61 protein-coding genes (2 of these 61 running past the window's edge) are annotated in these 56,243 nt (G+C 52.2%); 47 read left to right on the top strand and 14 right to left on the bottom strand.

Annotated features, from left to right (window positions below):
* From AACS80_RS05420 to AACS80_RS05305, 24 genes are all read left to right on the top strand, one after another.
* On the top strand, nt 1-402 hold the 3' portion of the coding sequence (locus AACS80_RS05420; RefSeq protein ID WP_138183686.1) for an antitermination protein Q. The gene continues 351 nt to the left of window position 1, outside the view; 402 of the gene's 753 nt are visible here — the last part of the coding sequence; the start codon falls outside the window, past its left edge; it ends in the stop codon at nt 400-402.
* 150 nt (nt 403-552) lie between these two features.
* Nucleotides 553-810 carry a hypothetical protein gene (locus tag AACS80_RS05415; protein WP_032176015.1) on the top strand — a complete coding sequence of 86 codons (258 nt, stop codon included), beginning with the start codon at nt 553-555 and terminating at the stop codon, nt 808-810.
* A gap of 145 nt (nt 811-955) precedes the next feature.
* Nucleotides 956-1,342, top strand: coding sequence for a phage holin family protein (locus AACS80_RS05410; protein WP_001283169.1), 387 nt, complete (start codon nt 956-958; stop codon nt 1,340-1,342).
* The gene (locus AACS80_RS05405; protein ID WP_000422366.1) at nt 1,329-1,610 is read left to right on the top strand and encodes a phage holin family protein; all 282 of its coding nucleotides are present in this window, start codon (nt 1,329-1,331) and stop codon (nt 1,608-1,610) included. Before AACS80_RS05410 ends, AACS80_RS05405 begins: the two co-directional genes overlap by 14 nt.
* Nucleotides 1,610-2,224: a glycoside hydrolase family 19 protein gene (locus AACS80_RS05400; protein WP_135410820.1), complete on the top strand. Its 615-nt coding sequence runs from the start codon at nt 1,610-1,612 to the stop codon at nt 2,222-2,224. The genes AACS80_RS05405 and AACS80_RS05400 overlap by 1 nt, the downstream gene beginning before the upstream one ends.
* Complete coding sequence (locus AACS80_RS05395) at nt 2,221-2,682, top strand: lysis protein (protein ID WP_001565185.1); 462 nt, start codon at nt 2,221-2,223, stop codon at nt 2,680-2,682. Before AACS80_RS05400 ends, AACS80_RS05395 begins: the two co-directional genes overlap by 4 nt.
* 218 nt (nt 2,683-2,900) lie before the next feature.
* A complete protein-coding gene (locus AACS80_RS05390) occupies nt 2,901-3,335 on the top strand; it encodes a KilA-N domain-containing protein (protein ID WP_135410849.1) in 435 nt (144 codons plus the stop codon).
* A 448-nt stretch (nt 3,336-3,783) separates the two neighbouring features.
* A complete protein-coding gene (locus tag AACS80_RS05385) occupies nt 3,784-4,134 on the top strand; it encodes an HNH endonuclease (protein WP_135410821.1) in 351 nt (116 codons plus the stop codon).
* Between the two features lie 125 nt (nt 4,135-4,259).
* Nucleotides 4,260-4,754, top strand: coding sequence for a phage terminase small subunit P27 family (locus AACS80_RS05380; protein ID WP_000929175.1), 495 nt, complete (start codon nt 4,260-4,262; stop codon nt 4,752-4,754).
* Nucleotides 4,751-6,484, top strand: coding sequence for a terminase large subunit (locus tag AACS80_RS05375; RefSeq protein WP_240727239.1), 1,734 nt, complete (start codon nt 4,751-4,753; stop codon nt 6,482-6,484). The genes AACS80_RS05380 and AACS80_RS05375 overlap by 4 nt, the downstream gene beginning before the upstream one ends.
* 11 nt (nt 6,485-6,495) lie before the next feature.
* Nucleotides 6,496-6,678: a protein YmfR gene (ymfR, locus tag AACS80_RS05370; protein ID WP_000605606.1), complete on the top strand. Its 183-nt coding sequence runs from the start codon at nt 6,496-6,498 to the stop codon at nt 6,676-6,678.
* Nucleotides 6,678-7,919, top strand: a complete 1,242-nt coding sequence (locus AACS80_RS05365; RefSeq protein WP_000466255.1) for a phage portal protein — start codon at nt 6,678-6,680, stop codon at nt 7,917-7,919. Before ymfR ends, AACS80_RS05365 begins: the two co-directional genes overlap by 1 nt.
* Nucleotides 7,897-8,547 carry an HK97 family phage prohead protease gene (locus tag AACS80_RS05360; protein WP_001193632.1) on the top strand — a complete coding sequence of 217 codons (651 nt, stop codon included), beginning with the start codon at nt 7,897-7,899 and terminating at the stop codon, nt 8,545-8,547. The genes AACS80_RS05365 and AACS80_RS05360 overlap by 23 nt, the downstream gene beginning before the upstream one ends.
* Nucleotides 8,548-8,561: 14 nt before the next feature.
* Nucleotides 8,562-9,767: a phage major capsid protein gene (locus AACS80_RS05355; protein WP_130563974.1), complete on the top strand. Its 1,206-nt coding sequence runs from the start codon at nt 8,562-8,564 to the stop codon at nt 9,765-9,767.
* Nucleotides 9,768-9,816: 49 nt separating this feature from the next.
* Nucleotides 9,817-10,017, top strand: a complete 201-nt coding sequence (locus AACS80_RS05350; RefSeq protein WP_000601363.1) for a hypothetical protein — start codon at nt 9,817-9,819, stop codon at nt 10,015-10,017.
* Nucleotides 10,018-10,019: 2 nt separating this feature from the next.
* Nucleotides 10,020-10,343 (top strand): head-tail connector protein, encoded by a 324-nt coding sequence (locus AACS80_RS05345; RefSeq protein WP_000927715.1) that lies wholly within the window; start codon nt 10,020-10,022, stop codon nt 10,341-10,343.
* Nucleotides 10,340-10,750, top strand: a complete 411-nt coding sequence (locus tag AACS80_RS05340; protein WP_135410822.1) for a phage head closure protein — start codon at nt 10,340-10,342, stop codon at nt 10,748-10,750. Before AACS80_RS05345 ends, AACS80_RS05340 begins: the two co-directional genes overlap by 4 nt.
* A complete protein-coding gene (locus AACS80_RS05335; protein WP_074613450.1) occupies nt 10,725-11,231 on the top strand; it encodes a hypothetical protein in 507 nt (168 codons plus the stop codon). The genes AACS80_RS05340 and AACS80_RS05335 overlap by 26 nt, the downstream gene beginning before the upstream one ends.
* The gene (locus tag AACS80_RS05330) at nt 11,228-11,788 is read left to right on the top strand and encodes a phage tail terminator protein (RefSeq protein WP_135410823.1); all 561 of its coding nucleotides are present in this window, start codon (nt 11,228-11,230) and stop codon (nt 11,786-11,788) included. The genes AACS80_RS05335 and AACS80_RS05330 overlap by 4 nt, the downstream gene beginning before the upstream one ends.
* Nucleotides 11,789-11,796: 8 nt before the next feature.
* Complete coding sequence (locus tag AACS80_RS05325; RefSeq protein ID WP_074613451.1) at nt 11,797-11,967, top strand: DUF2635 domain-containing protein; 171 nt, start codon at nt 11,797-11,799, stop codon at nt 11,965-11,967.
* On the top strand, nt 11,951-13,447 hold the full coding sequence (locus tag AACS80_RS05320; protein WP_135410824.1) for a phage tail sheath subtilisin-like domain-containing protein: 1,497 nt from the start codon (nt 11,951-11,953) through the stop codon (nt 13,445-13,447). The genes AACS80_RS05325 and AACS80_RS05320 overlap by 17 nt, the downstream gene beginning before the upstream one ends.
* Complete coding sequence (locus AACS80_RS05315; protein WP_000090998.1) at nt 13,447-13,803, top strand: phage tail tube protein; 357 nt, start codon at nt 13,447-13,449, stop codon at nt 13,801-13,803. The genes AACS80_RS05320 and AACS80_RS05315 overlap by 1 nt, the downstream gene beginning before the upstream one ends.
* Nucleotides 13,803-14,090, top strand: coding sequence for a phage tail assembly protein (locus AACS80_RS05310; protein ID WP_063122705.1), 288 nt, complete (start codon nt 13,803-13,805; stop codon nt 14,088-14,090). Before AACS80_RS05315 ends, AACS80_RS05310 begins: the two co-directional genes overlap by 1 nt.
* 121 nt (nt 14,091-14,211) lie before the next feature.
* Entirely contained in the window at nt 14,212-15,987 is a 1,776-nt protein-coding gene (locus AACS80_RS05305; protein ID WP_114505443.1) for a phage tail tape measure protein, read from the top strand.
* 14 nt (nt 15,988-16,001) lie between these two features.
* Here AACS80_RS05305 and AACS80_RS05300 read toward each other — a convergent pair whose 3' ends face one another.
* Nucleotides 16,002-16,439, bottom strand: a complete 438-nt coding sequence (locus AACS80_RS05300; RefSeq protein WP_061350224.1) for a hypothetical protein — start codon at nt 16,437-16,439, stop codon at nt 16,002-16,004.
* Between the two features lie 92 nt (nt 16,440-16,531).
* On the opposite strand from AACS80_RS05300, the gene AACS80_RS05295 reads away from it, so the two are divergent.
* From AACS80_RS05295 to AACS80_RS05260, 8 genes are read left to right on the top strand one after another with little or no spacing between them, the layout of a single operon-like run.
* Complete coding sequence (locus tag AACS80_RS05295; protein ID WP_135410826.1) at nt 16,532-17,860, top strand: DNA circularization protein; 1,329 nt, start codon at nt 16,532-16,534, stop codon at nt 17,858-17,860.
* Nucleotides 17,857-18,936 (top strand): phage baseplate assembly protein, encoded by a 1,080-nt coding sequence (locus AACS80_RS05290; protein ID WP_000999510.1) that lies wholly within the window; start codon nt 17,857-17,859, stop codon nt 18,934-18,936. Before AACS80_RS05295 ends, AACS80_RS05290 begins: the two co-directional genes overlap by 4 nt.
* Nucleotides 18,936-19,484 (top strand): phage baseplate assembly protein V, encoded by a 549-nt coding sequence (locus AACS80_RS05285; RefSeq protein WP_001259088.1) that lies wholly within the window; start codon nt 18,936-18,938, stop codon nt 19,482-19,484. The genes AACS80_RS05290 and AACS80_RS05285 overlap by 1 nt, the downstream gene beginning before the upstream one ends.
* Nucleotides 19,484-19,909: a phage GP46 family protein gene (locus AACS80_RS05280; RefSeq protein WP_000424732.1), complete on the top strand. Its 426-nt coding sequence runs from the start codon at nt 19,484-19,486 to the stop codon at nt 19,907-19,909. Before AACS80_RS05285 ends, AACS80_RS05280 begins: the two co-directional genes overlap by 1 nt.
* Nucleotides 19,896-20,954, top strand: a complete 1,059-nt coding sequence (locus tag AACS80_RS05275; protein ID WP_135410827.1) for a baseplate J/gp47 family protein — start codon at nt 19,896-19,898, stop codon at nt 20,952-20,954. Before AACS80_RS05280 ends, AACS80_RS05275 begins: the two co-directional genes overlap by 14 nt.
* Complete coding sequence (locus tag AACS80_RS05270; protein WP_096099005.1) at nt 20,945-21,529, top strand: YmfQ family protein; 585 nt, start codon at nt 20,945-20,947, stop codon at nt 21,527-21,529. The genes AACS80_RS05275 and AACS80_RS05270 overlap by 10 nt, the downstream gene beginning before the upstream one ends.
* A 3-nt stretch (nt 21,530-21,532) precedes the next feature.
* Nucleotides 21,533-22,090, top strand: coding sequence for a hypothetical protein (locus AACS80_RS23925; protein WP_445236438.1), 558 nt, complete (start codon nt 21,533-21,535; stop codon nt 22,088-22,090).
* Between the two features lie 3 nt (nt 22,091-22,093).
* A complete protein-coding gene (locus AACS80_RS05260) occupies nt 22,094-22,528 on the top strand; it encodes a tail fiber assembly protein (protein ID WP_138183685.1) in 435 nt (144 codons plus the stop codon).
* 115 nt (nt 22,529-22,643) lie between these two features.
* Here the strand turns inward: AACS80_RS05260 and AACS80_RS05255 are convergent, their stop codons facing one another.
* A complete protein-coding gene (locus tag AACS80_RS05255; RefSeq protein WP_001217553.1) occupies nt 22,644-22,892 on the bottom strand; it encodes a DinI-like family protein in 249 nt (82 codons plus the stop codon).
* A gap of 61 nt (nt 22,893-22,953) precedes the next feature.
* Nucleotides 22,954-24,051, bottom strand: coding sequence for a tyrosine-type recombinase/integrase (locus AACS80_RS05250; protein WP_135410828.1), 1,098 nt, complete (start codon nt 24,049-24,051; stop codon nt 22,954-22,956).
* A gap of 88 nt (nt 24,052-24,139) precedes the next feature.
* Here AACS80_RS05250 and dusA point away from each other — a divergent pair, with 88 nt between their 5' ends.
* Both dusA and pspG read left to right on the top strand, forming a co-directional pair.
* Complete coding sequence (gene dusA, locus AACS80_RS05245) at nt 24,140-25,177, top strand: tRNA dihydrouridine(20/20a) synthase DusA (protein WP_135410829.1); 1,038 nt, start codon at nt 24,140-24,142, stop codon at nt 25,175-25,177.
* A gap of 133 nt (nt 25,178-25,310) precedes the next feature.
* Nucleotides 25,311-25,553, top strand: a complete 243-nt coding sequence (gene pspG / locus AACS80_RS05240) for an envelope stress response protein PspG (protein WP_000891404.1) — start codon at nt 25,311-25,313, stop codon at nt 25,551-25,553.
* A gap of 163 nt (nt 25,554-25,716) precedes the next feature.
* On the opposite strand, the gene AACS80_RS05235 is transcribed toward pspG, so the two are convergent.
* From AACS80_RS05235 to AACS80_RS05215, 5 genes are all read right to left on the bottom strand, one after another.
* Entirely contained in the window at nt 25,717-26,700 is a 984-nt protein-coding gene (locus tag AACS80_RS05235; protein ID WP_130224282.1) for a quinone oxidoreductase, read from the bottom strand.
* A gap of 105 nt (nt 26,701-26,805) precedes the next feature.
* On the bottom strand, nt 26,806-28,842 hold the full coding sequence (locus AACS80_RS05230) for an FAD-dependent oxidoreductase (protein ID WP_135410830.1): 2,037 nt from the start codon (nt 28,840-28,842) through the stop codon (nt 26,806-26,808).
* Between the two features lie 10 nt (nt 28,843-28,852).
* Complete coding sequence (locus AACS80_RS05225) at nt 28,853-30,082, bottom strand: Nramp family divalent metal transporter (RefSeq protein WP_167852434.1); 1,230 nt, start codon at nt 30,080-30,082, stop codon at nt 28,853-28,855.
* Between the two features lie 77 nt (nt 30,083-30,159).
* Nucleotides 30,160-30,939 (bottom strand): enoyl-CoA hydratase/isomerase family protein, encoded by a 780-nt coding sequence (locus AACS80_RS05220; RefSeq protein ID WP_135410832.1) that lies wholly within the window; start codon nt 30,937-30,939, stop codon nt 30,160-30,162.
* A complete protein-coding gene (locus AACS80_RS05215) occupies nt 30,932-32,503 on the bottom strand; it encodes an acyl CoA:acetate/3-ketoacid CoA transferase (RefSeq protein WP_135408642.1) in 1,572 nt (523 codons plus the stop codon). Before AACS80_RS05215 ends, AACS80_RS05220 begins: the two co-directional genes overlap by 8 nt.
* A gap of 255 nt (nt 32,504-32,758) precedes the next feature.
* Between AACS80_RS05215 and AACS80_RS05210 the strand changes: the two genes are divergently transcribed.
* From AACS80_RS05210 to AACS80_RS05180, 7 genes are all read left to right on the top strand, one after another.
* Nucleotides 32,759-33,793 carry a LacI family DNA-binding transcriptional regulator gene (locus tag AACS80_RS05210; protein WP_130205808.1) on the top strand — a complete coding sequence of 345 codons (1,035 nt, stop codon included), beginning with the start codon at nt 32,759-32,761 and terminating at the stop codon, nt 33,791-33,793.
* A 71-nt stretch (nt 33,794-33,864) separates the two neighbouring features.
* Nucleotides 33,865-35,280 (top strand): replicative DNA helicase, encoded by a 1,416-nt coding sequence (gene dnaB, locus AACS80_RS05205; RefSeq protein WP_130205810.1) that lies wholly within the window; start codon nt 33,865-33,867, stop codon nt 35,278-35,280.
* Nucleotides 35,281-35,332: 52 nt separating this feature from the next.
* Entirely contained in the window at nt 35,333-36,412 is a 1,080-nt protein-coding gene (gene alr / locus AACS80_RS05200) for an alanine racemase (RefSeq protein WP_130218569.1), read from the top strand.
* A 253-nt stretch (nt 36,413-36,665) separates the two neighbouring features.
* A complete protein-coding gene (tyrB, locus tag AACS80_RS05195) occupies nt 36,666-37,859 on the top strand; it encodes an aromatic amino acid transaminase (protein WP_135410833.1) in 1,194 nt (397 codons plus the stop codon).
* A gap of 339 nt (nt 37,860-38,198) precedes the next feature.
* Nucleotides 38,199-38,912: an acid phosphatase AphA gene (gene aphA, locus AACS80_RS05190; protein ID WP_130205816.1), complete on the top strand. Its 714-nt coding sequence runs from the start codon at nt 38,199-38,201 to the stop codon at nt 38,910-38,912.
* Between the two features lie 110 nt (nt 38,913-39,022).
* Nucleotides 39,023-39,439 carry a secondary thiamine-phosphate synthase enzyme YjbQ gene (locus AACS80_RS05185; RefSeq protein ID WP_130205818.1) on the top strand — a complete coding sequence of 139 codons (417 nt, stop codon included), beginning with the start codon at nt 39,023-39,025 and terminating at the stop codon, nt 39,437-39,439.
* Nucleotides 39,440-39,442: 3 nt separating this feature from the next.
* Complete coding sequence (locus AACS80_RS05180; RefSeq protein WP_135408646.1) at nt 39,443-39,793, top strand: MmcQ/YjbR family DNA-binding protein; 351 nt, start codon at nt 39,443-39,445, stop codon at nt 39,791-39,793.
* Between the two features lie 213 nt (nt 39,794-40,006).
* Here AACS80_RS05180 and uvrA read toward each other — a convergent pair whose 3' ends face one another.
* On the bottom strand, nt 40,007-42,829 hold the full coding sequence (gene uvrA, locus AACS80_RS05175; protein WP_135410834.1) for an excinuclease ABC subunit UvrA: 2,823 nt from the start codon (nt 42,827-42,829) through the stop codon (nt 40,007-40,009).
* Between the two features lie 252 nt (nt 42,830-43,081).
* Here uvrA and ssb1 point away from each other — a divergent pair, with 252 nt between their 5' ends.
* Nucleotides 43,082-43,618, top strand: coding sequence for a single-stranded DNA-binding protein SSB1 (gene ssb1, locus AACS80_RS05170; protein ID WP_000168309.1), 537 nt, complete (start codon nt 43,082-43,084; stop codon nt 43,616-43,618).
* 99 nt (nt 43,619-43,717) lie between these two features.
* Here ssb1 and AACS80_RS05165 read toward each other — a convergent pair whose 3' ends face one another.
* Nucleotides 43,718-43,999: a YjcB family protein gene (locus tag AACS80_RS05165; protein WP_130205826.1), complete on the bottom strand. Its 282-nt coding sequence runs from the start codon at nt 43,997-43,999 to the stop codon at nt 43,718-43,720.
* 438 nt (nt 44,000-44,437) lie between these two features.
* Between AACS80_RS05165 and AACS80_RS05160 the strand changes: the two genes are divergently transcribed.
* The gene (locus AACS80_RS05160; RefSeq protein ID WP_131161378.1) at nt 44,438-46,024 is read left to right on the top strand and encodes an EAL domain-containing protein; all 1,587 of its coding nucleotides are present in this window, start codon (nt 44,438-44,440) and stop codon (nt 46,022-46,024) included.
* Nucleotides 46,025-46,026: 2 nt separating this feature from the next.
* Here AACS80_RS05160 and soxS read toward each other — a convergent pair whose 3' ends face one another.
* A complete protein-coding gene (gene soxS, locus AACS80_RS05155; RefSeq protein ID WP_000019357.1) occupies nt 46,027-46,350 on the bottom strand; it encodes a superoxide response transcriptional regulator SoxS in 324 nt (107 codons plus the stop codon).
* Nucleotides 46,351-46,435: 85 nt separating this feature from the next.
* Here soxS and soxR point away from each other — a divergent pair, with 85 nt between their 5' ends.
* The 3 genes from soxR to AACS80_RS05140 all read left to right on the top strand — a co-directional run bounded on the left by soxR (nt 46,436) and on the right by AACS80_RS05140 (nt 50,593).
* Complete coding sequence (soxR, locus tag AACS80_RS05150; protein WP_000412432.1) at nt 46,436-46,900, top strand: redox-sensitive transcriptional activator SoxR; 465 nt, start codon at nt 46,436-46,438, stop codon at nt 46,898-46,900.
* Nucleotides 46,901-47,444: 544 nt separating this feature from the next.
* A complete protein-coding gene (gene ghxP, locus AACS80_RS05145) occupies nt 47,445-48,794 on the top strand; it encodes a guanine/hypoxanthine transporter GhxP (RefSeq protein WP_130205830.1) in 1,350 nt (449 codons plus the stop codon).
* A 149-nt stretch (nt 48,795-48,943) separates the two neighbouring features.
* Nucleotides 48,944-50,593: a Na+/H+ antiporter gene (locus tag AACS80_RS05140; RefSeq protein WP_130205832.1), complete on the top strand. Its 1,650-nt coding sequence runs from the start codon at nt 48,944-48,946 to the stop codon at nt 50,591-50,593.
* Between the two features lie 82 nt (nt 50,594-50,675).
* Here the strand turns inward: AACS80_RS05140 and actP are convergent, their stop codons facing one another.
* From actP to acs, 3 genes are all read right to left on the bottom strand, one after another.
* Nucleotides 50,676-52,325, bottom strand: a complete 1,650-nt coding sequence (actP, locus tag AACS80_RS05135) for a cation/acetate symporter ActP (RefSeq protein WP_000832550.1) — start codon at nt 52,323-52,325, stop codon at nt 50,676-50,678.
* Nucleotides 52,322-52,636 carry a DUF485 domain-containing protein gene (locus AACS80_RS05130; protein ID WP_001337746.1) on the bottom strand — a complete coding sequence of 105 codons (315 nt, stop codon included), beginning with the start codon at nt 52,634-52,636 and terminating at the stop codon, nt 52,322-52,324. Before AACS80_RS05130 ends, actP begins: the two co-directional genes overlap by 4 nt.
* Before the next feature lie 199 nt (nt 52,637-52,835).
* On the bottom strand, nt 52,836-54,794 hold the full coding sequence (gene acs, locus AACS80_RS05125) for an acetate--CoA ligase (RefSeq protein ID WP_130205834.1): 1,959 nt from the start codon (nt 54,792-54,794) through the stop codon (nt 52,836-52,838).
* A 393-nt stretch (nt 54,795-55,187) separates the two neighbouring features.
* Here acs and nrfA point away from each other — a divergent pair, with 393 nt between their 5' ends.
* Nucleotides 55,188-56,243, top strand: partial view of an ammonia-forming nitrite reductase cytochrome c552 subunit gene (gene nrfA, locus AACS80_RS05120; RefSeq protein WP_138183684.1) — the 5' portion only. 381 nt of this gene lie beyond the right edge of the window; only the first 1,056 of its 1,437 coding nucleotides appear in the window; its start codon is at nt 55,188-55,190; its stop codon lies beyond the right edge, outside the window.

The raw sequence follows: 56,243 nt of genomic DNA, 5'->3' as shown, positions 1-56,243 counted from the left end.
GGTACTGGATTTCATAATGTATTGCGCGAGGTGGTGAAACACTCCAGAAGCGGGGAATCTGTTATCAAAGAAGAGTGGGTGAAGGAACTATGTCAGCATTGTCATGGTAAGGGAGAAGTCAGCACAGCGTGCAGAGGGTGTAAGGGTAAAGGTATTGTCCTGGATGAAAAAAGAACCCGGCTTCATGGCACGCCTGTTTATAAGGTTTGTGGGCGTTGCAATGGAAACCGGTTTAGCCGTTTACCAACCACACTGGCGCGGCATCATGTCCAGAAGCTGGTACCAGACCTGACTGATTATCAGTGGTACAAAGGATATGCAGATGTCATTGATAAACTGGTTACAAAGTGCTGGCAGGAAGAAGCATATGCAGAGAAACAATTGAGAAAAGTGACAAGATAAATGATTTTAGCCGAAGATGGCGACATGATGCTTGCATTTTTCAAAAAATATGGATAAGATTTTCCCAACGATGGGCTTTGTATGTCTGCCGTTAACGAAATCATAACAAACCTCGCTTCGGCGGGGTTTTTGCTTTTCTGGAGGTCAATAATGCAGGGCGAAAAGCAGCAGCCATATTTTTTTAACCCTGGTATGACTGTTGAACAGCTTGAAGACTGGCTGGAGCAGCAAAAGCTTCATCTAAGCCGCTATAACCGTCTGGTAAAAGAAAAAGCAGAGCTTGAAGAACGGCTCAGTGATATTTCTGTGGAAATTGAACGGATGTCTGCTGGTGGTTTTAACGGAAAGTTGAGTTTCCCCTGGGAGTCAAGTCCGCCTCTGAGAAATAATCAACAGGGTAGTGTTTGACTGAAAGTTTTAGTGAGCGGAGAAATTCTGCTGCTTCTTCTGATATGTAATCAGGTTTTAGTCTGTCTGAAATAATAGACAAACTGTCATTAAGATCCCTTCCCCTCATATCTGAGAGGACCAACAGCAATTAAGAGGGGGCTAAATGTCCGATCCGATTTCCGGTACTGGACTGGCTGGTGGTGCCCTGACGGGTGCCAGTGTTTATGGACTGCTGACCGGAACTGATTACGGCGTTGTATTTGGCGCATTTGCAGGGGCTGTATTCTACATAGCAACAGCAGCAGATCTGAGTGCATCGCGTCGACTGGCATATTTTATCGTGTCATATATTGCCGGGATTCTTTGCTCTGGGTTGGTTGGCTCCAAGCTGGCGAACTTGACCGGATACAGTGATAAACCTCTGGATGCTATTGGTGCCGTAATCGTCTCTGCTTTAGCCGTTAAAATCCTGACGTTCCTGAATAATCAGGATATCGGCTCGCTGGTGGCGCTCATAACGCGCCGGGGAGGTTCAGGTGGAGCTAAATGACCCGACAGCAACTATAAATGCGCTGTTATGTGCTTGTGTTGTTATTACTCTGATGTTTTATCGTCGTGGTGATTCGCGGCATCGTCCTTGGGTTTCACGTTTAGCCTGGCTGATTACTGTTACATACAGTGCTGTTCCGTTGGCCTATCTCTGTGGGATTTATCCTCATTCCTCATGGCCCATTATCGTGGCGAACACTATTTTTCTTTCCGTGCTGGTGGCCGTCAGAGGCAACGTTGCACGTCTGGTTGATCATCTGAGGCACTAATGAACCAACAATTATTTCAAAAGGCGGCTGGTATTAGCGCCGGGCTGGCTGCGCGCTGGTTTCCGCACATTGATGCGGCGATGAAGGAATTCGGCATTACAGCACCAGCGGATCAGGCAATGTTTATCGCTCAGGTAGGCCATGAGTCGATGGGGTTTAGCGCCGTAGTTGAAAATTTTAACTACACACCATCTGCGCTGGTGGCGACGTTCGGAAAGAGGATTACACAGCAGCAGGCTGATGCCCTTGGCAGAATATCCGGACATGCAGCTCGTCAGGATGCTATTGCCAATCTTGTGTATAGCAACCGACTGGGTAACAAAGCACCAGGTGATGGCTGGAAATATCGTGGTAGAGGATTAATTCAAATCACTGGCCTCCATAATTATCGCATCTGTGGCGCGGCGCTGAAGTTAGATCTGGTGACTTCACCTGAACAACTGGAACAGGAGCTACAGGCAGCGCGCTCAGCTGCATGGTTCTACACCTCTAAAGGTTGCATGGTCTACGGTGCCGATATTAATCGTGTTACGCGCATCATTAACGGCGGTCTGAACGGTATTGAGGATCGTAAGGTTCGATACAACAAGGCGCGGGCGGCGCTGCTGGTATGAAGATGAGTTATTGGGCGCTCATTTTAACGTTTATTGCTTGTATTGCTGGTGGTCTTGTCTGGTCAGCTAATCATTACCACAATAAAGCCATTGAATACAAAAAACAGCGCGACGAAAACGCTATGGCATTAGATTCGGCTATGGCGACGATCTCTGATATGCAGAAGCGTCAACGTGACGTAGCAGAACTCGATGCCAGATATACAAAGGAGCTTGCTGATGCTAACGCGACTATCGAAAGTCTCCGTGCTGATGTTTCTGCTGGTCGTAAGCGCCTGCAAGTCGCCGCCACCTGTGCAAAGTCAACGACCGGAGCCAGCGGCATGGGCGATGGAGAAAGCCCAGGACTTACAGCAGATGCTGAACTCAATTATTACCGTCTCCGAAGTGGAATCGACAGGATAACCGCGCAGGTTAACTACCTGCAGGAGTACATCAGGACGCAGTGCTTAAAATAATTTTAATTTCACTGAAATTTAACAAGTGACTTTCAGGAAAATGCCTCGCAGATGCGGGGCATTTTTGTACCGGTATTTCACCGCGCACCGCAGCGCACAATAAACACCGAACCTGACCCTTTGGAATGGGCCTTTGAGGATACCAGTTAGTGCTGGCGAGCCTCGGTGGGCTGGTTTCCTGTGCGGCAAAGGTTCATTTCAAAGAGTTGGTACACGCTATGAAATCATTAACCCTCTTCAATCAACCAATTCGTATCGGTGAAGATGGCATGATCTGCCTCACCGATATGTGGAAAGCCAGTGGAAAAAGTGATGCCGAATCGCCGTACCACTACCTGAGAAACAAGCAGACCAAAGAGTTCTTAGCCGAGCTGGAGAAAAACCACGAATCTGTGGTTTTTACGGAACGCGGTGTGCACGGTGGAACTTATGGCGGAAAGTTCGTTGCTTATGATTACGCAGCATGGCTAAACCCTGGATTTAAATATGCAGCCTATAAAGTCCTCGATGACTACTTCACCGGAGAGCTTCAGCATCGCAACAGCTTAAGTGCGCAGCTCAACATGAAATGTCATGAGTTTGACCAGAAGAAAGACATGGCGAGCAGCTGCGTCTCAACGGCTGTGTCAATCATCACTTTGTTAGCTACATGATGCGGAACTCGATCATGCAGGCATTCATGGACATGGCAAAAGCCGAGAGGAAAGAATAGCGCCGGCGTAAGCGAGCGGAAGCAAAAGCGAAGTAGCCATTACAAAGCCTATCTACGGGTGGGCTTGATAATGAAACCGGAATTTATTCTGGGCAACCAGTTACGGCATTACAGCGAAACAACCCAAGCCAGTAAGTGGGGAAATAACACTGGCAGCCACTGAAAGATGAACCTCCTGCCTTATGGCAAAAAAGATTCTTTGTGGTGGCGGACTGATGGAAAGACATCGGTTATTGCAGAGGCCATTCAATGAGTGGTCTCGACAATGGCTTATACCCTACACGGGATAACTTAACTGATATCCCTTTTAACGGATAAACGGAGCCAATAATGGCAGAGAATGTCGGCATTATGGCAGTGAAATTTGGATAAATCGGAGATTAGTACATATGCCGCCACGAATCCCAAAAGCCTGCCGTGTTCGCGGCTGCCGCCATACCACCACAGACCCGTCAGGCTACTGCGAAAGCCACAAAAGCGAAGGCTGGAAGCAATACAAGCCAGGCCAGTCCCGTCATCAGCGCGGTTATGGTTCGAAGTGGGACGGTATCCGCGAGCGCGTCCTGAAGCGTGACAAAGGTTTATGTCAGTTATGTCTGCGTGCTGGTGTGGTGCGTGAGGCGAAAACCGTTGACCACATCATCCCTAAAGCGCATGGCGGCGCTGATGCCGACAGTAATCTGCAGAGTCTGTGCTGGCCGTGTCATAAGGCGAAGACGGCTCGTGAACGGCTGAAGTGATAATAATTCTCAACTGCATGGGGGGAGGGGCGGGTCAAATCTCTACAGCCCTGACTGTCCGGGACTGCCCGCCCCATCGTTTTTTTATACCCGCGAAAAATGAAATTTAACCAGGAGTGCCGCATATGGCTGGAACGGCGGGGCGTTCCGGGCGTCGCCCCAAGCCAACGGCGCGCAAGGCGCTGGCCGGAAACCCCGGCAAGCGAGCCCTGAACAAAGATGAACCTGTTTTTACGCCCATCAAAGGTGTTGAGCCACCGGAGTGGTTCGCTGAAGAAGATCTCCCTCTCGCCACGATCATGTGGCAACTGACAACCAAAGAACTCTGCGGTCAGGGCCTGCTGTGCGTGACTGACCTCGCGGTGCTTGAGCGGTGGTGCGTGGCCTATGAGTTCTGGCGACGTGCCGTGAAAAATATTGCCAGACAGGGCAACACCATCACCGGTGCAATGGGCGGCATGGTCAAAAATCCGGAGCTGACTGCCAAAAAAGAACAGGAGTCTGAGATGAGCAGCACGGGGGCAATGCTCGGACTCGACCCCAGCAGCCGCCAGCGTCTGATTGGCCTGGCGGGGCAGAAGAAAGCCACTAACCCGTTTCTGAAAATCATCGAATCATGAGCCGGAAATCTTACCCCAACGTAAATGCTGCCAATCAGTATGCCCGGGATGTCGTTCGCGGAAAGATTGTGGCCTGCCAGTTTGTGATTCAGGCCTGCCAGCGCCATCTTGATGACCTGATGGCGGAAAAAAGTAAGTCGTTTCGTTACCGCTTCGACAAGGACCTGGCTGAACGGGCCGCCAAATTTATTCAGCTGTTGCCGCACACCAAGGGTGAGTGGGCATTCAAGAGGATGCCCATCACGCTGGAGCCGTGGCAGCTCTTTGTGATCTGCTGTGCGTTTGGCTGGGTCAATAAAGGCACCCGGTTGCGCCGCTTCCGGGAGGTGTACACCGAAATCCCCCGTAAGAACGGCAAATCAGCAATCTCTGCCGGTGTTGCCCTGTATTGTTTTGCCTGTGATAACGAGTTTGGCGCGGAAGTGTATTCCGGTGCCACGACAGAGAAACAGGCGTGGGAAGTCTTTCGCCCGGCGCGACTGATGTGTAAACGCACACCCATGCTGACGGAAGCGTTCGGGATTGAGGTTAACGCCTCAAACATGAACCGTCCGGAGGATGGCGCGCGGTTTGAACCGCTGATCGGTAACCCCGGTGATGGATCATCACCCCACTGTGCGGTGGTGGATGAATATCACGAGCACGCCACCGATGCGCTTTACACCACGATGCTTACCGGGATGGGGGCGCGACGTCAGCCACTGATGTGGGCCATTACTACTGCCGGGTACAACATTGAGGGGCCGTGCTACGACAAGCGGCGGGAAGTCATCGAGATGCTCAACGGCTCGGTGCCCAACGATGAACTGTTCGGGATCATCTATACCGTTGATGAAGGTGACGACTGGACCGACCCGCAGGTGCTGGAAAAAGCCAATCCAAATATTGGCGTGTCGGTTTATCGCGAATTTTTGTTAAGTCAGCAGCAGCGTGCGAAAAATAACGCCCGTCTGGCAAACGTCTTTAAAACAAAACACCTCAATATCTGGGTGTCGGCGCGTTCGGCGTATTTCAACCTGGTGAGCTGGCAGAGCTGCGAGGATAAATCACTGACCCTTGAGCAGTTTGAGGGGCAGCCGTGCATTCTGGCCTTTGACCTGGCGCGTAAGCTGGATATGAACAGTATGGCGCGACTTTATACCCGCGAGATTGACGGTAAAACGCATTACTACAGTGTGGCTCCGCGCTTCTGGGTACCGTATGACACGGTGTACAACGTCGAGAAAAATGAAGATCGCCGGACAGCCGAGCGCTTTCAGAAATGGGTGGAAATGGGCGTTCTGACCGTTACCGATGGTGCGGAGGTGGATTATCGCTACATCCTCGAGGAGGCCAAAGCGGCGAACAAAATCAGCCCGGTCAGTGAGTCACCCATCGACCCCTTCGGGGCGACCGGGCTGTCGCATGACCTTGCGGATGAAGACCTGAATCCCGTCACTATCATTCAGAACTACACCAACATGTCCGACCCGATGAAAGAGCTGGAAGCGGCAATTGAATCGGGGCGTTTTCATCATGACGGCAATCCCATCATGACCTGGTGTATCGGCAACGTGGTCGGCAAAACCATTCCGGGTAACGATGATGTGGTGAAGCCCGTCAAGGAGCAGGCGGAAAACAAAATTGATGGTGCAGTTGCGCTGATTATGGCGGTTGGCAGAGCCATGCTGTACGAGAAAGAAGACACGCTGTCTGATCACATTGAGTCCTACGGGATCCGCTCGCTTTAACTGAGGTAATTATGATCATGCTGATTCTCGCGCCTCTGGTGGGCGTGCTGGGTGCGCTTTTGCTGGCGTATGGTGCCTGGCTGATTTATCCCCCGGCGGGGTTTGTTGTTGCCGGGGCGCTGTGCCTGTTCTGGTCGTGGCTGGTGGCGCGATATCTCGACCGTACACAGTCGTCTGTCGGCGGAGGTAAATAGTGTTCTTTTCGGGATTATTTCAACGAAAAAGTGACGCACCGGTGACCACGCCAGCAGAGCTGGCGGATGCTATCGGGCTGTCATATGACACCTATACCGGAAAGCAGATCAGCAGCCAGCGGGCCATGCGACTGACGGCGGTTTTTTCCTGCGTCAGGGTGCTGGCAGAGTCGGTCGGGATGTTGCCCTGCAATCTGTATCACCTGAACGGCAGCCTGAAACAGAGAGCCACCGGCGAGCGTCTGCATAAGCTGATCTCCACGCATCCCAATGGCTATATGACGCCGCAGGAGTTCTGGGAGCTGGTGGTCACCTGTCTGTGCCTGCGGGGAAACTTTTACGCCTACAAAGTGAAAGCATTTGGCGAAGTGGCTGAACTGCTGCCCGTCGATCCCGGCTGTGTGGTACCGAAGCTTAACAGTAGCTGGGAGCCGGTCTATCAGGTCACATTCCCGGATGGCTCCACGGATGTACTGAGCCAGGAAGATATCTGGCATGTGCGCACGCTGACGCTGGACGGTCTGGTGGGACTGAATCCCATCGCCTATGCCCGCGAGGCAATATCGCTGGCAGCTGCGACCGAAGAGCACGGGGCCAGACTGTTCAGCAATGGTGCGGTGACGTCCGGTGTGTTGCGTACAGAGCAGACGCTGTCGGATCAGGCTTATGAGCGTCTGAAGAAAGATTTTGAGGAGCGTCACACCGGGCTTGGTAATGCTCACCGCCCGATGATCCTTGAGATGGGGCTGGACTGGAAGTCGATGGCGCTGAACGCCGAGGACAGCCAGTTCCTGGAAACCCGCAAGTTTCAGCTTGAAGAAATCTGTCGTCTGTTCCGTGTGCCATTGCACATGGTGCAGAACACCGATCGCGCCACCTTCAACAATATCGAAGAGCTGGGGCTGGGATTTATCAACTATTCACTGGTGCCGTATCTGACCCGCATCGAACAGCGGATCAACACCGGACTGGTACGAAAAAGTAAGCAGGGCGTTTATTACGCCAAATTTAACGCCGGGGCGTTACTGCGCGGGGATATGAAGTCCCGTTTTGAAGCCTACGCCACCGGGATCAACTGGGGAATTTACTCTCCCAATGACTGCCGCGACCTGGAAGATATGAATCCGCGTCCCGGTGGTGATGTCTATCTCACACCGATGAACATGACCACGAAACCCTCCGATGGCAGTAAGGCCGGTAAGCAGAAGGATAACGCCAATGCAGACGAAACAACGTCTTGATGTACCGCTGAGTCTGAAATCTGTCAGTGACTCCGGTGAGTTTGAAGGGTATGGCTCCGTCTTTGGTGTAAAGGACAGCCACGATGATGTGGTGATGTCCGGGGCATTTGCTGCTTCCCTGCGGGCGTGGAGTGACAGAAAAGCGTTACCTGCGCTGCTCTGGCAGCACCGCATGGATGAACCCATCGGTGTTTACACTGAAATGAAGGAAGACGATGTCGGGCTTTACGTCAGGGGACGGTTGCTTATTGATGATGATCCCCTCGCAAAACGCGCACATGCACACATGAAGGCCGGTTCGTTAACCGGCCTTTCTATTGGGTACGTCCTGAAAGACTGGGAATACGACCGGAGCAAAGAAGCCTTTTTGCTGAAAGAAATCGACCTCTGGGAAGTCAGTCTGGTGACGTTTCCGTCTAACGACGAGGCGCGGATCAGCGACGTCAAGAACGCACTGGCCCGCGGGGAAATCCCTGAACAGAAAAAAATCGAAAGAGTCCTGCGTGATGTCGGACTCTCCCGTACCCAGGCCAAAGCATTCATGGCCGGGGGCTATGGCGCACTGTCCCTGCGCGACGCTGAGGATGTGAGCTCTGCACTGAATGCACTGAAAAATCTGAACTTCTAATCAGGAGAAATACGATGGCGGTAGATATTAAAGATGTAGAACAGGTCGCGCAGGAGCTGCAGCAGAAGTTTGACGACTTCAAAGCAAAGAACGACAAGCGCGTGGATGCGATTGAGCAGGAAAAAGGCAAGCTTGCCGGGCAGGTGGAAACCCTGAACGGGAAACTCAGCGAGCTGGAAAACCTCAAAAGCGATCTTGAAAAAGAGCTGCTTGAGCTGAAACGTCCGGCAGGTGGTGCGCAAAATAAACTGGCCACCGAGCATAAAGAAGCGTTTGTGGGCTTCCTGCGTAAAGGCCGTGAAGATGGTCTGCGCGATCTGGAGCGCAAGGCATTACAGGTGGGCACCGATGAAGACGGCGGCTATGCCGTGCCGGAAGCACTGGATCGCAACATTCTCACCCTGCTGAAAGATGAAGTGGTGATGCGCCAGGAAGCCACGGTGATCACCGTTGGTGGCTCCGACTACAAAAAACTGGTGAATCTGGGCGGCACGGCTTCTGGATGGGTTGGCGAGACTGACGCGCGCTCCCAGACTGCCACCTCAAAACTGGGCCTGATTGAACCTTTCATGGGGGAAATCTACGGTAACCCGCAGGCCACCCAGAAAATGCTGGATGATGCCTTTTTCAACGTGGAAGCATGGATCAACAGCGAGCTGGCAACCGAATTTGCCGAACAGGAAGAAATTGCCTTTACCACCGGCGATGGTACCAAGAAGCCGAAAGGGTTCCTGGCGTATGAATCCACGGATGAAACCGATAAGGTCCGGGCGTTCGGCAAACTTCAGCATATTGTATCCGGCGCCGCGACGGCGGTGACCGCAGACGCCATTATCAAACTGATTTACACGCTGCGTAAGGCACACCGCACCGGCGCGAAGTTCATGATGAACAACAATAGCCTGTTTGCCATCCGTCTGCTGAAAGACAGCGAGGGTAACTATCTGTGGCGTCCGGGGCTGGAGCTGGGGCAGCCGTCCTCTCTGGCGGGTTACGGTATCGCTGAAAACGAACAGATGCCGGATATCGCCGCTGATGCGAAAGCCATTGCATTTGGTAACTTCAAACGGGGTTACACCATCGTTGACCGTATCGGCACCCGCATTCTGCGTGACCCGTACACCAATAAACCGTTTGTCGGTTTTTATACCACCAAACGCACCGGCGGCATGCTGGTCGATTCGCAGGCCATCAAACTGCTGAAGATTGCAGCGGCGTAATCACTCAGGGGCGCGGAACCGCGCCCCCTGTTCTGACGGGTGAAGAATCATGATCCTGAAACAAGATCTGAAATGGTCACCGGACGGTATGCGTGTTGAGGTCATTCGGGCCGGTGAGTATGACGACGGGGCGCTTCCTGCCCGGGTGCAGGAGATTGCACTTCAGGCCGGGTTAGCAGAGCGCGGAACCAGTGCAAAAAGCAGTAAAGCGGCAAAAGAGAAAAAAGCCACGACCAGTAAAGAGGGCTGAGTATGCTTCTGACAATGGAAGAGATTAAAGCCCAACTCCGGCTGGATGAGGATTTCGATGCTGATGACCGCCATCTGCAACTGCTGGCCTGTGCGGCGCAAAAGCGGACGGAAACGTATCTGAACCGGAAGCTCTATGCACCGGATGAAACCATTCCGGAGAGCGATCCGGACGGGCTGCACCTGCCGGATGATATTCGTCTGGGGATGCTGATGCTTATCAGCCATTTTTACGAAAACCGCTCGTCGGTTACGGAAGTGGAGAAACTCGACATGCCGCAGAGTTTTGGCTGGCTTGTCGGCCCGTACAGGTACTTTCCGCAATGAAAATTCGTCAGGCGCAGACCAGCGCAACCTACATTCTGCCGGACCCCGGTGAACTGAATAAACGCGTCCTGATCCGCCAGCGGGTGGATATGCCCGCGGATAACTTTGGCGTGGAGCCTCAATACCCGGTTGCGTTCCGGACATGGGCGAAGGTTATCCAGACCAGTGCCACCACCTGGCAGGAAACCGCGCAGACCGGGGACGCCATCACCCATTACATCACCATTCGTTACCGCCGGGGGATCACTGCTGATTATGAGGTGGTCTGTGATGACAGTGTGTACCGGGTGAAACGTCAGCGTGATCTGAACGGGGCGCGGCGCTTTCTGTTGCTGGAGTGTACAGAGCTGGGCGAATTTACGCAGAGTCACGGAGGCAGCAATGGCGACTCCCTTTTTGCACGTTGATGTTCAGCAGCCCACGGAGATGCGCTTTAACCGCGCCCGTGTCCGGCGGGCGTTTGTCACGATTGGGCAGCGTCATATGCGTGATGCCCGTCGGCTGGTGATGCGCCGTGCGCGGTCGGCACCGGGTGAAAACCCCGGTTATCAGACCGGACGCCTGGCACGTTCGATTGGTTATATGGTACCCAGAGCCAGTAAACATCGCCCCGGTTTTATGGCACGTATAGCCCCTAACCAGCGCAACGGGAAGGGGAACCGGATGATCTCTGGTGACTTCTATCCGGCGTTTCTATTTTTTGGTGTCCGGGGAGGAGCAAAACGTCGTCGTAGTCATCATCGTGGTGCATCCGGTGGCAGCGGCTGGCGACTGGCTCCACGTAATAACTTCATGGTGGAAACTCTTGAAAAGAACCGCAGCTGGACACGCTATTTTCTGGCGCGGGAATTGCGTAAATCACTGAAGCCGGAGCGACGACACAGATGAAACTGACGCCTGTTATTGCTGCGCTGCGTGCCCGCTGTCCGTATTTTGAAAACCGGGTTGCAGGCGCGGCACAGTTCAAAAATCTGCCGGAGGTCGGAAAGCTGAAGCTCCCGGCGGCATATGTGGTACCGGGTGATGACTCTCCGGGAGAAAACAAAAGCCAGACCGACTACTGGCAGGAGCTGAAAGAGGGCTTCTCCGTGGTTGTCATACTGAGTAATGGGCGTGATGAGCGCGGTCAGTTTGCTTCGTATGATGTGGTGGACGATGTCCGGCAGATGCTCTTTAAGGCCCTGCTGGGCTGGAACCCGGAGGCGTGCGGTAACCCGATTACCTATGACGGCGGCACGCTGCTGGATCTGAATCGTCATGAGCTGATTTATCAGTTCGATTTTTCGGTCATCAGCGAGCTGACCGAAGACGATACCCGCCAGCAGGATGAGCTGAACAGTCTGGATGAACTGCGAACGCTGGCGATTGATGTTGATTATCTCGATCCCGGTAACGGGCCTGACGGCGATATCGAACATCACACCGAAATAATCCTTCCTTCCTGAGGATCCTCATGTTTGTCAAACCTGTTAAAGGGCGGTCAGTGCCTGACCCTGCCCGCGGTGACCTTTTGCCCACCGAAGGGCGAAATGTTGACGAGAACAACTACTGGCTGCGCCGTGAAGCAGCGGGTGATATCCGGCGCGTGAATGAAAAGGTGAATACCGATGACGATAAGCTTTAACACCATTCCGTCGAATACGCTGGTTCCGCTGTTTTATGCGGAAATGGATAACCAGGCGGCTAATACTGCACAGGACAGCGGAGCGTCGTTGCTGATTGGTCACGCCAATAACGGTGCAGAGATTGTTGCCAACAGTCTGGTGCTGATGCCGTCGGCAGACTATGCACGCCAGATTTGTGGTGCGGGAAGTCAGCTGGCGCGTATGGTCGAGGCTTATCGCCAGACCGACCCGTTTGGCGAGCTGTATGTGATTGCCGTTCCGGAAGCCACAGGCGCGGCGGCAACGGTTACGCTGACGGTGACCGGGGCGGCAACCGAAACCGGCACGGTGAATGTTTATGTGGGACGTACCCGCGTGCAGGCACCGGTGACCAACGGCGATAACGTCACGACGATTGCCAGCAGTATTCAGGATGCCATCAATGCCGTTCCGGCCATGCCGTTTACGGCTTCATCTTCGGCAGGCGTGGTCACACTGACCGCGCGTCATAAGGGGCTTTGCGGGAATGAAATTCCTGTCAGCCTCAATTACTACGGCTTTGGTGGGGGCGAAGTGCTGCCAGCGGGCGTACAGATTGCCGTGGCGACGGGTACCGCCGGAACGGGTGCTCCGGTTCTCACCGGCGCGGTGGCTGCAATGGCGGATGAGCCGTTTGATTATATCGGCCTGCCGTTCAACGACACGGCCTCCGTTAACACGCTGGTGACCGAGATGAACGATACCAGCGGTCGCTGGAGCTATGCGCGTCAGCTGTATGGTCATGTGTATACGGCAAAGATCGGCACGCTGTCAGAACTGGTGACCGCAGGTGACCAGTTTAACCAGCAGCACATCACCCTGGCGGGGTACGAAAAAGAGACCCAGACGCCTGCCGACGAGCTGGCGGCAAGCCGTACCGCCCGCGCAGCGGTGTTTATCCGCAACGATCCGGCACGTCCCACGCAGACCGGTGAGCTGGTGGGTATGCTGCCTGCGCCGAAGGGGAAACGGTTCACGATGACCGAGCAGCAGACCCTGCTGTCTCATGGCGTGGCAACGGCGTATGTCGAAAGCGGGGTGCTGCGCATTCAGCGTGATGTCACCACGTACAGGAAAAATGCTTACGGGGTTGCGGATAACAGCTACCTCGACAGCGAGACGCTGCATACCAGTGCGTATGTACTGCGCAAACTGAAATCCGTCATTACCAGTAAGTACGGGCGTCACAAGCTTGCCAGCGACGGTACCCGCTTTGGTCCCGGTCAGGCGATTGTCACCCCGGCGGTGATCAAAGGGGAACTGCTGGCAACCTACCGTCAGCTTGAGCGTGCGGGGATCGTGGAAAACTACGAACTGTTTAAGCAGTACCTGGTTGTGGAGCGTGATGCCAGCGATCCGAACCGCCTGAACACGCTGTTCCCGCCTGACTATGTTAACCAGTTGCGTGTCTTTGCCGTGGTTAACCAGTTCCGTCTTCAGTATTCAGAGGAGTCTGCATAATGGCCCGTATCGGGGGAACCTGTTATTTCAAAATTGACGGTCAGCAGCTATCGCTGACCGGCGGCATTGAGGTGCCTATGAACAGGACGGTCAATGATGACATCATCGGCCTGGACGGTTCAGTGGACCGCAAGGAAACTCACCGTGCGCCTTATGTCAAAGGGACCTTCAAGGTGCCGAAGAATTTTCCGGTGAGCAAAATCACCTCGTCTGATGAGATGACCATCACTGCCGAGCTGGCGAACGGTCAGGTCTATGTACTGTCGTCTGCCTGGCTGCACGGCGAAGCGAACCATAATGCCGAAGAAGGCACGGTCGACCTTGAGTTCCACGGTGAAGAAGGGGATTACCAGTAATGAAGGAAATTAAACTAAGCAAACCTGTTCGAGCCCATGGGGAAGATATCCACGTTCTTGAACTGCGGGAGCCTACGGGGAAAGATGTTCGTGAACTCGGTTTCCCTTACACGGCCAGCGGCGATGCAGGCGTGAAAATGGATGCAGGGGTAATTGCGAAATACATTTCTCGTTTGGCGAGCATCCCACCAAGTTCTGTTGATGAAATGCAACCCTCAGATCTGAACACTATCAGTTGGGATATTGTCGGTTTTTTCCTCGGGAACTCAGCGCAGGACAACTCCTGAATCATTATTTTGATTGCGCCAAATACTGGCGCATCAATCCCCTGGAAATGCTCAACGAACCGTTTTCAGTTCTGGGTTTACTTGCTGAGCAGGCCAACCGCATCAACCAGGAACAATAAAAATGGCTGAGTTTGAACTTAAAGCCCTGATTACCGGGGTTGACAAGCTTTCTCCTGCGCTGTCCTCCATGCAGAAGAAAATCAAAGGGTTTCAAAAAGGGATCAAATCCAGCGGTCTGGCTGATTTTTCTATGGGGGATTTAATCGGCGGCGGGGCATTTGCAGCGCCGTTTATTGCTGGGGCCAAAGCGGCAATAGATTTTGAATCGCAGATGGCTGATGTTCGTAAAGTTGTCGATTTCGATACGCCACAGCAGTTTTCCGAGATGAGTGAAGACATCTTAAAAATGTCGGATCGTCTGCCTATGGCCGCGAATGATATTGCGAAACTCGTAGCCGCAGGTGGCCAGGCTGGTATTGCAAGGGAAGACCTGAAGCAATTTGCAGAAGACGCACTGAAAATGGGCGTCGCCTTTGATCAATCAGCGGATCAGTCCGGTGAGATGATGGCTAAGTGGCGAACCTCTTTCAAAATGACTCAGGGGGAGGTGGTTTCGCTTGCAGATAAGATTAACTATCTTTCAAACAACGGGGCTGCCAGCGCCCAGCAGATTTCTGACATTGTTACCCGCATAGGTCCGCTTGGGGAGGTTGCTGGTATTGCGTCGGGTCAGATTGCGGCGTTGGGCGCAACACTTGCAGGTGTGGGCGTTGAACAGGAAATTGCCGCAACTGGCATTAAAAACTTTATGCTGGCAATTACGGGAGGTTCTAAACAGCAGCAGGAGGCGTTCCAGTTCCTCGGGTTTAATTCCAAAAAACTTGCTTCAGATATGCAAAAGGATGCCCAGGGAACGATGTTGAAGGTCCTTGAAAGCATCTCAAAACTTGATAAGGCCAGACAACCGAAGGCATTGAATGTTCTTTTTGGTAAAGAGTCCATTGGCGCAATTGCCCCTCTGTTAACCAACCTCGATCTGTTGAAGAAAAACTTCAATATGGTTGGTGATGCATCGCAGTATACCGGCTCAATGCAAAAAGAGTATGAGGCCCGTGCAGCAACGACTGCAAACCAGTTACAGCTTCTACGAAATCAGGCTACTCACGCTGGTGTGGCGCTTGGGAATGCATTGCTGCCACAAATTAATGCCAGCGCCGCGGGGTTGATGCCCCTGATTCAAAAAGCAACTGACTTTGTTTCACGTAATCCTGCCATGGTTAGAGCATTGCTGGGTGCAGCTGCCGGATTTGTCGCACTTCGAGTTGCCGTTGCTGGTGCCAGTATGGCATTAAAAATAATGTCCTTTGTCGCTAGTGCTTCACCTATTGGTTTAATTATCAGGGGGATTGCGTTGGCTGCCGGGGTGCTGATAGCAAATTGGGATGTCGTTGGGCCATTCTTTAAAGAAATGTGGGGAAGCATAAAACCATACTTTGAGGCTGGCTGGGAGCTATTCAAAACTGTTTTCGCCTGGACTCCTATGGGAATGATCATTAACAACTGGGGCCCAGTTGTGCAGTGGTTTCAGGATATGTGGGACAAGCTCAAGCCTATTATCGAGTGGTTTACAGATGGTGCCAGTGATACGGTCGCTGCCGCAAACGCCGCGCAGTGGGGAGCCGGTGGTTACGGCGCGTATGGTACAGGAGTGGCTAGTTCAGGATATAACCCTTATCAGATCAAACAGGGAACGGCGACTCAACCGAAAGGATCCATCACCGTTGAGTTCAAAGGTGCCCCACAAGGAATGAGTGTTACTGATAGCCGTTCCACAGGTATAGATGTTAACCATGATGTAGGTTACACAAGGATAGGGAGGACTGGAATGGGAGGGTAAACCTCCCATTGTTTTTAATTGATGAACCTTGCGAAATTTCCCTCTGAGTCATATTCCGCCTTGGCGACATTTTTAACCATTCCCCCTAATTGGTTTTTGCCACGGAACTGCATGATCATGACGTAATCATCTTTACGACGTATAACGTTAGTTTCGATACATTCAAAACTATCGGGATCATTCATTGATTCTTTCACGCGATCTTTCATATCAAGTGGACAACCATCCAAAGAGCGTGTGAGCTTTGCCATAACAAGCTCCTCTTTAGTTTTTTCTTTTTCTGGGGGAGTCATAACAAACGCTGCGATTATCAGTGGTGCGAAGAATCCAAAAACAGCACCGAGAAGAGCAGCCATTATTTTTCTGGGCTTGGTCTTTTCTTTTTTATAAGCCCACCGTCCTATGAAAACGGCTAGCAACAAACCCAGTATTAACGGCAAAAACATTTCCATTTATACCTCTCCTTAAAGGTAAATGTTCTCTGGCGCTTCGAAAGAAGCGTCTGAAACAGAGTAGCTTATAACAAATCATATTGGTGCAGACAATGGCGTGGAAAGACAGACTGGTTGAAGCGTCGTTTCGCGGCGTTCCGTTCAAGGTAGAAGATGAAGGGGCCCCGGTAGGACGTCGGGTTGAAACGCATGAATACCCAAACCGCGACAAACCCTATACCGAAGACCTGGGGAAAATCACTTTCCGCCCGTCCATCACAGCTTATGTGGTGGGAGATGACTGCTTTGACCAGCGCGATCGCCTGATTGAAGCGCTGAATAAACCCGGTCCCGGCACGCTTGTCCACCCGACATATGGTGAGCTGAAAGTCTGTGTTGACGGGGAAGTTCGGGTCAGCACATCGAAAAGTGAAGGGCGTATTGTCCGCTTTGACCTGAAGTTTGTCGAAGCAGGAGAACTCTCTTACCCCACATCAGGTGCGGCGACGGCGCAGACGCTGATGTCATCCTGTTCTGCACTGGATGACTGCATCAGTGACAGCTTCAGCGGTTTCAGTATCGATGGTGTGGCGGATTTCGTGCAGAACGACGTTATCGGTAATGCCAGCATAATGCTGGGGTATGTTTCTGATGCGATGAAAGTGGTGGATTCTGCCGTATCGGATGCCGCCAGGCTGTTGCAGGGGGATATCTCGGTACTTCTGCCGCCGCCATCGTCAGGCAAAAATTTCGTTGAGCAGGTGCAGAAAATGTGGCGTACCGGGAAACGCCTTTATGGTAACGCCAGCGACCTGGTCACCATGATCAAAACGCTTTCCGGTGTCAGCCTCGGCAGCGATCTGCAACCGCGCGGCGTCTGGAAAACGGACAGTAAAACCACCGCCACGGCGACGCAGCAGCGTAACGTGGTTGCCAGCACCCTTCGTACGACCGCAATCAGCGAAGCGGCGTATGCCGTCACCCGATTGCCTGCGCCAACAACTTCCGCGGTGATGCAGAATTCCGCAGTGGGGCAGGCAACAACACCCGCGCAGAGCACTGGCTGGCCTTCCGTCACGCATCCGGCACTGAACAATGCACCGGCGGTGAAAAACACGGTTGACCTGCCGACGTGGGAAGAACTGACTGACATTCGCGACACACTGAATACGGCAATTGATAAGGAGTTGTCCCGTACAACCAGCGATGCGCTGTTTCTGGCGCTGCGCCGGGTGAAAGCAGATCTGAATGCGGATATCAACACGCGCCTTGAACAGTCTGCACGGATCATTCAGCGCACACCGGATGAGGTTTTACCCGCGCTGGTGCTGGCGGCGACCTGGTTTGATAACGCGGCGCGTGACGCGGACATTATCCGGCGTAATGCCATTACGCATCCCGGCTTTGTGCCGGTGATCCCTCTGAAGGTGCCAGTGCAATGAACGACAATGTCACGCTACGGGTAAATGGCCGGGAGTGGAATGGCTGGACATCGGTGCGCATCGGTGCCGGTATTGAACGGCTGGCGCGGGATTTCAGTGTGGAGATCACCCGCCAGTGGCCGGGAGATGAGGGTATCACCACGCTTCAGCCGCGCATTAAAAACGGTTCAAAAGTGGAAGTGCTGATTGGTGATGAGCTGGTGATCACCGGCTGGGTGGAGGCGACTCCCGTTCGTTACGATGCCCGTTCGGTCAGCACCGGTATTGCCGGACGTAGTCTGACGGCTGACCTGATTGACTGTGCAGCCGAACCGACACAGTTTAACGGACGCTCGCTGGTGCAGATTGCGCAGGCGCTTGCTGCGCCTTTCGGCATTGAGGTGGTGAACAGCGGTGCGCCGTCGGGTGTTATTCCTGATGTTCAGCCTGATCACGGTGAAACAGTGATTGAGGTAATCAACAAAATACTCGGTCAGCAGCAGGCACTGGCTTACGACGACCCGCACGGCAGGCTGGTGATTGGCGGTATTGGCTCAACGCGGGCACATACTGCGCTGGTACTCGGGGAAAACATCCTTTCCTGCGATACGGAGAAGAGTATCCGGGAGCGATTTTCTGTTTACCAGGTGGCGGGGCAGCGTGCCGGAAACGACGATGATTTCGGTGAGGCCACCACCACCGCGCTGCGGGCCCGCACAGAGGACGCATTTATTGCCCGTTACCGTCCGATGTATATCAGGCAGACAGGGCAGGCTACGGGGGCAGGCTGTATTGCCCGTGCGGACTTTGAAGCCCGACAACGGGCGGCGCGGACGGATGAAACCACCTATGTGGTGCAGGGCTGGCGACAAGGTAACGGTACGCTGTGGCAGCCCAACCAGCGGGTGATTGTCTTTGATCCGGTCTGTGGTTTCGACAATACCGAACTGCTTGTTTCGGAAGTCACGTTTACTCAGGACCAGAACGGCACCCTGACGGAAATCCGTGTCGGCCCGCCTGATGCTTATCTGCCTGAACCCGAAGCCCCCGGCGCGCGGAAAAAGAAAAAAGCCAGAGTACAGGAGGACCCGTTCTGATGAGGACGATTGAAGCCATGCAGCGACAACTCCTCGGCCTGATTGGGCGGGCCGTGGTGAAAAGCATCAGTGCCGCCACGAAATGTCAGACCGTGGATGTGTCCCTGATTGCCGGTGAACCAAAAGCCGGGGTTGAACATCTTGAACCCTACGGTTTTACCGCAAGGGCAAACAGCGGTGCGGAAGCGGTGGTGTTGTTTCCGGATGGCGACCGTTCTCATGCGGTGGTTGTTACGGTGTCGGACCGGCGCTACCGCCTGAAAGGGCTGCAGACGGGTGAGGTGGCTGTCTATGACGATCAGGGGCAGTCCGTGACGCTGACCCGGGAGGGGATCGTGGTGGACGGTGCAGGTAAAACGATCACGTTTCGCAATTCACCTAAAGCACGTTTTGAAATGGACCTGGAAGTGACAGGACAGGTGAAAGACCTGTGCGACTCCAGCGGCACCACCATGTCAGCGATGCGGCTTGCCTATAACGGGCATCGTCACAGAGAGAACGGTCAGGGCAGTAACACCGACAAACCTGATAAAGCGATGGAGGCATGATGGAACTGTGGCTGACGGTGAACGGTAAACGCACCTGCGCCAGCGCACCGCTGGATCCGCTGACCCGCGCCGTGGTGATTTCCCTGTTTACCTGGCGGCGGGCGGAGCCTGATGACAACGCCGACGTCCCGATGGGATGGTGGGGGGATACCTGGCCTGCGGTACAGAATGACCGTTACGGCTCCCGACTGTGGCTGCTTCAGCGCAGCAAACTGACCAATCAGCTGGTGCAGACGGTAAGGGGGTATATCCGCGAATGCCTGCAATGGATGATTGATGACGGCGTGGTGTCCCGTATTGATCTGGATATCCGCCGCACCGGGATTAATGAGCTGGGTAACAGTATCACTCTCTGGCGCCGTGACGGACCGGTAATGATTTCTTTTGATGATCTGTGGAGTGCGATAACGCATGGCGGACAGTGAATTTCAGCGCCCGACGCTGGCAGAAAATATCAGTATGCTCCGTAACGATTTATTCGCCAGGCTGGACGTCAGCGACACGCTCCGGCGCATGGATGAAGACGTGCGGGCAAAGGTGTATGCGGCGGCGCTGCATACGGTTTACGGGTACATCGATTATCTGGCAATGAATATGCTGCCTGACCTGTGCGATGAGTCCTGGCTGGCGCGACATGCTGCGATGAAACGGTGTCCGCGCAAGGGGGCCACGGCTGCCAGCGGGTATATGCGCTGGGAAGGTGTCAGCGATGGCCTGAAGGTGACTGCCGGGAGCGTGATTCAGCGCGATGACCTGGTTCAGTACACGGCAACTGCCGATGCAACCAGCTCCGGTGGTGTCCTGCGTGTGCCGATCACTTGCTCAACTACAGGCGCGGTCGGTAACGCTGACGACGGTACGGCATTAATCCTGGTCACGCCGGTGAATGGTCTGCCGTCTTCCGGTGTTGCAGATACCCTGACTGGCGGATTCGATACTGAAGATCTGGAAACGTGGCGCGCCCGCGTCATTGAGCGGTATTACTGGACGCCGCAGGGCGGGGCTGACGTGGACTATGTCGTCTGGGCTAAAGAAGTGCCCGGCATTACCCGCGCATGGACATACCGTCACTGGATGGGAACGGGAACTGTCGGTGTGATGATTGCCAGCAGTGACCTGATTAATCCCATTCCGGAAGAATCAACGGAAACGGCGGCAAGACAACATATCGGGCCACTGGCCCCGGTGGCAGGCTCTGATTTGTATGTATTCAGGCCGGTGGCGCATAAAGTGGATTTTCATATCCGTGTGACGCCGGACACACCGGAAATACGGGCTGCCATCACCGCCGAGTTGCGTTCGTTCCTGCTGCGTGATGGTTATCCGCAGGGAGAACTGAAGGTGTCGCGTATCAGTGAGGCGATTTCCGGTGCGAACGGGGAATACAGCCATCAGTTGCTTGCACCGGCAGACAATACCTCCATTGCAAAAAATGAACTGGCGGTTCTGGGGACGATTTCATGGACGTGACAAACGATGATTACATTCGCCTGTTGTCAGCACTGTTGCCGCCCGGTCCGGCGTGGTCAGCCAGCGATCCGGCGATTGCCGGTGCGGCACCGTCATTAACCCGCGTTCATCAGCGTGCGGATGCCCTGATGCGGGAGCTGGATCCGCGCACCACCACCGAACTGATAAATCGCTGGGAGCGTCTGTGCGGCCTGCCGGATGAATGTATTCCCGCAGGGACACAGACCCTTCTCCAGCGTCAGCAACGGCTGGATGCGAAGGTTAACCTGGCGGGCGGCATCAACGAGGATTTTTATCTTGCACAGCTTGCTGCCCTGGGCAGACCAGATGCCACCATCACGCGATACGATAAAAGCACGTTCACCTGCTCATCGGCCTGTACTGACGCGGTGAATGCACCGGAATGGCGGTATTACTGGCAGGTCAACATGCCAGCCGCCACCAACACCACCTGGATGACATGTGGCGATCCCTGTGATTCCGCACTGCGTATCTGGGGCGACACCGTTGTCGAGTGTGTGCTTAACAAACTCTGCCCGTCGCATACCTACGTAATTTTTAAATATCCGGAGTAATTCATGCATCGTATAGACACGAAAACCGCGCAGAAGGATAAGTTCGGCGCGGGTAAGAACGGTTTTACCCGTGGCAACCCCCAGACCGGTACGCCTGCCACCGATCTGGATGATGACTACTTTGATATGTTGCAGGAGGAACTTGCTGGAATAGTTGAAGACGCCGGGCTGTCACTTGATAAATCGAGACATGACCAGCTAAGGGAAGCACTACCACTCTTCCTTAAGTTAAAAGAAGCTGCAAAACGTCCAGTTGGTACCAGTGATATTAACTATATTCCCGATATGAGCAGTTTCCAGTCAGAACGTTACTGGCAAAAACTACCGGGTAAAATTATTCAATGGGTGCCGATCCCCCCGCATGATGGTGACCAGGTTATCAACTTACCTATTCCTTTCCCTGGGGGAATTTTAGGCTTTGCAGTGGGTGCCGGATATGAACCAACCAGCGGGAGAATTACCACGTTTGCAATAAATGTTGGAACAGGACCGACATCAACCATTATTTCTCGCGCCAGTGATTTTATTTCTGGTGGTTCATGTATTTTGATAGGTTTCTGAAAGATGAATAAATACCTGTATGACAGCAAAACAAATGCCTTCTACCCATTAATTTTGAAGGCAGACTATGAGCGTTCAGGCACCTGGCCTGAAAGTGGTGTGGAAGTTGGGGAAGATGTTTTTCTGGAATTTGTGAGAGTGAATCCAGGGAAAGTCCGGGTTGCCGGAGAAGATGGGATGCCTGTATGGGCAGATGCACCGGAACCAACGCAGGAACAACTCATTTCCTCGGCAACCAGAGAAAAAAAACGTCGCCTCGATGATGCCAATAATTATATGAACAACAAGCAGTGGCCTGGCAAAGCTGCCATAGGTCGTCTGAAAGGTGAAGAACTGGCTCAATACAATTTGTGGCTTGATTATTTGGATGCTCTTGATGCGGTTGACCCTTCCAGTGCTCCGGATATTCAGTGGCCGGAAGAACCAGGTGCAATGTAAGCGAAAAAGAAAAACCGCAGACACGTCGTATGCAGGACGTGCTGCGGTTGGCTTGTGAACGTTCGATAGTGCGAGTATTGAATGATTTCCAGCCGTTACAGATTTTACGTGTTAATTAGTGAACAAACCACTCGTCAGCAGACTCCCAGGTATCTTTCAGAGTCTCCTGAACAAATGTTTTTGCAGAATCCTTATCTGCGGTGCGTGTAACAGAAAGGCCATCGTTGCTGGTGGCTTTTACGATCACCTCTACATCGTCATAACGTTTACTGATGCGTCGGGTTAATTCTTCCTTTAACGCATCCACAGCACCGGTTGGCATTTTAGTCATTTTTTCTTTGGCTATGCAGATTTCAATACGCATAAAAGTCCCTCTATACTGTGTTTGTATACAGTATTATTTTTAACTGTATGGATAAACAGTGTCAAGAGGTCTTATTTCTGCTCCTTTGGAGCTCTTCAAAACGATTATGTAAAGATTTCGGATACAGTTCGGTATATACCTGCCATAGCACGTTTAATGAACGATGCCCTGTAACCTGGGCGACTTCCTCAATACTAAAACCAGCCTCAAATAAGCGACTTGCCCCTTCTCTACGCAAATCATGGTATCGCAGATCCTTAATACCTAATTTGCTTCTTACCCTCTGAAATCCCGCAGTAACAGAAGTGCTGTTATATGGAAAAATGAATTCCGATTTTTGGGGCTGTCGTTGGACGATATCCCAGGCTTCCCCAAGCAAGGCTACTTTCATGTGGTTGCCTTCCTTTTTGCGTGGATCTTTCCTGTCTCTTACGAGTATAGATTTTTGTTCCTGGTCGAGATCTTCCCATCGTAACCGGCATACTTCTCCGATTCGCATACAGGACCACACAGAAAATTTGAGGATATCAACGAACGGAATTTTTGAGCATTTATGAGTAGATCGTTGTTGAAGGCCTTCAATGAGCATGTCCAGTTCATCAGATGCTGGTCTACGATTACGACGGTATGATTTACCAATCAAACCAAGTTTAAGTAAATATGGACGAGCACTTTTCGCCGGGTTTGATGTGTAATTAATTCCGTATACAGGTTTGGCCGCATCCAGAACACTGCCAAGATAACTAACATCGTGGCTGACTGTTGCTGGACCTGCGCCAGCGTTGTTTCTTAGCCTGCAATGTTCAATTACGTCATTTTCTGTCAGTTCAGATAGTTTGATCGCGGAGATGTCACTATCCATAAGCAGTTCTAGCACATATCTTTTAGTACGGCCTGCTTTACCTCCGGCATTTGGGTCATTTAAATATTTGTGTAGTAAGTCACGGACTGTAAGTCCGTCAACTGCATTTGATGATGGAATGCCATATAGATCTAATTCCATCACTTTCTGTGTGCCCCATGTTTTGGCATGAGCATGTTTAGGGAATGTTTTGCTTTCCCTGTAAGTGATAACACCTTTTTCTTTGATAATCACATTACAGCGATAGCGTGGTGTGCCATCGGATTTTAGTCGTTTCTCTATGTTATAGTACGCCATTACACGACCTCGTTATTTCGGGTTCCCATAAAACGTGGGAACCTGTGCGGGAACCTAACGCGAGAAAAATAGCCTGAAATGTTCAAAAATGCACGATAATCATGAAACACAAAAAATTAATCAAACCAGCGTGATGCCTGAAAAAACTGGTGTTTACTGGAATTCTCGGTTTAGCATTGCTCCCATGCTCGACTGGACGGACAGACACTGCCGTTATTTCCTGCGTCTGCTCTCCCGTAATACGTTGCTCTATACCGAAATGGTGACCACAGGGGCGATTATTCACGGTAAAGGTGATTACCTGGCATACAGTGAAGAAGAGCATCCGGTGGCGTTGCAGTTGGGCGGTAGCGATCCGGCGGCGCTGGCGCAGTGCGCGAAGCTGGCAGAAGCGCGCGGATATGATGAGATCAACCTGAATGTCGGCTGCCCGTCAGACCGGGTACAGAACGGCATGTTTGGCGCGTGCCTGATGGGGAATGCGCAACTGGTGGCTGACTGCGTAAAAGCGATGCGCGATGTAGTGTCGATTCCAGTGACGGTGAAAACGCGTATTGGCATTGACGACCAGGACAGCTATGAATTTCTCTGTGATTTTATCGACACCGTTTCCGGCAAAGGCGAATGCGAGATGTTTATCATCCACGCGCGTAAAGCCTGGCTCTCCGGTTTAAGCCCAAAAGAAAACCGTGAGATCCCGCCGCTCGATTACCCGCGCGTCTATCAACTGAAGCGTGATTTCCCGCATCTGACTATGTCGATTAACGGCGGCATCAAGTCACTGGAAGAGGCTAAAGCACACCTGCAACATATGGATGGCGTGATGGTCGGGCGTGAAGCGTATCAAAACCCAGGCATTCTGGCGGCGGTGGATCGTGAGATTTTTGGTTCCTCGGATACCGATGCCGACCCGGTGGCAGTGGTGCGCGCCATGTACCCGTACATTGAGCGTGAACTCAGCCAGGGGACGTATCTCGGTCATATCACCCGGCATATGCTGGGGCTGTTCCAGGGGATTCCCGGCGCGCGTCAGTGGCGGCGGTATTTAAGTGAAAATGCCCATAAAGCGGGCGCTGACATTAACGTGCTGGAACATGCGCTCAAGCTGGTGGCTGATAAGCGTTAATTTTTCACCACAAAGTAGTCAAATTCACCACGCCCTGCGCTTCGACGCGGGGCGTTTTGTTGATAAATCAATATGTTATTTCTGGCATGATTCTTGTAAAGCCAGCAAGAGATTTCATATTTGGGAGAACATCATGCTGGAACTACTTTTTGTGATTGGCTTTTTTGTCATGTTGATGGTCACCGGCGTTTCATTGCTGGGCATTATCGCTGCGCTGGTTGTGGCGACGGCCATTATGTTCCTCGGTGGGATGCTGGCATTGATGATTAAGTTGCTGCCGTGGCTGCTGTTGGCGATTGCGGTAGTGTGGGTGATCAAGGCGATTAAAGCACCAAAAGTGCCGAAATATCAGCGTTATGACCGCTGGCGTTACTAAGGGATTGTGCGGATGATCACAACCTCAGGTTTTATCCTTAGAACAAAATAGGAATTGATAATCAAATCTGTCACTATTGCGCGTCAAACAAATTCATCGAGCTGTACCCTACATACAGCCGAACTATAAAAGAAAGGGCTTCCCAGGTGGAAGCCCAATTTCTTTATGGAATCAGTAAGCTGGAACCCTGCGTCGCCCGGCTTTCCAGAATCTCATGCGCACGCCGCGCATCCTTCAGCGGGTATTTCTGATGTTCTGCGACATCCACTTTAATTACGCCGCTGGCAATCAAAGAAAACAGTTCATTACTGGCTTCGGTTAACTCATCCCGCGTAGTGATATAGCCTTGTAGGGAAGGGCGCGTTACATATAGCGAGCCTTTCTGATTGAGAATGCCTAAGTTCACACCCGTCACCGCGCCTGATGAGTTGCCAAAACTGACCATTAAACCGCGACGTTGCAGGCAATCCAGCGAGCGTTCCCAGGTGTCTCTACCCACGGAATCGTACACTACGCGCACTTTCTTGCCGTCGGTAATCTCTTTTAACCGCTCGACCAGATTCTCTTCGCGATAGTTAATCACCTGCCACGCGCCTGCTTTTAAGGCGCTTTGCGCTTTTTGCGCCGTTCCCACGGTGCCGATAAGTTTTGCCCCTAAGGCTTTTGCCCACTGACAGGCAATTAAGCCCACGCCGCCAGCAGCCGCATGGAACAGGAACTGTTCGTCAGGTTTGATTTCATACGTTTTGCGTAGCAGATAATAAACCGTTAAGCCTTTCAGGAATGATGCGGCGGCTTGCTCAAAAGAGATCGCCGCGGGAAGAATTGCGGCTTTATCGGCATTGACGTTATGCACAGAGCTGTAAGCCCCTAACGTTGACTGTGCATAAACCACGCGATCGCCTGCTTTAATATGCTTCACGCCGCTACCGACTTTGCTCACGATGCCAGCCGCTTCTGTGCCTAATCCACTGGGCAGCGATGGCGGCGGATAAAGGCCGCTGCGGATATACGTGTCGATAAAATTAATGCCAATGGCTTTATTTTCGACCTGGATTTCATTCTCTGCCGGATCGACAGGCGTGAACTCCACGGCTTGCAGAACTTCCGGGCCACCGTGCTTGTGAAATTCGATGCGTGTTGCCATTTAAACTCCTTTACTGAGCGACATATCTGTTTTAAGCCTAACAGTAGTCGCCGGGCCGCGCGGGGATTTTTTCCGGGCAGTGGTCACAACCCGGAATATCTCTGGTCAGTATTGAAACAGCGTCGCCGCAATCCAGTTTTGCCACTGGCGCTCAAAGTTGGTTAGCGTTAATACGCCCCGCTTACGGCACAAGCGAATCCAGGCATGGCAATCATTAGCTTCCAGACAAACACAAATCATGTATTGCCGGGCATCCTGATTTTCTGGTCGAAAACGCCAGGTCAGGAGTGGCCCACCTGGCGTTTGCGGTGCGATACCGGCTTCGCCATCATAGACAGCCCTGGCGCCACGGCTCCCGCCACCATTTTCGATATAGCATTGTAAAGAGCGCAGTACAGCCAGCGCCAGTTGCGCACTTTGCCGCCACTGGAAAGATTGGGCGAGGCTGTTTTCATCGCTTTGAATGCCTTCCCGGCGAATATCTTCACAAAGTGTTGCTATAGTTTGCGCGGCAGTGTTGATCCCCTGCGTATGACACAAAATTGCAGCATGGTGGCTCATGGTATTTTGTATCGTTTCTCGCACGTCGTCGCGCAGCAGCCCCTGATTCAGGAACTGTTGCGCCTCATTAATCGTGCTGAGAATTTGTTGCCTCTCGAGAGGGAGGTCCTGACTTTTCTGATGAGCAATATGCAATGCACAGCGGCGGGCGAAAACTTGCCCGGCATTGAGCGCCGACCCACCAGGACGCGTCACACCATGTGTTCCGGCATTTTCTCCGGCAGCATAACAACCAGTTAGCGATGTACGCCCCCAAATATCAACATCAATTCCGCCATTAAGATGTTGATTGTTTAGCGTAAATTTTAGCGGTGAGGCTGTGAGATCATGACCATGCATCTGATACAAACGAATAGCCAGAGGATTCATCTGTGTTAATCGCGCCAGCGGTTGCGCCAGCAGGGCGTGATTTTGTTGCAGATAGTCGATGACATCATCATCCAGTTCCCGCAGGTTGAATGGCGTTCCGTCCGCTGCGGGTTCGGGTTCCCGCAGAAAATCGAGGAAAACATCGCGCCCTTTTTGTGTCTCCTCATACACCGCGACATCCAGCAGGCTGGAGCCATATTCCAGCATTCGTTCCGCGTGAAACGGCCACTGGTAACCTTTGCGAAATATCGCGGAGGCCAGCATACGAGTCGTGGGGTAATAAGCTGCCAGAAAATTATACTGACGTCCGGAGTGGTCCTGCGAGTAGATGCGCGGCATCGCTTGCATGTAAGTACCGGAAAGATTCCACGGAAATTGGCTGCGCGGTGTACCTATACCAAACTGACTCTCCGTAAGATTCACCAGGCTTATACCTGCTTCCAACGCCATGCCCAACGCACTAAAACAGTTCACCGGATAGACACTGTCACGATAAAGTTCACCTGGCCCGCCCGTGGCTAAAACCAGATGTTGGCAGCGAATCACTATCATTCGCCAGGGATTATCCCGACAGGATTTATCGATAGCGATCACCCCTACGACTCGTCTGTTTTCTCCTTCACCGCGGGTCAGGATACGAATCGCCGTTGTGTGATCGCGCAGAGGAATATTAAGGCGCATTGCCTCCAGAGCCAGAACTTTAACCATCAGGCGAGAAGTTCGTGGGCCGCAACTGGTGGCGCGACCGAACTCATCGTGATCGGTTTGATAACGCAACGTTGCGCCAAAGAGATCTTCTGGCAGATCCAGACCCAGATATTTCAGTACTTCACAGGTGTTCACTGAGCCGACGGCTTCAACATAGGCAGTGTCATGATCCATCGAACCGCCCGCCGCCAGAGTGTCACTTAATGCCAGAAAATGGTCACCATTTGCACGGGTATTGGCGGTGTGGAGAGTTTGTTTATCAGAACCAGAACAGGCGGAAGTGCCCCAGAAGGCTTTGCTGGAGGCTACCATGACATCGATATTTTGCCGTTTCAGCTCGACGGCAGCTCGCCATCCGGCAGCACCACTGCCTAGCACCAGCGTGTTGCAGCGGTACTCAGGTAAAATGGCGCCGTTAAGGTCGATACTACCGCTGGCTTGAGCCAGCGGTGAGTAATGGGGCATTTTGATATCAGTGAGCGCCGTTAGCGTTTCGTCAATCATTGCGTCCCACCTATTTCATCAGACTTTCGATTAAGCCGCTCATTGCCATATAGCCCATGATTAGCGTAAATGCGCTTATGGCAATAAACATGACGTTTTCCCAGCGCGAGCAACGATATTCGCCCATTAACGAAGGCTTGTTCGCCAGCCAGAACATACATAAAACAGTCAGCGGCAGAATAATGGCGTTAAAGGCCTGGCTGGCAATCATCACCAATACCGGGCGTGCGTGGAACAGCGGCACAACCAGACAAAGCAGAGACATAACCGTCATCAGGATACGGTAACCTGGGCTAACTTCGTTGCTGGTATCACGCCAGTCAGCCAGCAGCCAGGGCGTTAACAGTAAATTCGGGAACTGACTGGAAAGCCCGGCAGCAACAATACCAATAACAAATAGTCCCACGGCAGCCGAGCCAGCAATAGGTTCGAGAATAATGACCATTTGCGAGGCGTTATTTAAACCTGTGCCAGTTTGATACAACGTACCCGCAGCCGCAGCCATCACCGCCGCACTGATGATGAACATCATTCCTGCACTGACAATGGCATCACGATTTTGATGAGGCAGATTGTCCACACCCCAACCATTACTTTTTACCAGAGTCGTGCGCATAAGAAACATTGCTGGCGCTACGGTGGTACCCACCATGCCAGAAATTATCAGAAATGGCGTACTGTTATCGCCAGCAACAGGATCGGGAACAGACGGAATAAATCCGGCCAGCAGATCTGCGACCGGCGGCATCATAATGAAAAAATTAATCACAAACGCCAGCCCCATAATGCCAACCAGCGCGGAGAGGATTTTGTCGAACCCGGCGTTGCTGTTGGTCCAGAGCATCACGTTAATCATAATGACCATCGCGATAGCCCAGACGAGTGCTGAGATACCGCCACTAAACCAGGTCGTGGACCATGTTGCCATTACATCCGCCAGAATGCCCATTACCCCCATAATGGAACCACTGACGGCAACGGTTAACCCGATCAGAAACAACATAGCAACGCCAGGATGGATATGGCGACGAAATGCAGTCAACGCGCGTTCACCTGTGACGGAAGCATAACGACCATAAATACGGATTAAAAACCAGGTAACAATGCAAGAAAGCGCCACGGTCCACATCAGCGAGACGCCATAGTTTGCACCCGCTTTCGCCATAGTGGTGATACTGCCTGTCCCAATGCTGTAGCCAATAAGAAAGATGCCAGGCGCAAAGGCCGCAAGTTTTGTCATTATTCGCCGGAATAAAGAAGGCGTTTGGGGAACAGAGGTTGTCATATTCATTATCTTTCTTTCCTTGTAAGAGGCTTTCAGCGCGCCTGAAAGTGCGGGAGACGCTTCTCGGCGAATGCCTGACTTCCTTCACGAGCATCTTCAGTAGTGGCGGAAAAAGCGCCAGCAAGCGCTTCAAGCGTCGAGGCAACGGCAATACCTTCTCCGGCATCGATAACTTGCTTGGCGATCTGCACAGCAACCGGAGCACGTTGGGCGATACGTTGTGCCAGTTGCAGCCCGGCGTCGTGTAACGTTTCCCTGGCGACAACACGATTCACCAGCCCGCAGGACAGCGCACGCTGTGCATCTAGTGGTTCGCCGGTAAATACCAGTTCTTTCACCAGTGAACGCCCAAGTAGTGCCGTCAGCCGCTGCGTTCCTGACCAGCCAGGCACTGTCGCCAGTCCGGTTTCTGGTAGCGCCATCCGAGCCTCGGCGCTACAAATACGGATATCGGCGGTAGCAGCCAGTTCCAGACCACCGCCATAAGCCAGTCCGTGCACCAGGGCGATTACGGGTTGTGGCAGTTGTGCCAGAGCGTCAAATGCCTGATGACCGCGGCGGATCCAGTTGCGCCACATATCAAGTGCAGAAAGAGAGGTCCAGCGATGAATATCCGCACCAACACAAAACGCTTTTTCACTGGCGCTGGTCAGCAGAACCACGCGGATCTCCGAATCCGTTTCCAGCGTGTGGCAATGTGTCAGCAGCTGTTCAAGCATCTCCGGGGTTAATGCGTTGAGTTTCGCCGGACGATTAATCACCAGAGTGGCAATGAAAGCGTTGCGCTGGAGGTCAATAGTGCCGTTATTCATGGTGACGTCCTTGTTGAAAATAGTGGGGATTCATTAGCTTGAGATCGTCTGCCAGACGGAGTGGGGCATCGCTTTGGGCGAGAATGTCGCGTTCAGGATCAATACCAGGGGCAATTTCTGTGACCAGTAGCCCGTCTGGTGTTAATTCCAGAACGCAGCGTTCAGTGATGTACTGCACTTGCTGCCCGAGTCTTATTGCGCGTTTGCCGGAGAACGTCACGTGGGCGACTTCTTGCACCAGCTTTTTGGCTTTGCCTTCTTTAATGATACGCAGCTGACCATCATCCAGTTGCAGCTGGGCACCAGCATTGAAAAAGCCAGAGAAAATAATTCGCTTCGCATGTGAAGTGATATCAATAAACCCACCGCATCCGGCAGTGACATGTGGACGGGCAGGCAGATGCGAGACGTTTACTGAGCCATCTGCGCCGATTTGTAAAAATGACATCAGAGTGAGATCAAAACCCCCGCCCTGGAAATAGGTGAACTGCTGGGGAGAGGGCAAAAATGCTTCTGCATTAGAGGCGCAGCCGAATTGAAATTCCAGTAGTGGAACTCCGCCAATTGCGCCCTGTTCCAGCAGCCAGGTGACATCACCGTGGCGACCTTGTTCCAGTAAAATACGCGGTACATTGGCAGAAATACCAAAGCCAATATTTACCGCATCTCCACTTTGTAGTTCTTGCGCGACTCGCTGGGCAATAACCCGCGCCGGGCCATGTTCCATATAACGAAAGGCGGACAGCGGACGACTGATTTCGCCGGAAATGGCAGGTTCGTATTGTGTTTGCGTGGTTTGTGTTTGTTCCGGCGCAATCACGATGTAATCCACCAGTACACCCGGAATACGCACCTCTTTTGGTTTCAGACTTCCGGCGGCAACCTGCCGTTTTACCTGCGCAATTACGATGCCACCGTTATTGCGAACAGCTGTGGCCTGTTCCAGTGGCCCAAGATAAGCCCCTTCATGTTCATAAGTCAGGTTGCCGCGTTCATCGGCAGTGGTAGCGCGAATGATCGCTACCTGGGGCACGATGCTGGGGAAAAACAGCCAGTCGTCGTTAGCAAATCGAACACGTTCAACCAGAGATTGTTGCGCCGCTTTTTCATTCATTGCGCCGCCCTGCAACAGGGGATCCACATAGGTATCCATGCCTGTTTGTGTCAGCACGCCAGGACGATGAGCCGCCGCTTCCCGGTGCATATCAAATAAGATCCCGGAAGGCAGATTCCAGGCGGGGATCGCGTTGTCATTGATCATTTGCCAGATTAACGGAGGCGTCATTGATGATGGCCCGGAGGGGTAGGAGCCAGCGATCACTTTTGCCAGTAAACCCGATTGCGCCAGATGATCGATGCCTTTTACGCCATACATATCACCTGCGGCGATAGGGTGGATGCTGGTGATGTTTTGCGGATGTCCGGCATGTTGAAAGCGTTCACCTATTGCTGCCAGCACGGCATCAGGACACCCCATTCCACTGGAGGAGGAGACGGTGACAACTGCGCCATCAGCAATCAAATCTGCAGCTTCCGATGCAGTGATCGTGCGTACAGAGCACATAATAATTTCCTTATTTCGATATAAAAATAATTAAAAATATCAATGTAAAACAACATGATAGCTATTATAAATTAATTGGAACGATCTAATTTATGCGTAGTTTGTACGATTGGCGTGCAAAAAATACAACAAGGGAAGTATGAATCTGTGATCGAAACGACGATCTCCTGCGATCCATGGCGTTAACGGATCGCATGAGTAAAAGGAGATTATGATAAAGTAAATGCCTTGATCTTATGGGGGGTTGGAGTAGTCATGGCGAAGTCGGATACAGGAAGAAAGCGGGTAACATTAACCGATGTTGCACGTGCGGCTGGCGTTTCGAAATCGACCGTGTCGCTGGTACTCAACGACAGTCCGCTTATCAAAAAAGAGACGCAACAAAAAGTCCAGCAAGCCATTGAGCAATTAGGCTATGTCTATAACCGTTTTGCTGCCAATCTGCGTTCACAAAAATCGCTGACTATCGGCGTGGTGATTGATGATTTGACCAACCCTTTTTTCGCTGAATTTACAATGGGCCTTGAGATCACGCTGGCGGAGCACGGTTTTATCACCGTAATGTCCAATACCTCCCAGCGTAGCGATCGGCAAAAACAGGTACTTGATACCTTGCTGGAACACCACGTCGCGGGCATTGTCCTCTGTCCAGTAAACAGCACCTCAGAAGCCGATTTACAGCGTTATGCCAACAGTTCCACACCCTTATTAATCACAATGCGCCCTCTGGACTGGCAACAATTGCCCGTCGATTACGTTGGCGTGGACAGCCACGCAGGCGTCCGGGAAGCTACGGAATATCTCATTCAACAAGGGCACAGAGACATCGTGTTTATTGGGGGACTTACGCACCATATGCGTTATCAGGGATACCTGGAGGCGATGAACCATCATGATTTACAGCCGTGGAGCACTGATGCTTTTTCGCTGCGTGCTGAACCGACTCAGGCCAACGGTTACCAGTTGATGCAACAACTGTTGGATATGCCTTCGCCACCCACAGCGGTGATTTGTTATAACGATTTAATGGCTTTTGGCGCGGAGTCGGCACTAGGCGAAAGAGGATTATTTGCCGGGGAAGATATTTCGTTGATTGGTAATGATGGCGTGGCGGCTTGTGCTTACAGTAACCCGCCGTTAACCACAATTGCGGTAGAACCATTGGCTCTGGGGAAACAGGCGGCGCAGCAAATTTTACGGCGTATTGCGCAGCCAGACGCACCGCTCAGCCATTACGTCTATCGCCCAACCCTGCAAATTCGCGCTTCTACCGGAAGACGGGGGCGTTAAATGCTGTAGCGAGAAACCGTTTCTCGCTATACTCTCTAGTCCTTTTTTAACAGCAGGTAACTCCATTCACTATGGCTGGAAATAAACCCTTCAACAAACAGCAGGCTGAGCTTCGCGAACGCGATCCACAAGTTGCCGGGCTGAAAGTGCCTCCGCACTCGATCGAAGCGGAGCAGTCGGTGTTGGGCGGTTTAATGCTGGATAACGAACGCTGGGACGATGTGGCCGAGCGTGTAGTGGCAGACGATTTCTACACCCGTCCGCACCGCCATATCTTTACCGAAATGGCGCGTTTGCAGGAAGGCGGTAGCCCGATAGACCTGATAACTCTGGCGGAATCGCTGGAGCGCCAGGGGCAACTTGATAGCGTCGGTGGTTTCGCTTATCTGGCAGAGCTGTCAAAAAATACGCCAAGTGCGGCGAACATCAGCGCTTATGCTGACATCGTGCGGGAACGTGCTGTTGTCCGTGAGATGATCTCAGTTGCTAACGAGATTGCCGAAGCTGGTTTTGATCCGCAAGGGCGCACCAGTGAAGACTTGCTGGACCTTGCTGAATCCCGCGTCTTTAAAATTGCCGAAAGTCGCGCCAATAAAGACGAAGGGCCGAAGAACATCGCCGATGTGCTCGACGCTACCGTGGCGCGTATTGAGCAACTGTTCCAGCAGCCGCACGATGGCGTCACCGGGGTAAACACCGGCTATGACGATCTCAACAAAAAAACCGCCGGTTTGCAGCCGTCGGACTTGATTATCGTCGCGGCGCGTCCGTCGATGGGTAAAACGACATTTGCGATGAACCTCGTCGAAAATGCGGCGATGTTGCAGGATAAACCGGTACTTATCTTCTCGCTGGAGATGCCATCGGAACAGATTATGATGCGTTCTCTGGCATCGCTGTCGCGCGTTGACCAGACCAAAATCCGTACCGGGCAACTGGATGATGAAGACTGGGCGCGTATTTCCGGCACGATGGGCATTTTGCTCGAGAAACGTAACATCTATATTGATGACTCCTCCGGTCTGACGCCAACGGAAGTGCGCTCGCGCGCGCGTCGTATTGCCCGTGAGCACGGCGGCATCGGGCTTATCATGATCGACTACCTGCAGCTGATGCGTGTGCCGTCACTTTCCGACAACCGTACGCTGGAAATTGCGGAAATCTCCCGCTCGCTGAAGGCGCTGGCAAAAGAACTGAATGTGCCGGTGGTGGCCCTGTCCCAGTTGAACCGTTCTCTGGAACAACGTGCCGACAAACGTCCGGTCAACTCCGACTTGCGTGAATCCGGCTCCATCGAGCAGGATGCGGACTTGATCATGTTTATCTATCGTGATGAGGTTTATCACGAGAACAGTGATTTGAAAGGCATCGCGGAAATTATTATCGGTAAACAACGTAACGGCCCAATCGGGACGGTACGCCTGACCTTTAACGGTCAATGGTCGCGCTTCGACAACTACGCGGGGCCGCAGTACGATGACGAATAATAATTATTTTATGTATTAGGTAATTAAAGCAAACACTTATCAAGGAATACAAATGCAAGCGGCAACTGTAGTGATTAACCGCCGCGCTCTGCGACACAACTTGCAACGTCTGCGTGAACTGGCCCCCGCCAGTAAACTGGTTGCGGTGGTGAAAGCGAACGCTTATGGTCACGGTCTTCTTGAAACCGCGCGAACGCTTCCTGATGCCGACGCCTTTGGCGTAGCCCGTCTCGAAGAAGCCCTGCGGCTTAGAGCAGGGGGCATCACGCAACCTATATTGTTACTGGAAGGCTTTTTTGAAGCAGACGATCTGCCGACGATCTCCGCTGAACATCTGCATACCGCCGTGCATAACGAAGAACAGCTTGCTGCTCTGGAAGAGGCCAGTCTGGAGGAGCCAGTTACCGTCTGGATGAAACTCGACACCGGTATGCACCGACTGGGCGTTTTACCGGAACAAGCTGAGGCGTTTTATCAACGTCTTACGCAATGTAAAAACGTCCGTCAGCCGGTGAATATTGTCAGCCACTTTGCTCGCGCTGATGAGCCAAAATGCGGCGCGACTGAGAAACAACTCGATATCTTCAATACCTTTTGCGAAGGCAAACCCGGCAAGCGTTCAATCGCCGCATCGGGTGGAATTTTGTTATGGCCGCAGTCGCATTTTGATTGGGTGCGCCCGGGCATCATTCTTTACGGCGTGTCACCGCTGGAAGATGGCTCCACCGGTGCTGATTTCGGTTGCCAGCCAGTGATGTCTCTGACCTCCAGCCTGATTGCCGTGCGTGAGCATAAAGCGGGTGAACCGGTAGGCTATGGCGGCACCTGGATTAGCGAACGCGATACCCGCCTTGGCGTGGTGGCGATGGGCTATGGCGATGGCTACCCGCGCGCCGCGCCGTCCGGTACGCCAGTGCTGGTTAATGGTCGTGAAGTGCCGATTGTTGGTCGCGTGGCGATGGATATGATCTGCGTAGATTTAGGTCCACAGGCGCAGGATAAAGCCGGGGACCAGGTCATTTTATGGGGTGAAGGTTTGCCCGTAGAGCGTATCGCGGAAATAACAAAAGTGAGTGCTTACGAACTTATCACGCGCCTGACGTCAAGGGTCGCGATGAAATACGTGGATTAATCGTTCTGTAATAGTTGATTGTCTGTGCCGGATGCGGCGTGAATGCCTTATCCGGCACGTAATATCTTGTAAATTCAATAAATTGATATTCTCGCATAGGCCTGATAAACGTCATGCTTCTGGTGGTTTTGCGTTTGTCATCAGTCTTACCCTCTGGTTAATTGCCGTTCGTCGCTGAACATCCTCTCGATCTTCGCCATCTTCCGGTTTATTGTGTTTTAACCACCTGCCCGTAAACCTGGAGAACCATCGCGTGTTTCAAAAAGTTGACGCCTATGCTGGCGACCCGATTCTTTCGCTTATGGAGTGTTTTAAAGAAGACACTCGCAGCGACAAAGTGAATTTGAGTATCGGTCTGTACTACAACGAAGACGGGATTATTCCGCAACTAAAAGCTGTCGCGGAAGCGGAAGCGCGTCTGAATGCACAACCTCATGGCGCTTCGCTTTATTTACCGATGGAAGGGCTGAACAGCTATCGCCATGCCATTTCGCCGCTGCTGTTTGGCGCTGACCATCCGGTGCTACAACAACAGCGTGTGGCGACCATTCAGACGCTCGGTGGTTCGGGGGCATTAAAAGTAGGCGCTGACTTCCTGAAACGCTACTTCCCGGAATCAGGCGTCTGGGTCAGCGATCCTACCTGGGAAAACCACGTAGCAATATTTGCAGGGGCTGGATTCGAAGTGAATACTTACCCCTGGTATGACGAATCGACTAACGGCGTGCGTTTTAATGACCTGTTGGCGACGCTGAAAACATTACCTGCCCGCAGCATTGTGCTGCTGCATCCTTGTTGTCATAACCCAACGGGCGCCGATCTCACCAACGACCAGTGGGATGCGGTGATTGAAATTCTCAAAGCACGCGAGCTTATCCCATTCCTCGATATTGCCTATCAAGGATTTGGTGCCGGTATGGAAGAAGATGCCTATGCCATTCGCGCGATCGCCAGCGTCGGATTACCTGCTCTGGTGAGCAATTCATTCTCGAAAATTTTCTCCCTCTACGGTGAGCGTGTCGGCGGTCTTTCTGTGGTGTGTGAAGATGCCGAAGCCGCAGGTCGCGTACTGGGGCAGTTGAAAGCAACTGTTCGCCGCAACTACTCCAGCCCGCCGAATTTTGGTGCGCAGGTGGTGGCTACGGTGCTGAATGATGCGGCGTTAAAAGCTAGCTGGCTGGCAGAAGTGGAAGAAATGCGTACCCGTATTCTGGCGATGCGTCAGGAACTGGTGAAGGTATTGAGTAAAGAGATGCCAGAACGCAATTTTGATTATCTGCTTAAGCAGCGCGGCATGTTCAGTTATACCGGTTTAAGCGCTGCTCAGGTTGACCGACTGCGTGACGAGTTTGGTGTTTACCTGATTGCCAGCGGCCGCATGTGTGTTGCCGGACTTAATGCGCAAAATGTGCATCGCGTGGCGAAGGCGTTTGCAGCAGTGATGTAATGTCGTTAGCAGGTGGTTGAACAGCCGCCTGCTCAATTTTAACTTGTTGATATAATTAGTATCATTGAGAATAGAGAGAAAGAAATATTCTGCCCCTCATATAAAGCCGCTCACTTCTGGTAAGCGATATTAACCACGGACTAAATAGATATACCTACTCCATGGATAGACATTAAGCTATTAAAAAACACGAACTTCTCTCATGTGATCCTGCTCCCTTTCTCTAACAAAACCGCAGATAATCCTTCCTTTCCTCCGCTGCTGGCGTTATGGTCAGATGGTTTTTTCAACAAATCTCACAATAAAAAGTTTTAACTTACTGACTATTTAGGGAAAAATATGCGCAAGATCACACAGGCATTGAGTGCCGTTTGCTTATTGTTCGCTCTAAACAGTTCCGCTGTTGCCCTGGCCTCATCACCTTCACCGCTTAATCCGGGTACTAACGTAGCCAAACTCGCTGAACAGGCACCAATTCATTGGGTTTCAGTCGCCCAAATTGAAAACAGTCTAGCAGGACGCCCACAAATGGCTGTTGGGTTTGATATTGATGACACTGTTTTGTTTTCCAGCCCCGGATTCTGGCGCGGCAAAAAAACGTTCTCGCCAGAAAGCGAAGATTATCTAAAAAACCCAGCATTCTGGGAAAAGATGAACAACGGTTGGGATGAATTTAGTATTCCAAAAGAGGTCGCGCGTCAGCTGATTGATATGCATGTCCGCCGTGGCGACACCATTTTCTTTGTGACAGGTCGTAGCCCTACGAAAACTGAAACAGTGTCAAAAACGCTGGCTGATGACTTTCACATTCCTGCAACCAGTATGAACCCGGTGATTTTTGCGGGCGATAAAGCAGGACAAAATACAAAAACGCAGTGGCTACAGGATAAAAATATCCGAATTTTTTATGGTGATTCCGATAACGATATTACCGCTGCACGTGATGTTGGCATCCGTGGCATCCGCATTCTGCGAGCCTCCAACTCCACCTACAAACCCTTGCCACAAGCGGGTGCATTCGATGAAGAGGTGATCATCAATTCAGAATACTGATAAGTCGGGAGAGCGCCTGACTCTCCCGAGTGCTGTTTTTTTAATCGCACCTTTATCCTTTCGCTGTCTTGCTGCAAACTGATTAAGAGAGTTTTATCAAGGAGCAGCACATGTGGTTTCAAAAGACGCTCACGCTTAGCGCTAAATCTCGTGGGTTTCATTTGGTAACGGATGAAATCCTGACTCAACTAGCTGATATGCCGCGTGTTAATGTCGGTTTACTGCACCTGTTGCTGCAACACACTTCCGCCTCTCTGACACTTAATGAGAATTGCGACCCCACAGTACGCTATGACATGGAGCGTTTTTTCCTCCGCACCGTTCCCGACAACGGAAACTATGAGCATGACTATGAAGGGGCAGACGATATGCCTTCTCATATCAAATCCTCGATGCTGGGGGTATCGCTCGTATTGCCAGTGCATCAGGGGCGTATTCAGACCGGCACCTGGCAGGGAATATGGCTTGGGGAACATCGCATCCACGGCGGTTCGCGTCGCATTATCGCGACACTACAAGGGGAGTAAAAAATGACCATTTCGGAGTTGCTACAATATTGCATGGCAAAACCAGGCGCAGAACAGAGTGTGCATAGTGACTGGAAAGCAACGCAAATCAAAGTGGAAGATGTGCTTTTTGCGATGGTGAAAGAAGTGGAAAATCGCCCAGCGGTTTCGCTGAAAACCAGCCCTGCGCTGGCCGAGCTTTTGCGACAGCAGCATAGCGATGTTCGTCCCAGTCGGCATCTGAACAAAGCGCACTGGAGCACCGTATATCTCGACGGCTCGTTGCCGGATTCGCAAATCTATTATCTGGTCGATGCGTCTTATCAGCAGGCGGTGAATTTGCTGCCGGAAGAAAAACGTAAATTGCTGGCGTAACTCTGAAAGGAAAAAGCCGTTCAGCAAGCGGCCTGAGAATGATGACAAACGCAAAATTGCCTGATGCGCGACGCTTATCAGGCCTACGTAACCCATGCAATATATTGAAATTGCATGTTTTTGTAGGTCGGATAAGGCGTTCACACCGCATCCGGCAAGAACAAAGCGCACTTTGTCAATAATCTGAGGCCGCTCAGAAAGCGGCCTTAACGATTACAGCATCGGCTTGAGGAAGCGTGCCGTGTGTGATGCTTCACACTCTGCGACGGTTTCTGGCGTACCGGAGACGAGGATCTCGCCGCCGCCGCTACCACCTTCCGGCCCCAGGTCGACAATCCAGTCTGCGGTTTTGATTACGTCGAGATTGTGCTCAATCACCACAATGGTGTTGCCCTGATCGCGCAGTTTATGCAGCACGTCGAGCAGTTGCTGAATATCGGCAAAGTGCAGGCCGGTAGTCGGCTCGTCGAGAATATACAGCGTCTGCCCGGTGCCGCGTTTTGACAGTTCACGCGCCAGCTTCACACGCTGGGCTTCACCGCCGGAAAGCGTGGTTGCGGACTGCCCGAGGCGGATATACGTCAGGCCAACATCCATCAACGTTTGCAGCTTACGCGCCAGTGCAGGTACGGCATCGAAGAACTCTCGCGCCTCTTCGATGGTCATATCCAACACTTCGTGGATGGTTTTGCCTTTGTACTTAATCTCCAGCGTTTCACGGTTATAGCGTTTACCTTTGCACTGGTCGCACGGTACGTAAATATCCGGCAGGAAGTGCATCTCCACTTTGATTACGCCATCGCCCTGACAGGCTTCGCAGCGTCCGCCACGGACGTTAAAGCTGAAACGCCCCGGCGTATAGCCGCGCGCACGAGATTCCGGTACGCCCGCAAACAGTTCGCGCACAGGCGTAAACACGCCAGTATAGGTCGCCGGGTTAGAACGCGGAGTACGACCAATCGGGCTTTGGTCGATATCGATGACTTTATCGAAATGCTCAAGTCCCTGAATATCGCGATACGGTGCCGGTTCGGCGATGGTCGCGCCGTTCAACTGGCGTTGGGCAATCGGGAACAGCGTGTCGTTAATCAGCGTCGATTTACCGGAACCTGAAACACCTGTAATGCAGGTAAACAGACCGACCGGCAGCGTCAGCGTTACGTCTTTCAGGTTGTTGCCACGCGCGCCTGTCAGCTTCAACACTTTTTCCGGATCCGCCGGAACGCGTTTCTTCGGCACTTCAATCTTGCGTTTGCCGCTCATGTACTGCCCGGTCAACGACTCCGGCACGGCCATAATCGCTTCCAGCGGACCTTCCGCGACCACTTCACCACCGTGTACACCCGCGCCCGGGCCAATGTCGATAACGTGGTCAGCGGCGCGAATAGCGTCTTCGTCGTGCTCCACCACAATCACGGTATTACCGAGATCGCGCAGATGGATAAGCGTACCCAACAGGCGCTCGTTATCGCGCTGGTGCAGGCCGATAGATGGCTCATCCAGCACGTACATAACGCCAACCAGCCCCGCGCCAATCTGGCTCGCCAGACGGATACGCTGGGCTTCACCGCCGGAAAGCGTTTCTGCCGAGCGGGAAAGTGTCAGATAGTTCAGACCGACGTTAACGAGGAATTTCAGACGATCGCTAATCTCTTTGAGGATTTTTTCTGCAATCTTCGCCCGCTGACCAGCGAGTTTGAGATTGTTGAAAAACTCCATCGCATGACCAATGCTCATGTCGGAGATAGCTGGCAGCGGCGTATTCTCGACATACACGTGGCGTGCTTCCCGACGCAGACGTGTTCCGTCGCAGCTGGTACACGGGCGATTGCTGATAAACTTGGCTAACTCTTCGCGTACCGCGCTGGATTCCGTCTCTTTATAACGGCGTTCCATATTATGCAGCACGCCTTCGAACGGATGACGACGAATGGAGGTATCGCCACGATCGTTCATGTATTTGAATTCGATGTTTTCTTTGCCAGAACCGTAAAGCACCACTTTATGCACGTTCGCGCTCAGGCTGCCCCACGGCGCTTCGACGTCGAACTTATAGTGATCTGCCAGCGATTTCAGCATCTGGAAGTAATAGAAGTTGCGGCGATCCCAGCCACGGATCGCACCGCCAGCCAGCGACAGTTCCGGATTCTGGATCACGCGGTCAGGATCGAAATATTGCTGTACGCCGAGGCCGTCACAGGTCGGGCAGGCCCCCGCCGGGTTGTTAAACGAAAACAGACGCGGTTCCAGTTCACGCATACTGTAGCCGCATATCGGACAGGCGAAGTTGGCGGAGAAAAGCAGCTCTTCCGCTTTTGGATCGTCCATATCAGCGACGACCGCTGTACCGCCAGAAAGCTCCAGCGCCGTTTCAAACGACTCAGCCAGACGTTGGGTGAGATCGTCGCGCACTTTGAAACGATCAATAACCACTTCAATGGTGTGTTTCTTTTGCAGTTCCAGTTTCGGTGGATCGGAAAGATCGCAGACTTCGCCATCTATGCGCGCACGGATGTAGCCCTGACTTGCCAGATTCTCCAGCGTTTTCGTGTGTTCGCCTTTGCGCTCTTTAATAATCGGCGCCAGCAGCATCAGACGTTTACCTTCCGGCTGCGACAGCACGTTATCCACCATCTGGCTGACAGTTTGCGCCGCCAGCGGAACATCGTGGTCCGGGCAGCGCGGCTCACCGACGCGAGCGTACAGCAGACGCAAATAGTCGTGGATTTCGGTGATTGTCCCCACCGTAGAGCGCGGGTTATGAGACGTCGATTTCTGTTCAATTGAGATGGCGGGTGAAAGCCCCTCAATATGGTCGACGTCCGGCTTTTCCATCAGTGACAGAAACTGCCGCGCATAGGCGGAAAGGGATTCAACGTAACGACGCTGCCCTTCGGCATATAAGGTGTCGAAAGCGAGCGAGGATTTGCCAGAACCCGAAAGCCCGGTCACGACAATGAGTTTGTCGCGGGGGATAACGAGGTTGATGTTTTTTAGATTATGGGTGCGGGCGCCCCGAACTTCGATCTTATCCATTCACCTTTCCCGGATTAAACGCTTTTTTGCCCGGTGGCATGGTGCTACCGGCGATCACAAACGGTTAATTATGACACAGAATGACCTGAATGAATATACAGTGTTGGAATGTGAAACCCAGAGCGCGATGTAACAATGTTTGACCAGAATTGTTTAGCGGAACCGAGGTCACAACATAGTAAAACCGCTATTGGTAATGCTACAATCGCGCGTTTACACTTATTAGAACGTTTTTTTTCAGGAGACATGAACATGGCCAGCAGAGGCGTAAACAAGGTTATTCTCGTTGGTAATCTGGGTCAGGACCCGGAAGTACGCTACATGCCAAATGGTGGCGCAGTTGCCAACATTACGCTGGCTACTTCCGAATCCTGGCGTGATAAAGCGACCGGCGAGATGAAAGAGCAGACTGAATGGCACCGCGTTGTGCTGTTCGGCAAACTGGCTGAAGTGGCCAGCGAATATCTGCGCAAAGGTTCCCAGGTTTATATCGAAGGTCAGCTGCGTACCCGCAAATGGACCGATCAATCCGGTCAGGATCGCTACACCACGGAAGTGGTGGTGAACGTTGGCGGCACCATGCAGATGCTGGGTGGCCGTCAGGGCGGTGGCGCTCCGGCTGGCGGTAACGTCGGTGGCGGTCAGCCGCAGGGCGGTTGGGGTCAGCCTCAGCAGCCGCAGGGTGGCAATCAGTTCAGCGGCGGCGCGCAGTCTCGCCCGCAGCAGTCCGCTCCGGCAGCGCCGTCTAACGAGCCGCCGATGGATTTCGATGACGATATCCCATTCTGATTTTGTTTTAAAACAATAGATTATATTGTTTTAAGGTAGGTGATTAGCGCATCTGCCAGGGATAAAAAAAGAAGCCTCCATAATGGAGGCTTCTGCATATCACACCAAAATCATCGGCCATTGTGGCGGTGCCTGATTTGTGGCTTCGACCATTACCGACTCAATATTGTGCCAGATTGCGGCAATATCCATCATGGTGATTCCGAGCAGTCCCATCGCGAACCAGCAGGCGGAAACAACGCCCAGGCCACTACTGATCACCGCGAGTCCTATGTAATCAGACCGACGAAAACGGATGTTGAGCGTACTTGCCAGAAACATCAGTACGGCGCTAAGAAGCTGCCAGCGAAGAAGAACCACGCCAGTGGTGAGGGTAGCCATCGAACATTTCCTCTGAAAATAACCGATGCCCTGGACAGCACGGTGTTGTTCACGGGAGGCGTGATGCACTCTGGCTATCATGGGGCTTGCAAAATACCAAAATGAAACAATTAGTGCGTTTCATTATTTTTGTGAACTATATCACAATTGGTTGTTTGTTAGCCAGATAGAGTCGCTATTTTTATTAGCATGCTTATTTTGTGGTTTTTCAGTGGCGTCGCGGAAATACAAAATATCGTATCTTCCTGACTGACCCGTATTTTTAGTAAATTCTTTTTGATATCAGCGTGTTATTTTTAATAAAACAACGATTATAAAGGTATCAATTTCAAATCAGGCAAAAGTGCTATTTATACCGTAAGATTTATCTAACGTCGTCGGTGGCCAGGGTTTTCACCTTGCAATGACCAGCTATAACCAGACAGGGAATTGATAGAAATGAGTCATCGTGCACGACACAAATTGCTGGCGTTGCCGGGCATTATCTTTGTAGCACTCCTCCCCATCATCCTGTCACTATGGATTGCCTTCATTTGGGCAAAATCAGAAGTGAACAATCAGCTTCGTGTCTTTGCCCAACTGGCGCTGGATAAATCCGAGCTGGTCATTCAACAGGCAGATTCAGCGAGCGATGAAGCGAAACGCTATCAGGGGCAAGTTTGTACACCGGATCATCAAAAGCGAATGTTGAATATTATTCGTGGCTATCTTTATATCAATGAACTGATATATGCCCAAGATAACCATTTTTTATGTTCTTCACTTATCGCCCCTGCTGACGGATATATGATCGCCCCCGCGGATTATAAGCGTGACCCTGACATTTCTATCTATTATTACCGCGATACCCCTTTTTTCTCCGGTTATAAAATGACTTATATGCAGCGGGGTAATTATGTGGCGGTCATCAATCCTTTATTCTGGAGTGAGGTGATATCTGACGATCCGACGCTACAATGGGGCGTGTATGATACGGTGACGAAAACCTTTTTTTCGTTAAGCAACCAGGCCTCGGCTGAAACGTTTACTCCGTTAATTCATCTGAATGATTTAACGGTGCAACGAAATGGTCATTTGTATGCAATGGTACATTCGACAAAACGCCCAATAGCGGCCATTGTTGCCACTTCAAATAAACGTCTTATCGCTCATTTTTATAATCATCTTATATTTGCTTTGCCCGCAGGTATTTTTTGTAGTCTGGTACTCCTGTTACTCTGGTTGCGGATTAGCCAGGAGTACCAGTCACCCAAACGCAAATTGCAACGCGCCCTCGAAAAAAGACAGCTTTGTCTTTATTACCAGCCAATTATCGATATCAAAACAGAAAAATGTATTGGCGCTGAAGCGTTGCTACGTTGGCCAGGTGGTCAGGGGCAAGTGATGAGTCCGGCAGAGTTTATCCCATTGGCGGAAAAAGAGGGGATGATTGAGTTAGTCACTGATTATGTTATTGATAATGTATTCAGCGATCTGGGGGCGTATCTGGCAACACATGCCGATCGCTATGTTTCTATTAACCTGTCGGCCTCCGACTTTCATACATCGCGTTTAATTGCGCGAACCAATCAGAAAATAGAGCAATACGCGGTGCGTCCGCAGCAAATTAAATTTGAAGTTACTGAACATGCGTTTCTTGATGTCACCAAAATGACGCCGATTATTCATGCTTTCCGTCAGGCCGGTTATGAAGTTGCGATTGATGACTTCGGTATTGGCTACTCCAACTTACACAACCTTAATTCATTGAATATCGATATTTTGAAAATCGATAAATCGTTTGTTGAGACGCTGACCACGCACAAAACCAGCCATTTGATTGCGGAACACATCATTGAACTGGCGCACAGTCTGGGGCTAAAAACGATAGCGGAAGGGGTAGAAACGTCGGAGCAAGTTAATTGGCTGCGCAAACGCGGCGTGCGTTATTGCCAGGGCTGGTACTTTGCAAAGGCGATGCCGCCGCAAATGTTTATGGAATGGACAGGGAAATTACCCGCACATGAGTTAATGTGCGGGCAATAATTCTAGATACGGTGGCGATAATCGCTGGGAGTGCGATCAAACTGCCGACGGAAAACGCGGGAAAAGGTCTGCTGCGAGACATACCCAAGATCCATTGCGATATCAAAAATAGGGCGCTCGGTGGTGCGCAACTCAACGGCAGCCAGTAACAGGCGGCGTTGACGAATGTAATCACCAAGTGTCTGATGCGTTACCGTGCGGAACATCCGCTGTAAGTACCACTTTGAATAACCTGATTTTTTTGCGACGACATCAATGTTCAGTGGCTGGTCAATATGCTCGTCAATCCATGCGATAAGATCCTGAATAATTTTCTGATGGGACATAAATCTGCCTCTTTTCAGTGTTCAGTTCGTTAATTCATCTGTTGGGGAGTATAATTCCTCAAGTTAACTTGAGGTAAAGCGATTTATGGAAAAGAAATTACCCCGCATTAAAGCCTTGCTCACCCCAGGCGAAGTGGCGAAACGCAGTGGGGTAGCGGTATCTGCACTGCATTTCTATGAGAGCAAAGGGCTGATTACCAGTATTCGAAATAGCGGCAATCAGCGACGATATAAGCGTGATGTGCTGCGATATGTGGCGATTATCAAGATTGCTCAACGTATTGGCATTCCATTGGCGACTATTAGTGAAGCATTTGGTGTGTTGCCTGAAGGGCATACATTAAGCGCCAAAGAGTGGAAGCAGCTTTCTTCGCAATGGCGAGAAGAATTAGATCGGCGCATTCATACCTTAGTGGCTCTGCGAGATGAACTGGACGGTTGTATTGGCTGCGGCTGCCTTTCGCGTAGCGACTGCCCGTTGCGTAACCCGGGCGACCGCTTAGGGGAAGAAGGTACTGGCGCGCGTTTGCTGGAAGACGAGCAAAACTAAAGCGCCACAAGGGCGCTTTAGTTTGTTTCCGGTCTTTGTCTTTCACTCTATCCCGCTGGTACACAGGAGGGTTTCCCCCGACGTCAACACACCTCATTCGAGCACGTGGTGGAGGTTCCGGTTGGTGTTGATACTTTAATTGTATGCCGCCTCCGTATCTTCGCCAGTGCAAAAAGACGTTTTTTAGACGCAATGTTTTTGCCATCTTGCACGATTTTTTACTGCAACCCTTCGCTACAAGCTACCTACAAATGCCGTAATTTTGCGCATCGACGATAACGTTTGCGCATCAATTGCCTGGTTTTTCATCGTCAATACAAGAAAAGGGAAAAAAGCAGCAAACTTCGGTTGAAAAAGCCGCTATGATCGCCGGATAATCGTTTGCTTTTTTTTACCACCCGTTTTGTATGCGCGGAGCTAAACGTTTGCTTTTTTGCGACGCCCCACATTGTCGCAAACCTGAAGCAGGAAGATAACGTTTCGCTGGCAGGGGATTGTCCGCCACGCATCTTGACGAAAAATAAACTCTCAGGGGATGTTTTCTATGTCTACGCCATCAGCGCGTACCGGCGGTTCACTCGACGCCTGGTTTAAAATTTCACAACGTGGAAGCACTGTCCGTCAGGAAGTGGTTGCCGGGTTAACAACGTTTCTGGCGATGGTCTACTCGGTCATCGTCGTTCCGGGCATGCTGGGTAAAGCAGGCTTCCCACCAGCAGCCGTTTTTGTTGCGACCTGTCTGGTTGCCGGGATTGGTTCTATCGCGATGGGGCTGTGGGCCAATTTGCCGCTGGCTATCGGTTGCGCTATCTCCCTGACCGCGTTTACTGCATTCAGCCTGGTGCTGGGGCAGCATATTAGCGTTCCGGTCGCGCTGGGCGCCGTGTTCCTGATGGGGGTGTTGTTTACAGTCATTTCTGCAACGGGTATCCGTAGCTGGATTTTGCGCAACTTGCCACACGGTGTGGCGCACGGTACGGGGATTGGTATCGGCCTGTTCCTGCTGCTGATTGCTGCGAATGGTGTTGGCCTGGTCATTAAAAATCCGCTCGACGGTCTGCCGGTTGCGCTGGGTGATTTCGCCACCTTCCCGGTTATTATGTCGCTGGTAGGTCTGGCGGTGATCGTCGGTCTGGAAAAACTGAAAGTGCCGGGCGGCATTCTGCTGACCATTATCGGTATCTCGATTGTGGGCCTGATCTTCGATCCTAACGTTCATTTCTCCGGCGTTTTCGCTATGCCGTCTCTGAGCGATGAAAATGGTAACTCGCTGATTGGTAGCCTGGATATTATGGGCGCGCTGAATCCGGTGGTACTGCCGAGCGTACTGGCGCTGGTGATGACGGCGGTCTTTGATGCGACCGGAACCATCCGTGCAGTCGCCGGTCAGGCGAACCTGCTGGATAAAGACGGGCAGATCATTGATGGCGGCAAAGCGCTGACCACCGACTCCCTGAGCAGCGTTTTCTCAGGCCTGGTGGGGGCGGCTCCGGCCGCGGTATACATCGAGTCTGCGGCGGGTACGGCAGCGGGTGGTAAAACCGGTCTGACGGCAATCACCGTTGGCGTGCTGTTCCTGCTGATTCTGTTCCTCTCTCCGCTTTCTTACCTTGTTCCAGGTTACGCAACGGCTCCTGCGTTGATGTATGTTGGCCTGCTGATGTTGAGTAACGTGGCGAAAATCGACTTTGCTGATTTTGTCGATGCGATGGCGGGGCTGGTGACGGCGGTATTCATTGTACTGACCTGTAACATCGTGACCGGCATTATGATCGGTTTCGCGACCCTGGTTATTGGCCGTCTGGTTTCTGGCGAATGGCGTAAGCTGAACATTGGTACCGTTGTTATCGCCGCGGCACTGGTGACCTTCTACGCGGGTGGCTGGGCTATCTAATCTTTAATAAGATTCTGAAAACGGGTGGCAATGGCTGCCCGTTTTTATTTTCTCCGTACATTGTGTGAGCTTTTGCGATATTCTGAAAAAACTGAGAATTCAGGCATAACGCCTTTCTCAAACCATAAAACATCGCAAACAGGGAACGCATGGAAATCTTCTTTACCATACTGATAATGACCCTCGTGGTTTCGCTGTCCGGGGTGGTCACTCGTGTCATGCCCTTTCAGATCCCGCTTCCGCTTATGCAAATCGCCATTGGTGCGCTACTGGCGTGGCCGACGTTTGGTTTGCATGTGGAGTTTGATCCTGAACTCTTTTTAGTTTTGTTTATCCCGCCGCTGCTCTTTGCTGATGGCTGGAAAACGCCGACTCGTGAATTTCTCGAACATGGTCGGGAGATCTTCGGTCTTGCGCTGGCGCTGGTGGTAGTCACCGTAGTCGGCATTGGCTTCCTCATTTACTGGGTGGTGCCAGGCATTCCGCTAATTCCGGCCTTTGCGCTGGCGGCGGTGCTCTCTCCGACCGATGCCGTGGCGCTCTCCGGGATTGTTGGCGAAGGGCGAATACCGAAAAAAATCATGGGCATTTTGCAGGGCGAAGCGTTGATGAATGACGCCTCAGGCCTGGTGTCGCTGAAGTTTGCCGTGGCAGTCGCGATGGGGACCATGATCTTCACTGTTGGCGGTGCGACGGTCGAATTTATGAAAGTCGCGATCGGCGGTATTCTCGCGGGGTTTGTGGTGAGCTGGCTATATGGTCGCTCGCTGCGCTTCCTGAGCCGCTGGGGCGGCGATGAACCTGCGACACAGATAGTCCTGCTGTTCCTGCTGCCGTTCGCCTCTTATCTGATTGCCGAACATATTGGCGTTTCCGGTATCCTTGCGGCAGTTGCTGCCGGGATGACCATTACCCGTTCAGGCGTGATGCGCCGTGCGCCGCTGGCGATGCGTCTGCGTGCGAACAGCACCTGGGCGATGCTGGAGTTTGTCTTTAACGGCATGGTGTTCTTGCTGTTGGGCCTGCAACTGCCGGGCATTCTGGAGACGTCGCTGATGGCGGCAGAGATCGACCCGAACGTCGAAATCTGGATGCTGTTTACCGACATCATCTTGATTTACGCAGCGCTCATGCTGGTCCGTTTCGGCTGGCTGTGGACGATGAAAAAGTTCAGTAACCGCTTCCTGAAGAAGAAACCGATGGAGTTTGGTTCGTGGACCACACGAGAAATTCTTATCGCGTCTTTTGCCGGGGTTCGCGGGGCTATCACCCTGGCTGGTGTGCTCTCTATTCCGCTGCTGTTGCCGGATGGCAACGTCTTCCCGGCGCGTTATGAACTGGTGTTCCTGGCGGCTGGCGTCATTCTCTTCTCGCTGTTTGTTGGCGTGGTGATGCTGCCTGTTCTTCTGCAACACATTGAAGTCGCAGATCATTCTCAGCAGTTGAAAGAGGAACGCATTGCGCGCGCGGCAACGGCAGAAGTGGCGATTGTGGCGATCCAGAAAATGGAAGAGCGACTGGCGGCGGACACTGAAGAGAATATCGACAACCAGCTGCTTACCGAAGTCAGCTCTCGCGTCATCGGTAACCTGCGTCGTCGCGCCGACGGCCGAAACGACGTTGAAAGTTCTGTCCAGGAAGAGAACCTGGAGCGTCGCTTCCGTCTGGCGGCGTTGCGTTCTGAACGTGCGGAACTTTATCACCTGCGCGCCACGCGGGAGATCAGCAACGAAACGCTGCAAAAGTTGTTACACGATCTTGATTTGCTGGAAGCGTTGTTAATAGAAGAGAACCAATAACGCTTTGGCGGTGTAATCGGTAAAAAGGTGCAGTACATCGCACCTTTTTACCGTTGGTCAGGTGACCAGAGGCTAGTGGAGATTAATGCGCGCGGCCCTGCTCAACGCCAAAGCCGGTCTGGGAACGGATAAATTGCGCACGGAACAGTTCACGCTCGCGCGCCCCTTCCGCTGAATTATCGGTTGCCGAGAAGAACCAGATGCCGAGGAATGCCACGGAGATGGAGAACAGCGCCGGGTATTCGTACGGGAAGATGGCTTTTTCGTGACCGAGGATCTGTACCCAAATCGTTGGGCCGAGGATCATCAGTACTACCGCAGTAATCAGCCCTAACCAACCGCCCATCATTGCGCCACGAGTAGTCAACTTCGACCAGTACATGGAAAGCAGAATGATTGGGAAGTTGCAGCTCGCGGCGATGGCAAACGCCAGGCCCACCATGAAGGCGATGTTCTGATTCTCAAACAGCACGCCGAGGATAATGGCAATCACGCCGAGGATCAGCACGGTGATTTTCGAGACTCGCAGCTCTTCACGTTCGGTTGCGCCTTTTTTGAAGACGTTAGCGTACAGGTCATGCGAAACCGCGGAAGCGCCCGCCAGCGTCAGACCCGCAACTACCGCGAGGATAGTGGCGAAAGCAACCGCTGAAATAAAGCCGAGGAACAGGTTGCCGCCCACCGCATTGGCCAGGTGAACTGCCGCCATGTTGTTACCACCAATCAGATGGCCCGCAGCGTCTTTATATTCCGGATTCGCACCGACCAGCATGATCGCGCCAAAGCCGATAATAAAGGTCAGGATGTAGAAGTAGCCCATAAATCCGGTAGCGTAGAACACGCTCTTACGCGCTTCGCGTGCATCGCTGACCGTAAAGAAGCGCATCAGAATATGCGGCAAGCCAGCCGTACCAAACATCAGCCCAAGCCCCAGCGACAGTGCGGAGATCGGATCTTTCACCAGTCCGCCCGGCTTCATGATGTCGACACCTTTCGGGTGTACCGCCATCGCTTCGCTGAACAGATTGTTGAAGCTAAAGCCGACGTGTTTCATCACCATAAAGGCCATAAAGCTGGCACCGAACAGCAACAGAACGGCTTTGATAATCTGCACCCAGGTGGTCGCCAGCATGCCGCCGAACAGGACGTACATCATCATCAGCACGCCAACCAGCACCACCGCAATGTGATAGTTAAGGCCGAACAGCAGTTCAATCAATTTACCTGCGCCGACCATCTGGGCGATAAGGTAAAGCGCTACCACCACCAGAGAACCACAAGCCGAAAGAATACGAATCGGCCCTTGTTTCAGGCGGTAAGAAGCCACATCCGCAAAGGTATAGCGGCCCAGGTTACGCAGACGTTCAGCAATCAGGAACAGAATGATTGGCCAGCCCACCAGGAAGCCCAGCGAGTAGATCAGCCCGTCATAGCCGGAAGTAAACACCAGCGCGGAGATCCCCAAAAATGAGGCGGCAGACATATAGTCCCCGGCAATCGCCAGCCCGTTCTGGAAGCCAGTGATATTGCCGCCTGCGGTGTAGTAGTCATTACGAGAACGTACGCGTTTTGACGCCCAGTAGGTAATGCCGAGCGTGAACACGACGAAAATCAGGAACATAATAATCGCCTGCCAGTTTGTTGGCTGGCGCTCAACGGCCCCGCTAATAGCATCCGCGGCGTTAGCTGCGAAAGGGAGTGTGGCGGCAAGCGCCGTCAGAACTCTTTTCATGATGCTTGTACCTCATGCAGGACTTCATTATTTAGACGGTCGAATTCGCCGTTCGCCCGCCAGATGTAGATACCAGTGAGAACAAAGGAGATAACAATGACCCCAACGCCAACGGGAATACCGCGTGTGACGCTGGTGTTCGGATTCAGCGGGGTGCCCAGCCAGCCGGGCGCGAAGGCGATCAGTAAAATAAAGCTGATATAAACTGCCAGCATAATAATCGACAGGATGGTGGCAAACCGTTGCCGTTTTTCGACTAACTCCCTGAAATGCGCATTGTCTTCTATCCGCTGATAAATCGTACCATTCATCACAGATTCTCCAGAGGTAATGTAGGGATTGTTTTAATTCCCGCTCCCTTATGGGAGAAGGTTAACGCTCGGGTAACCCTTGCCGAATGTAGGCCGGATAAGGCGTTTACGCCGCATCCGGCAACCAGTGCCTGATGCGCCGCTGTCGCGTCTTATCAGGCCTACAAACCGTTACCGACTCACATCGGGCAATTGTGGGTTACGATGGCATCGCGATAGCCTGCTTCTCTTCAAGCAGCTTCTCGACCACGCCAGGATCGGCAAGCGTCGAGGTATCGCCCAGGTTGCTGGTATCGCCCGCCGCAATTTTGCGCAGAATACGGCGCATAATTTTGCCGGAGCGGGTTTTAGGCAGGGAGTCGGTCCAGTGCAGCACGTCTGGCGTCGCCAGCGGGCCAATCTCTTTACGCACCCAGTTGCGGACTTCTGCGTATAGTTCTGGTGACGGTTCCTCCCCGTGATTAAGCGTGACGTAGGCGTAGATCGCCTGACCTTTAATATTGTGCGGAATACCCACCACGGCGGCTTCGGCAATCTTCGGATGCGCCACCAACGCCGACTCAATCTCCGCCGTCCCCAGACGGTGACCAGAGACGTTCAGCACGTCGTCCACGCGCCCGGTGATCCAGTAATAGCCATCTTCATCGCGACGCGCGCCGTCGCCGCTGAAATACATATTTTTGAAGGTGGAGAAGTAGGTCTGTTCAAAACGTTCGTGATCGCCAAACAGCGTACGCGCCTGACCCGGCCAGGAATCGGTGATCACCAGACTGCCTTCAGCGGCACCTTCTTGTGGATTACCTTCGTTATCCACCAGCGCCGGTTGTACGCCGAAGAACGGACGCGTTGCAGAACCGGCTTTCAGTTCGGTCGCCCCAGGCAGCGGCGTAATCATGAAACCGCCAGTTTCGGTCTGCCACCAGGTGTCGACCACTGGGCATTTCTCGTTGCCGATCTTCTTCCAGTACCACTCCCACGCTTCCGGATTGATTGGCTCGCCCACGGAACCGAGAATGCGTAGCGACGAACGGTCGGTGCCTTCAATCGCTTTATCGCCTTCCGCCATCAGCGCGCGAATCGCCGTTGGCGCGGTGTAAAGAATATTGACCTGATGCTTATCCACCACCTGCGCCATACGGGCAGGCGTCGGCCAGTTCGGTACACCTTCAAACATCAGCGTGGTCGCGCCGCAGGCCAGCGGGCCGTACAGCAAATAACTGTGTCCGGTAACCCAGCCCACATCAGCGGTACACCAGTAGATATCGCCCGGATGATAATCAAAGACATATTTAAAGGTCAGCGCCGCGTACACCAGATAACCGCCGGTAGTGTGCAGCACGCCTTTCGGCTTACCGGTAGAACCGGAGGTGTAGAGAATAAACAGAGGATCTTCGGCGTTTATCTCTTCCGCCTGATGCTGATCGCTGGCTTGCTCAACCAGGTCGTGCCACCACAGGTCGCGCCCTTCCTGCCAGTCGATTTTTCCGCCAGTACGCTTCAGTACCACCACATGTTCAATGCTGGTGACGTTCGGGTTTTTTAGCGCGTCATCAACGTTTTTCTTCAGCGGAATACTACGCCCGGCGCGCACACCTTCGTCGGAAGTGATCACCAACCGTGAGTTAGAATCGATGATGCGTCCGGCAACGGCTTCCGGCGAGAAGCCGCCGAAAATTACCGAATGCACCGCGCCAATGCGGGCGCAGGCCAGCATCGCGACCGCAGCTTCCGGTACCATCGGCATATAAATCGCCACCACATCACCTTTTTTAATGCCCAGCTCGAGCAGGGTATTGGCGAAGCGGCAGACGTCGCGGTGCAGCTCTTTATAACTAATATGTTTGCTCTGACTGGCGTCATCGCCTTCCCAGATAATAGCGGTACGATCGCCGTTTTCTTGCAGATGGCGGTCAAGGCAGTTTGCCGCCAGATTCAGCGTGCCGTCCTCGTACCATTTAATGGACACATTACCGGGGGCAAAGGAGGTGTTTTTCACCTTCTGGTACGGTTTGATCCAGTCGAGAATTTTTCCCTGTTCGCCCCAAAAGGTATCTGGTGCGTTAATTGATTGTTGGTACATCGCTTCGTACTGCTGAGGGTTTATCAGGCAATGGTCTGCGATGTTGGCAGGAATGGTGTGTTTGTGTATTTGGCTCATGCTTTTGTTCTCCTTGTAGGATGTTAATAATATGTGTCATAAGCGTTAAATGTAGGGGTATTGGCAGTTTTGTTTAGTATTTGGGCGGCAGATCACGCAAAAGTAGAATTGTGCAAATAAACGACAGGATTATTTTTGAAGGACACCAACAAAAGTTGGCATTTTCTTTCTGGAACATGCAGTTATGCATGTGTTTGAAATGGAGGAAATTATCAACTAACTCTAAAGTGGTATTTTACATGCACTTACAATTGATTAAAGACAACATTCCGCATGTGGTTATTTGTTACACATAGGGGCGAGCAATGTCATGACAGTGTATGTGCGGTTACTGTCATGAAAAAACAATAAAAACTGCCATTGCCTCAATGGCAAAATTTGGATAAAGCCCCTATGACAAGGATAAAAATAAACGCACGCCGTATCTTCAGCTTGTTGATTCCTTTTTTCTTTTTCACTTCTGTTCACGCTGAACAAACGGCCGCTCCCGCGAAACCTGTAACTGTGGAAGCGAAGAATGAAACCTTTGCCCCACAGCATCCCGATCAATATCTCTCCTGGAAAGCCACCTCGGAACAGTCAGAGCGTGTTGACGCGCTGGCGGAAGATCCACGGCTGGTGATCCTGTGGGCGGGGTATCCCTTCTCGCGCGATTACAACAAGCCGCGTGGACATGCCTTTGCTGTGACCGATGTGCGTGAAACTCTGCGTACCGGTGCGCCGAAAAACGCCGAAGATGGTCCGCTACCGATGGCATGCTGGAGTTGTAAAAGCCCGGATGTGGCGCGCCTGATCCAGAAAGACGGCGAAGATGGCTACTTCCACGGTAAATGGGCGCGCGGCGGCCCGGAAATCGTCAACAACTTAGGTTGTGCCGACTGCCATAACACCGCCTCACCAGAGTTCGCCAAAGGTAAGCCGGAGTTAACCCTTTCCCGTCCATATGCGGCGCGTGCAATGGAAGCCATTGGCAAACCTTTTGAGAAAGTTGGACGTTTCGACCAGCAATCGATGGTTTGCGGTCAGTGCCATGTGGAGTATTACTTCGACGGTAAAAACAAAGCGGTTAAATTCCCGTGGGATGACGGCATGAAAGTCGAAAATATGGAGCAGTATTACGACAAAATTGCCTTCTCTGACTGGACTAACTCCCTGTCGAAAACGCCAATGCTGAAAGCGCAGCACCCGGAATATGAAACCTGGACAGCGGGCATTCACGGCAAAAACAACGTGACCTGTATCGACTGCCATATGCCAAAAGTGCAGAACGCCGAAGGCAAACTCTACACCGACCATAAAATTGGTAATCCGTTTGATAACTTCGCCCAGACTTGTGCGAACTGCCATACCCAGGACAAAGCCGCCTTGCAAAAAGTGGTCGCGGAACGTAAGCAGTCGATTAACGACCTGAAAATCAAGGTTGAAGATCAACTGGTTCACGCTCACTTC

The sequence above is a fragment of the Escherichia sp. E4385 genome (assembly GCF_963883145.1).
GTDB lineage: Bacteria > Pseudomonadota > Gammaproteobacteria > Enterobacterales > Enterobacteriaceae > Escherichia.
This window is presented reverse-complemented; position numbering and strand designations above follow the sequence as displayed.

Bases quoted from the DNA above. Each gene is read 5' to 3' on its own strand.
- AACS80_RS05415 (WP_032176015.1), top strand. From the start codon at position 553: ATGCAGGGCGAAAAGCAGCAGCCATATTTTTTTAACCCTGGTATGACT.
- AACS80_RS05410 (WP_001283169.1), top strand. From the start codon at position 956: ATGTCCGATCCGATTTCCGGTACTGGACTGGCTGGTGGTGCCCTGACG.
- AACS80_RS05400 (WP_135410820.1), top strand. From the start codon at position 1,610: ATGAACCAACAATTATTTCAAAAGGCGGCTGGTATTAGCGCCGGGCTG.
- AACS80_RS05395 (WP_001565185.1), top strand. From the start codon at position 2,221: ATGAAGATGAGTTATTGGGCGCTCATTTTAACGTTTATTGCTTGTATT.
- AACS80_RS05390 (WP_135410849.1), top strand. From the start codon at position 2,901: ATGAAATCATTAACCCTCTTCAATCAACCAATTCGTATCGGTGAAGAT.
- AACS80_RS05385 (WP_135410821.1), top strand. From the start codon at position 3,784: ATGCCGCCACGAATCCCAAAAGCCTGCCGTGTTCGCGGCTGCCGCCAT.
- AACS80_RS05380 (WP_000929175.1), top strand. From the start codon at position 4,260: ATGGCTGGAACGGCGGGGCGTTCCGGGCGTCGCCCCAAGCCAACGGCG.
- AACS80_RS05375 (WP_240727239.1), top strand. From the start codon at position 4,751: ATGAGCCGGAAATCTTACCCCAACGTAAATGCTGCCAATCAGTATGCC.
- ymfR (WP_000605606.1), top strand. From the start codon at position 6,496: ATGATCATGCTGATTCTCGCGCCTCTGGTGGGCGTGCTGGGTGCGCTT.
- AACS80_RS05360 (WP_001193632.1), top strand. From the start codon at position 7,897: ATGCAGACGAAACAACGTCTTGATGTACCGCTGAGTCTGAAATCTGTC.
- AACS80_RS05355 (WP_130563974.1), top strand. From the start codon at position 8,562: ATGGCGGTAGATATTAAAGATGTAGAACAGGTCGCGCAGGAGCTGCAG.
- AACS80_RS05350 (WP_000601363.1), top strand. From the start codon at position 9,817: ATGATCCTGAAACAAGATCTGAAATGGTCACCGGACGGTATGCGTGTT.
- AACS80_RS05345 (WP_000927715.1), top strand. From the start codon at position 10,020: ATGCTTCTGACAATGGAAGAGATTAAAGCCCAACTCCGGCTGGATGAG.
- AACS80_RS05340 (WP_135410822.1), top strand. From the start codon at position 10,340: ATGAAAATTCGTCAGGCGCAGACCAGCGCAACCTACATTCTGCCGGAC.
- AACS80_RS05335 (WP_074613450.1), top strand. From the start codon at position 10,725: ATGGCGACTCCCTTTTTGCACGTTGATGTTCAGCAGCCCACGGAGATG.
- AACS80_RS05330 (WP_135410823.1), top strand. From the start codon at position 11,228: ATGAAACTGACGCCTGTTATTGCTGCGCTGCGTGCCCGCTGTCCGTAT.
- AACS80_RS05325 (WP_074613451.1), top strand. From the start codon at position 11,797: ATGTTTGTCAAACCTGTTAAAGGGCGGTCAGTGCCTGACCCTGCCCGC.
- AACS80_RS05320 (WP_135410824.1), top strand. From the start codon at position 11,951: ATGACGATAAGCTTTAACACCATTCCGTCGAATACGCTGGTTCCGCTG.
- AACS80_RS05315 (WP_000090998.1), top strand. From the start codon at position 13,447: ATGGCCCGTATCGGGGGAACCTGTTATTTCAAAATTGACGGTCAGCAG.
- AACS80_RS05310 (WP_063122705.1), top strand. From the start codon at position 13,803: ATGAAGGAAATTAAACTAAGCAAACCTGTTCGAGCCCATGGGGAAGAT.
- AACS80_RS05305 (WP_114505443.1), top strand. From the start codon at position 14,212: ATGGCTGAGTTTGAACTTAAAGCCCTGATTACCGGGGTTGACAAGCTT.
- AACS80_RS05300 (WP_061350224.1), bottom strand. From the start codon at position 16,439: ATGGAAATGTTTTTGCCGTTAATACTGGGTTTGTTGCTAGCCGTTTTC.
- AACS80_RS05295 (WP_135410826.1), top strand. From the start codon at position 16,532: ATGGCGTGGAAAGACAGACTGGTTGAAGCGTCGTTTCGCGGCGTTCCG.
- AACS80_RS05290 (WP_000999510.1), top strand. From the start codon at position 17,857: ATGAACGACAATGTCACGCTACGGGTAAATGGCCGGGAGTGGAATGGC.
- AACS80_RS05285 (WP_001259088.1), top strand. From the start codon at position 18,936: ATGAGGACGATTGAAGCCATGCAGCGACAACTCCTCGGCCTGATTGGG.
- AACS80_RS05280 (WP_000424732.1), top strand. From the start codon at position 19,484: ATGGAACTGTGGCTGACGGTGAACGGTAAACGCACCTGCGCCAGCGCA.
- AACS80_RS05275 (WP_135410827.1), top strand. From the start codon at position 19,896: ATGGCGGACAGTGAATTTCAGCGCCCGACGCTGGCAGAAAATATCAGT.
- AACS80_RS05270 (WP_096099005.1), top strand. From the start codon at position 20,945: ATGGACGTGACAAACGATGATTACATTCGCCTGTTGTCAGCACTGTTG.
- AACS80_RS23925 (WP_445236438.1), top strand. From the start codon at position 21,533: ATGCATCGTATAGACACGAAAACCGCGCAGAAGGATAAGTTCGGCGCG.
- AACS80_RS05260 (WP_138183685.1), top strand. From the start codon at position 22,094: ATGAATAAATACCTGTATGACAGCAAAACAAATGCCTTCTACCCATTA.
- AACS80_RS05255 (WP_001217553.1), bottom strand. From the start codon at position 22,892: ATGCGTATTGAAATCTGCATAGCCAAAGAAAAAATGACTAAAATGCCA.
- AACS80_RS05250 (WP_135410828.1), bottom strand. From the start codon at position 24,051: ATGGCGTACTATAACATAGAGAAACGACTAAAATCCGATGGCACACCA.
- dusA (WP_135410829.1), top strand. From the start codon at position 24,140: ATGCACGATAATCATGAAACACAAAAAATTAATCAAACCAGCGTGATG.
- pspG (WP_000891404.1), top strand. From the start codon at position 25,311: ATGCTGGAACTACTTTTTGTGATTGGCTTTTTTGTCATGTTGATGGTC.
- AACS80_RS05235 (WP_130224282.1), bottom strand. From the start codon at position 26,700: ATGGCAACACGCATCGAATTTCACAAGCACGGTGGCCCGGAAGTTCTG.
- AACS80_RS05230 (WP_135410830.1), bottom strand. From the start codon at position 28,842: ATGATTGACGAAACGCTAACGGCGCTCACTGATATCAAAATGCCCCAT.
- AACS80_RS05225 (WP_167852434.1), bottom strand. From the start codon at position 30,082: ATGACAAAACTTGCGGCCTTTGCGCCTGGCATCTTTCTTATTGGCTAC.
- AACS80_RS05220 (WP_135410832.1), bottom strand. From the start codon at position 30,939: ATGAATAACGGCACTATTGACCTCCAGCGCAACGCTTTCATTGCCACT.
- AACS80_RS05215 (WP_135408642.1), bottom strand. From the start codon at position 32,503: ATGTGCTCTGTACGCACGATCACTGCATCGGAAGCTGCAGATTTGATT.
- AACS80_RS05210 (WP_130205808.1), top strand. From the start codon at position 32,759: ATGGCGAAGTCGGATACAGGAAGAAAGCGGGTAACATTAACCGATGTT.
- dnaB (WP_130205810.1), top strand. From the start codon at position 33,865: ATGGCTGGAAATAAACCCTTCAACAAACAGCAGGCTGAGCTTCGCGAA.
- alr (WP_130218569.1), top strand. From the start codon at position 35,333: ATGCAAGCGGCAACTGTAGTGATTAACCGCCGCGCTCTGCGACACAAC.
- aphA (WP_130205816.1), top strand. From the start codon at position 38,199: ATGCGCAAGATCACACAGGCATTGAGTGCCGTTTGCTTATTGTTCGCT.
- AACS80_RS05185 (WP_130205818.1), top strand. From the start codon at position 39,023: ATGTGGTTTCAAAAGACGCTCACGCTTAGCGCTAAATCTCGTGGGTTT.
- AACS80_RS05180 (WP_135408646.1), top strand. From the start codon at position 39,443: ATGACCATTTCGGAGTTGCTACAATATTGCATGGCAAAACCAGGCGCA.
- uvrA (WP_135410834.1), bottom strand. From the start codon at position 42,829: ATGGATAAGATCGAAGTTCGGGGCGCCCGCACCCATAATCTAAAAAAC.
- ssb1 (WP_000168309.1), top strand. From the start codon at position 43,082: ATGGCCAGCAGAGGCGTAAACAAGGTTATTCTCGTTGGTAATCTGGGT.
- AACS80_RS05165 (WP_130205826.1), bottom strand. From the start codon at position 43,999: ATGGCTACCCTCACCACTGGCGTGGTTCTTCTTCGCTGGCAGCTTCTT.
- AACS80_RS05160 (WP_131161378.1), top strand. From the start codon at position 44,438: ATGAGTCATCGTGCACGACACAAATTGCTGGCGTTGCCGGGCATTATC.
- soxS (WP_000019357.1), bottom strand. From the start codon at position 46,350: ATGTCCCATCAGAAAATTATTCAGGATCTTATCGCATGGATTGACGAG.
- soxR (WP_000412432.1), top strand. From the start codon at position 46,436: ATGGAAAAGAAATTACCCCGCATTAAAGCCTTGCTCACCCCAGGCGAA.
- ghxP (WP_130205830.1), top strand. From the start codon at position 47,445: ATGTCTACGCCATCAGCGCGTACCGGCGGTTCACTCGACGCCTGGTTT.
- AACS80_RS05140 (WP_130205832.1), top strand. From the start codon at position 48,944: ATGGAAATCTTCTTTACCATACTGATAATGACCCTCGTGGTTTCGCTG.
- actP (WP_000832550.1), bottom strand. From the start codon at position 52,325: ATGAAAAGAGTTCTGACGGCGCTTGCCGCCACACTCCCTTTCGCAGCT.
- AACS80_RS05130 (WP_001337746.1), bottom strand. From the start codon at position 52,636: ATGAATGGTACGATTTATCAGCGGATAGAAGACAATGCGCATTTCAGG.
- acs (WP_130205834.1), bottom strand. From the start codon at position 54,794: ATGAGCCAAATACACAAACACACCATTCCTGCCAACATCGCAGACCAT.